Source organism: Cellulosilyticum sp., from assembly GCF_982396655.1.
Genome location: NZ_CEVXFV010000012.1, coordinates 1 through 57,671, shown reverse-complemented (window position 1 = coordinate 57,671; position 57,671 = coordinate 1). Strand labels below are relative to the sequence as shown.

Genomic DNA, 57,671 nt, shown 5'->3' with positions numbered 1-57,671 from the left:
AGATTAGGTGTAAGGACAGCAGCAGTGAGTGAAAGAGCATTATGGCTAGGTGCGACAAAGCGCCAAGATAGCTTAGAGCTAAGGGACTTTGATTGTTATGACTTAAAGTATCAAGCCTTAAAGCAAAACATTCAGGTAGGAAGTCAGTTAAGCTTTCCGGTGGAGCAGGTTATGAATGACCAGGTGATAAAGTGTATGCAGTTAAAGCAGGTAGTAGCGATTTATCCAAGTTATATTGTGCTGGATAATGGCAAGTACAAAGAGACAATGATGTACAAAGACTTAATTGATTTACTTAAAACATCATAAAACTAAATAAAAGATGATAAAAGAAAATAAAACATCATAAAAAATAATAAAACTACGTAAAAAGGTTGAGGCTTATGGATAAGTTGGACTTTATGATTTTAAATATTTTAGATGAAAACAAGGCAAATTCAATTATTAGTGGTATGTCACGTAAAACAATACTCGAACAGATGGAAATAGGTGCACAAAATCTTTTCTTAAGGCTCGGCAAACTGGTAAGGGCGGAGCTTGTAGCTAATGGCCTTAAAGAAGGACGTGAACATACATATTTTATTACAAAACAAGGGATAGAAAAATTTAGGGAGGTACTCAAATGAAAAATAGAATAGGTTTTATTGCAGTAGGACAAGCAGGTGGCAATATAGGCAGTATGCTCGAAAAGAATGGTTATAACGTATTATTTTTAAATACATCAATAGAAGATTTAGATACATTAACTAAAGTGAAGTTTAAGTATCACATTAAGGGCGGTGAAGGCTGTAATAAAGATAGAAATAAGGCAAAAGAGCTAGTGGTAGAAGACTTTGAACAAATTGCCAGTGCCATTCAGCAAAAGATTCCTGAAGATTTTATTTATGTGATATTCAGTAGTGGTGGCGGGACAGGATCAGGTGCATCACCTATGCTTATTGATTTATTAGGACAACATATGGAGAAAAAGGTTGGTGCCATTACAATTATACCAGGTGAAAATGAACCACTTAAAACCCATATTAACTCGTATGAGTGCTTTAGAGAATTAGCAGATATTGAAATGGCAAGTACTATTGTTTTAGATAATAATGCCTATAAAAATAAGCTGATAATCAATCAAGAATTTGTAAAGGCTTTTGATCAAATGATGGATATGCCAAATCATAAAGATGTAAGAGGGAATATCGATAAGGCAGAGATTAAGGAGTTAATTGAAACAAGGGGAATGTTAACCATTAACAAAGTGGAAAAAGCAGAAACAACAGCAGCTAAATTAGTAGAAAGCTTTAAAAACAATATCTATGCACCAATGGAAAGAGACTACGTCATTAAATACATAGGTTTATTAGCAGCAAGAAGTTTTGAAGTCAGTGAGCTAAAGAAAGAAATAGGAAACTACTTAGATGTTTTTCAAGGTTATCATAGCGACTATACAGTATGCGTTTTAGCAGGATTAAGCTTACCTTTCACAAGACTTTTAGAAATGAAAGAGAAGGTCAAGGCTAGTCAAGCAACCATTACAAATAATTTAAGTGCAACAAGTATCAATAAGCTCAATGAAGAGATAGACTTTTTAGGAGGCATCACGCCGCAAGTAAAAGCTGTTAAAGCAAGCAGTACCAATGATATTTTTGCAAAATACCGTAAGAAATAAAAGTGGAATAGATTTAAAAACACTTATGCCCAGGTTATGGCTGCATAAGTGTTTTTGCGTCTATTTGACGATAAGAGGAGGACATAGCATGATATTAGAAAAGGACATTATTAAAAAGATTGAATACTATTTTTACAACTACGAGCAAGAATATGAACAGTTAGAGATTTTAACAGAGGACATTATATATGGTGTACAAATGGGCTTTATGGAAGGTGGCAAGAGTAATGCCATACGTAGTAAGACCGAAAATAGCGCATTAGAGCTTATGGATCAAAAACATGAAGAAAAAGAAAAATGGCTGAAAGTTGTAGAAGAAACTAAGGCTAGATTTAAGGATACGGAGTATGAAGGCGTGTTTAATTTAACCTATAAAGAACAGTATAGGTTGCCAAAGATATTGAGGATATTGGCTATGGAAAAGTCGTGTTATTATGATAAGAGGAATGATATTATTATATATGCAGCATTAAAGGCAACTAGTAAAGGGTTAGTTATTTATAAATGAAAAATATGTGAGCATATGTAAAAATAGGAGAGGCAGTCAGTATAAGTAGGACTATTACTGGCAGAATATTGTTATCATTAAAGATAGTTATTTTAGTTTGAAGGTGAAATTGGTAAAATTATATATTTAAATATAGTTGTTTATTGTGTATAATACATATAGATTTTAACGAGGTAGGAGGGAGAATATGTTAAGTGATATAGATATAAGACAAGCACTTATTGAAGAAATTAAAAAAATAAATTCAAAGCATAAGAATCCTTCCTTTAGAATTATAGAAGAACTTACTATTTGTGATGGTGATGCAAGGGTTGATATTGCAGTTGCAAATGGCCGTTTATGTGGTTATGAAATAAAAAGTGATAGGGATACTTTAGAGAGGTTACCACATCAAATAGAGTGTTATAATACAACATTTGATAGAATGACTATAGTTGTTGGTGAAAAGTTTAATGAAAAAATATTAGCTGAAGTGCCTGAATGGTGGGGCATAAAGGTTGCATATATTAATAAGTTTGGAAATGTATCCTTTAAAAATATAAGAAATTGTAAGAATAACTCTAGTCAAGAAGTATATAGAATTAGTCAACTCTTATGGAAAGAGGAGCTTCTGGAGCTATTAAGACAATATAATATAAAAGGGTTAAGTAATAAAAGTAGATTAAAAATGAGAGATATAGCAGCAGATACTATATCTCTCAAAGAAATAAGAAAGTACACAATTAATAAATTAAAAACTAGAGAAGGTTGGCGAGTTGATTAACTACTAAGGTAATGTGGTGATTAGTGCCAACCTTTCTCCATGTACAAAGATTACCACCACCAACTTGTAAATTTGAGCAGTTGTTAATATATGTATCTCCCCATGAATAGGTAGTTCCCAAATATATATTTGGGGTTGAAATTATAATATTACATAGTTGTGCATGTTGACTACCACCAGCTTTTTTAAAAGAGGTACCTTTTGTAACAAAATAGGTTTCTTCAGTAGTATATCGTATATTACATGATGGATTTAGAAATCTAGGATCAATATCATCTGCTATTATGGGATTTGTTATTGTATAGTCTCCAAATAGGAAATCTCTATCCCAAGTATTAGTAGAAAGAAGCTGAGTATATATATGATAAAATGAGCGTACAATATGGGCAGTACCATTTGCAGAGACTGAGCTTAAATTTTCAGGGAAAGATGTACCAGCTAGTGTAATATATCGCCAATCCTTAATTTGAGGTATATCATTTAAAGTACTTTTTACAAGCTTTAACATTCTGCTTTCTAGAGAAGGATCTATATAACTAAAATCAAGTATTAAATCTACATTGGAAATATTGGCTGATGTAATCTTAAGATCTATAATTGTAGAATTTATAATATTACTCATATCTTCAATATCATCAAACTTTAATCTAATAGCAATTTGACGTTTGTTTGTAAGACATGTTGTAAAATATGAGATGTTTTTGTTGGGACAGGTTGGAGTATATACAGGAATAAAATTAATATTAGTCAATAGATCATCCAGATAATCATATACATATGTCCCATCAGTCATTATTTTATTTTGTAGATTACATATATCTAGATAAAATTCATTTATTGCAGCTGTAGTAATAGAGTTTGGAAGTTTTTCTATATGATTTTCAATAGATTTTTTATAAGTTTCTTCTTCAAAATCATAATCTTGTGCAGGTATCTCTAATAATGGTAGAAGAACATCTTTAATTGGCTGTGTTAATTCTTTGATTGCCCCTTGTTCGCCTTGTTTCCATTTTAAAATAGGTACGTATGTAAAATTAGACACTTATATCACTCCTTCTGATTTTCTATTAGATAATATGTAAGATATAACTGTTAGATAAGGTTATGTTGAGATTAGAATAACTAGTGAATTAAGAAGAAGAATTAATTCTCCTTCCAGTAAATAGGACCTTCCTTTCTTTAGGATTTCAAGAAAAATTCTTGATTAATAAAATTATACTGGAAATTGTATATATAAAATGTCGAAAGTGGTGATTGCTGAATAAAAAATTAATAAAAGTATAAAAAATAGATATTAACGTGAAAAAAAGTAAAGAAGTAAATTTAAGTAGTGGAAAAAAAGTTACAGAAAATAAATAGGGGAACTTTTAGCCTTTTTACATGATAAAATAGTATTGTCCAATAAAGGCAATAAGCCTCCCTTATATAGCACTTAGTTAGCAAAATGTTAGCTAGGTGCTTTTCTATTATTTAAATTTGACACAATATAGGACTAGAAGGAGCTGACAGCATATGAAGCCACCAATAGCAAGATTAGGCGGAAAGTCTAGACTGCGAAAAACAATTATTGAAAAAATGCCAGAGCATACATGTTATGTAGAACCATTCTTTGGTGCAGGTTGGGTATACTTTGGAAAGGAACCCTCTAAGGTAGAGGTGATTAATGATATTGATAAAGAGCTTATTAATATGTTTAAAATGATAAAGTATCATGCACCAGAAATAGAAAGGATGCTGGAATATGAATTTTCAGGAAGAGATATATTTGAGGAATACAAGCACTGTACCATTGAACAATTAACAGAACTTCAACGGGCAGTGCGTTTTTTATACTTAATTTCTCAGAGCTTTGCAAGTAGAGGAGAAACTTATGGTTATGGTACGAATAATATACCAGCCCCTCAAATCTTTTATAAAGGGGTATTAGCTGATATTAAGGAAAGACTAAGAAATACTTATGTCGAAAATAAAAGCTTTGAGGAGATTATTAAGCGTTATGATAGGCCACATAGCTTTTTCTTTTGTGATCCGCCTTATTTTGAGACAAGTGGATATGCCACTGCTTTTAGTGAAGTAGAGCATCTCTTACTCAGGGATACATTAGCCAATATACAAGGGAAGTTTTTACTGACCATTAATGATCATCCAGAAGTTAGAAAGTGGTATAAGGATTTTAAAATAGAACCAGTAAATGTCTCCTACTCAGTATGTCGAGAGCAGAAAGCAAGGAAAGAATATGGTGAGTTAATCATTACAAATTATTAGATTGGAGGTGGTGGCGTGGGAAAGACAACCCAACCTATTAAGGATATAGAGCAGGAGATTACTTTATATGATTATCTTTATGATACAGACCGTATGTTGTACATATTAGTTATCTTAATGCGTTATACAGGTTTTAGAATAGGTGATTTAAGATGTCTTAAGAAGCGAGATGTTTTAAATGAGTATTTGGAGATTACAGAGAACAAAACAAAGTATTTAAAAGATAAGTATGAAAAGCAGGCCATACAAAGTGAAAGTAAGCCAAAGAAGGCTAAGCCACCACGTAAAGTTTTGATTCACCCCAGTTTAAGAAAAGAACTCGATCTATATACGCAGCATATGAAGAATTGGCAAGTGCTTTTTCCAAGTTCAAGAGGTATGAATAAGCCGATCTCTTATCCGCAGCTTAATAGGCGTATGAATAAGGTAGGTGAAGTACTTGGTCTAAGAGACTTTGGTTTTCATGCCATACGTAAGACGTGCTTTTATAATTTCTATAAAAAGAGTGGCAAGATAGAAGAAGTACAGCATTTTGCAGGTCATAAGTCTCCTGTAACAACCAGTGTGTATATTGGTCTGACGCAAGAAGTGAATGACAATATGGTAAAAGAAATGAATGACCCATTAAAACAATTTAAACGGTAATCACAGGGCGTACAAAGTGACTTGATACGTTATGGAAGATATGTATCATTCCCTTGATAAAAAGTAAGTATAAAGCTATAAAGCGCAAAGGATAGCAAGGTATAGAGAGAATGAGAAAGATATAAAAGATAACTCTCATATTTTGAAGGGGAAAAATCAAGTGGGTGAGAGGTATCTAGCCTTTGATAGTCAAAGGTACTTTCAGACGAAAAAAAGGAATTGCGGGTACCTTGACCCCAAAAACTCCCTAGTTCTAGAAAAATAAAATTTTAAATTACCGTTTCCGTACCTAAATAAATATGATAATAAATTAACAAATTAATATAAAAGTAAGTGTATCAAAGGATTGAGGTGAGCGTGTGAAGGAAAAGGAGATTACGAAAACAGATACAATTGAAGGTCTAACCGTATCAGCTTCTGTATTAGGTGAATTATTAGGTGTCACAGATAGACGTGTGCGTCAACTTGCCAGTGAAGGTATCTTTAAGCGTGCTGCAAAAGGGCGATATGTATTACCTGAAAGTATTAAGACCTATATTAAAATGCTCAAGATGGAAAGTGACATTGCAAAGGGCAGTGAAGATCATGAAATCGACCTGGATAAAGAAAAGGCCATTCATGAACGCATTAAGCGACAACAGTCTGAAATTAAATTAGCTTTAATGAAAGGTGAAGTGCATAAATCAGAGGATGTAGCAGATGTGATGATGGATATGTTAGCTTCTTTTCGTTCCAAGATGATTGCCTTGCCTTCTAAGTTAGCACCGCTTTTAGTGGGTAAATCAGCTGCCAATGAAGTAAGAGAAGTATTAACGAAAGAAATTCTAGAGGTGCTTATGGAGTTAAAGGACTATGACCCTGCTGATTTCTATGGGGAAGAATATATTGAATATGATGAAGGTGAAGTAGAAAACTATGACAGTACAATCAAAGAAGAAAAGGACTAGGAATAACACTTTAGCATTATTTGCAAAAGTCGCTAAGACTTTAGAGCCACCACCTATTTTAAAACTGAGCGAATGGGCAGATGCCAATAGGCGTTTATCGGCTGAAGCTTCTTCAGAGCATGGCCGCTGGAATACAGATCGTGCACCTTATCAAAGGGAAATTATGAATGCCATTAGTGATGATGGGGTGCATCATGTGATTGTTAAAAGTTCCAGTCAGGTTGGAAAGACTGAAATTGTACTCAATACCATTGGTTATATTGTAGACCATGAACCTAGTCCCATGTTGGTAGTTCAGCCCACAGAAACCGCAGCAGAAGATTTTAGTAAAGATAGGCTTGCCAATATGATTCGGGATACACCTTGTATTCGCGATAAAATTAGACCTTCTAAAAGTAGAGATAGTGAAAATACAATCCTTAAAAAGAAATTCCCAGGTGGGATTTTAACTATTGTTGGTGCCAATTCTCCAGTAGGCTTATCCGCAAAACCGATTCGCGTGGTACTTTTTGATGAGGTAGATCGTTATCCTGCATCTGCAGGTGTAGATGGTGACCCTGTAGATTTAGGTGAAAAGCGTACCAATACGTTCTGGAATCGTAAGATTATTAAAGTATCTACGCCAACGATTAAAGGTATTTCAAGAATTGACCAAGAATATGAAGCCAGTTCTAAAGGGGAATGGAATTTGCCTTGTCCCTGTTGTGGTAGATATCAGCCTTTAGAATTTAAGCGTTTAAGATTTGAGGATGCTACTATGCAATGTATGCACTGCCTAGAGCATTTTACAGAAATGGAGTGGAAGGAGCAAAAAGGCAAGTGGATTCATGCCCATGATGAAAATAAAATAAGAGGCTTTCATTTAAATGAGCTAGCGTCACCCTGGAAACATTGGGACGAAATTATTGCAGCTTTCAAAAAGGCTATGAAAAGTAAAAAGGAAACTGGCAGTATTGAGCAGCTTAAAGCCTTTATTAATACGTCTTTAGGTGAAGTCTGGGAAGAGCGGGCCGATGGAGAACAGGTAGAAGATGAAGAGCTTTTAGCAAGACGTGAATATTACTTGTCTGATTTGCCAGAAGGCGTTGTTTTAGTCACAGCAGGTGTAGACGTGCAAGATGACCGCTTTGAAATAGAAGTTGTGGGCTGGGGCAAAGGTTATGAGAGCTGGGGTATTCAATATAAAGTCATTAAAGGGGATTTAACAAAAGAAGAAACCTGGGACAAGCTAGAAGATTTTTTAGATACCGAGCTTTATTTTGAAGATGGTAGAAGCTTATTAATTGCTGCCACTTGTCTAGATACAGGTGGACATTTTACAGACCAGGCCTATCGTTTTATTAAGCAAATGGAACGTAAACATAAACGTATCTATGGTATTAAAGGGCAAGGTGGTGTTGGTATTCCACTTGTTAACAAGCAGACTACTAATACCAAGACAGGTGTAAGAATCTTTATGCTAGGTGTAGATCAAGGCAAAGAACTCATTATGGCAAGGCTAAAAATTAAGGAAGTAGGCCCAGGCTATTGTCACTTTCCTAAAAATGCAGAGAGAGGTTATGAAAGTAGCTTTATGAAAGGGTTAAATAGTGAGCAGCGTCTTATTCGCTTTGTAAAAGGTAAGCCAAGACTAGAGTGGGTCAAAAAAGCAGGAACTAGAAATGAACCTTTAGATCTACGCAATTATGCCACCGCAGCGGTAGATATTTTAAATCCTAACTGGGATAGCTTAAGTGAAAAGGTAGCAAAGGGCATTAATTATATGAAAAGTAGCAAAAAGCCCCAAATGAAGCATTTAAAGAGAAAAAGTGGGGTGGCTAATAGAGGTGTAGAATTATGAAGCTGATATATATAAGGAAAAAATAGGTATTGTTAGACAAGATAATATACAAACCATCCTGAATTGTATTATACTAAGAATAAATAGAACTTTTATATGCTAGTAAATTAGAATTTAGGGAGATGAATTATGAAATTATATAGTGAAAGACATGGTGTAAGAGCACCACGAGAAAAAACATATTCTATTAGTAGTGATGTCTATTCATTACTTTTAGATTGTTGTAGAAAATATCAAAAGAACTTAACACATATTTTTACTTTAAATTGTCATTATGACTTTCTTAATCAAGATTATGTTACATTTGATGAAAGAGGATTTGTCACTAAGATTAAGGTGAAGATTCCGGCTCTTTTTAGAAATGAAAATGATAGAATTTGTGCACCAACATATGATGATCAATATGACCAGTATGCACTTTTAGATCTTATAGAGTATATCGCACAAAATATTAAAGATATTTCTGAAGAGTGGAATAATACAACTTATCGAAATTATAAAGAGATAGCGTGTTTAAATACTTCAAATGTATTTGAGGTTTTTCAAGAGGAAGTAAATGAGATATTTATTGAAGCAGGAGTACTTTATGAACTGACAGATGAGAAAATTATTGAAAGAATTATTGAGAATAGTCCGCTTACAGTAGAAATTGAAAATAATTGTGCAGCGATACAGGAGTTAGGTTTAAAAGAGTTGTTGGAGGATGCTATTGCATTATATAAGACACCTAATTCTGCAGCTCGACAAGATTCCGTAGAAAAGATTTGGGATGCGTTAGAACGTCTCAAAACTTACTATATAACACTAAATAAGAAGCAGTCAGTAGGAAACATAATAAATGATATAGCAGGTGGAAATAGTAACTTTATTAAGTTATTTGATGCTGAATTTGCTGAGTTGACAAAGATTGGAAATGAATATCGCATACGTCATCATGAAACGAATAAGATTGATATTATTGATGTTCGTCATTACGATTATCTTTTTAATCGTTGTTTATCACTAATTGCATTAGCTATACAATACTTAGGATAAAAAATACAGATTATCTTATATTTTTTTAAGAAATGTAACATAACTATAGAACATATTGTTAGGCTAAAATCAAATTACATACTTCTGAATTTAAAGTATGATGACGTTACAAGATATTAAAAAAGTATTAAGATAGATTTGCATCAAGCAAAAAAATAGTTATTTAAAATAGGACTTCCTACAAGGAGGTCCTATTCTTATATCTAAGTATCAATGGTAGCCAAATTTTTAGATGTTAATTTAAAGTTCAAACTGAAAGGGCGAAAACTGAATGAATACGAGTTTATTAACCGTGACTAAGCAGCGGCTGCAAATGTATTATGATGCAGAAGCTGCTATTTTAATGAGCCAATCTTATACCATAGGGAGTCGGTCTTTAACAAGAGCCAATTTAAGTGAAGTAAGAGCGGCGATTAAGCAGCTAGAAGCTAAGGTTTTACAATTAGAAAATAAAACGAAGAAAGTCAGGCGGATTATTCCAATGGATAGATAAGGAGGTGAAATAGTGAATGCTGTAGATAGGTTTTGGGAATTGGTAAGCCCGCAGGTGGCGCTAAAGCGTGAGGCGGCTCGAATAAAACTGAATATGGTGAGGAGCATTCAAAATAGTGGTTATGATGAAGGCGGTGCCAGTACAAAAAGAAATGCCATGAAAGGTTGGTATGCAGAGAGTTTAAGTCCCCAAGAGGATATTGACTTAAATCTAAATACTTTAAGGCAACGGTCTAGAAGTTTATTTATGACAGCACCTTTAGCCACCAGTGCCATTAAGACAAATCGTACCAATGTAGTAGGGGCAGGTCTTAAACTTAAAAGTCGTGTTGATTTTAAGGCTTTGGGTATAAGTCATGAAGCTGCTGATTAATTAGAAAAGCAAATTGAAAGAGAATTTAACCTGTGGGCAGAGTCTAAGCGTTGTGACAATTTAGGCCTGAATGATTTTTATGAATTACAGCAGGTGGCGTTAATGTCCTGGCTGATTAATGGCGATTGTTTTGCACTTATTAAGCATTTACCAACAACTGATTATATGCCCTATGGTCTTAAAGTACATTTAATTGAAGGTGACCGCATTGCCACACCACGAGCTACAGGAGATTATCTAAATTTAAGATATAAGGCACCTAATGGGAACCGCATTTACAATGGGGTGGAGATAGATAAGGAAGGTGCAGTGGTTGCGTATCATATTTGTAATGCCTATCCGGATTCTAGCCTAGATGTACAAAAAGAATGGCGAAGAGTAGAGGCGTTTGGTGCACAAACAGGTTTGCCTAATGTATTGCAGGTTATGGAAGCTGAAAGACCGGATCAATATCGCGGTGTGCCTTATTTAGCCACTGTAATTGAAAGTTTGAAGCAACTGACAAGGTATACGGAAGCAGAGCTGATGGCAGCAGTAATTAATGCATTTTTTACTGTATTTGTAAAATCTGAGTCACCAGCTGAAACCGCTAGAGATTTTGAAGGTGTGGTGGATGAAGAGGTACCCATTGAAACACCAGATTATAAGTTAGGACCAGGTGCCATTAACATTTTAAATGAGGGAGAAAGTATCGAGATTGCCGATGCAAAAAGGCCGAATGTAAATTTTGATGGTTTTGTGTCGGCAATGGCCAAATATATAGGGGCAGCCCTAGAAATACCTTATGAACTTTTAACGAAGTCTTTCACATCCAGTTATTCAGCCAGCAGAGCGGCTTTACTGGAAGCGTGGAAGGCTTTTAAAATGCGCCGAACTTGGTTTGCTAATGATTTTTGTCAGCCGATTTATGAAATATGGCTTTGTGAAGCAGTAGCAAGAGGGCGTATTCAGGCACCCGGTTTCTTTAATGATCCTGCCATTCGCAAGGCTTATTCAAGGGCAGATTGGAATGGTCCAGCACCGGGGCAATTAGACCCTGTTAAAGAAGTAACTGCAGCAGCTAAACGTGTGGAAAATGGCTTTTCAACCAGAGAACGCGAAACCATTGAAATGAATGGTGGCGACTTTGACCGCAATATTGAGCAGTTAGTTTTAGAAAATGAAAAAATGCAAGCCATATCAAAAGGAGAGGGGGCGTAAAATTGCCAAAGATTATTAATGTGAAAGGGTTTATTATCCCACAAGAATATGAATGGGCCTATGCCTGGCTAGGGTATCCATATACAACTGCAAATATGGTAACTAGGGCCTTAGAGGAGGCAAAGGGTGAAGATGTAGAGGTCCATATTAATTCTTATGGGGGTTCGACTTATGTGGGCAGTGAAATTTATACAGCTTTAAAAGACTATAAGGGCAAGGTTTTAAATAAAATTGTAGGTCTTGCCGCCAGTGCTGCCAGTATTGTAGCTATGGCAGCAGAATGTTGGATAAGTCCTACAGGGGAGGTGATGATTCACTGCGCTTCTACAGGCAATGAAGGGAATTATCGTTCCATGGAGGATACCAGTCAAATGTTACAGGTAGTAGACCGTACCCTTGTAAATGCTTATAGACTTAAAACCGGTATGAGTGAAGCAGAAGTAAAAGAGCTGATGAATAATGAAACCTGGCTCACACCGCAGCAGGCCTTAAATCTCAAATTAGTGGATAAAATCATGTTTGTAGAAGAAGGTCAGTTAGAAGATACCATGCCATTACAGCCTGTGGCAGCCTTACATGAAGGTTTTATTATGCCTAATACAGATATTGTGAATGAGCTCATTAAATGCGGGAATGTAGAGGCTTTTAAGGCTAAATATATGCAGACATCAATAGGACCAAACATTCCCACAAATACATTAAAACATCAATTAAATGCAAAAGCAGAGGAAGGAGAACAAACAATGACATTAGATGAATTAAAAGCACAATACCCTGATTTAGTGAATCAAATTCGTAATGAGGGTAAAGAGGAGGGCATTCAAGCTGAGAGACAACGTATTCAAGGCATTGAACAAATTTCAAATAGTATTCCAGCAGAAATGGTGGAGGCTGCCAAGTATACCAAGCCTATGAATGCCCAGGAGTTAGCTTTTAATGCCTTACAAGAGGCGTCTAAGAAAGGCCAACAGTTTTTAAATCACTTGGCACAAGATAGTGAGGCGTCAGGGGTCCAGCATATTGGGGCAGAACTTACACCAAGTCATGAAACACAAGAAGATGTTGAGGCAGCTGCACTTGCCGCCGCTATGAATAAAGATACAAGGAGGGCAAGATAATGGATTATGTGACACAGGGGATAACAGTGACAGCAGATCAGTTATTTGCAAGTACGAAGATTCCTGTTAAAACAGGTTTTGTGAAGCTTAATGGCGGACAAGGTATTTTAAAAAGAGGCAGCATCATTGCACTAGATGCCGAGAAAAAAGGGAGTTTAGCAAATCATACTAAAACTGAAGAGCAGGTTTATGGCATTTTAACAGATGAGCTTGTCACAAGTAGTGAAGCAGCAGATTATGCCATTGCCGAGGTGTATTTGACAGGTGATTTTAATGCAGCAGCTTTAAGCTTTGCAGAGGGAACAACTTTAGCACATTATGAAACACAATTAAGAGAACTAGGCATCTTTACAGATTGCGTGATGGAGGGATAAATTATGCCAATTACAACAAAAGCAATGTTACAAGCTTTAGAACTTAGAACACCTATGAGAAGCTTTTTTACAGGCTTCTTTCCACATTCACAGGTGCATGTGCAGGAATTGTTAGAAATTGAAACAAAAAAGGGAAAACGTCTGATGGCACCTTTTGTAGCCAAACGTAAAGGCGGTAAGCTGATTACAAGAGCAGGTTATTCAAGTAGGCTCATTAAGGCGCCTAAAATTGCACCAGAACGTATGACCACAGCAGATGATATTTCACAAAAGTCGTTAGGCGAAAGTATTTATAGCAATAAAACACCTGCCCAAAGAAGTAGGGAAATATTAGCCGCTGATTTAAGTGAACTAGAAGAATATATTTTAAGACGTAAAGAATGGATGTGCCGCGAAATCATTTTAAATGGTTGTATTGATATTCAAGATGAAGAAGAAGGTTTAGATATTCAAATTGATTATCAGTTTGATAACAAAGAAATTTTAACTGGTGAAGCAAAATGGGATACCACCACAGCTGGTATTTTAGAGGATTTAACAAGATGGCGTAAAGAAATTATTAAAAAGACTGGCAAGGCACCTAAGATTTGTTTAATGGCGTCTGATGTGTATCAGCTCTTTAAGCAAAATAAAGCCGTACAAGAAGAACTAAATTTATTAAATCTCAAAACAGCAGATATTACTCCAAGGGTGGTAGATCCGTCACTCACTTTCTTAGGTAGACTTATTGAACTAGATTTAGATATTTATTGTTATGATGAATGGTTTATTGATGATGAAGGTGAAGAGCAACCAATGTTACCTGGAGGACATGTGCTGCTATTACCTGAAACAGTAGGGTCTATTGAGTATAGTGCAGTGACACAGTTAGAGGGAGAAGATTTTGTGACCTATGACTTTGAAATGGTACCTAAGTTTTGGGTGGATCATGAAAATGAACGTAAGATGTTAAGAATGACTTCACGCCCAGTCCCTAGACCTTATGATGTAGATGGTTGGTATGTGGCAGTAGTTAAATAATGGAGGTGACTTATGGTTTTAAAAGTATTAGCAAAGATTGCAACAAGAGAAAATAGGCAACTTGTCCAATACCGAAAAGGTGACTGTATAGAAATCTCAGAGGCAGAAGGCCAGCGCTTAATTCACTTAGGTGTGGCAGAATGTGTACAACATCAAGCGCAAGTTATACAAGATGAAGCACAAGACTTTGATGACCAAGAGGATACAGTAGCTTATTTAGATACTGAGGCCTTAGAAAAGATGAAGAAGCAAGAGTTAGTAGAATATGCAGCATCTATTGGTCTAAATTTAGATTTAGGACTTAAGCATCCGGAACTTGTGGCACAGATTATAGATTACATAGAGGAAGTGGAAGATGGACAAATTTAAAGCCCAGTTAAGTCAAGATTTAGAGCATTTAATAAGTGTCATGGAATTTGCACAGTATCATGAGTTAGGGGACCAAACGGTCCCTTTAATCATTGGTGAGGATGAACTTCAAAAAAGGCAAATGAAAGCAGCTGAGGGAACTTATTTAGGTGATTTACTTTTACTTGTTGAAGCAAGGCATTTAAAGAGTAGGCCTGTAGAAGGCAAAACACTCAAACTCGATGGCAAGATTTATTTAGTTGTTTCTTGCAAAGAAAAAGAGGGACTTTATGAAATTGCCATAGGTGCGAATGAATCATGGTAGAAATAAATGTTGATCAAAAGGTTATTAAAAGTGTGGAAAAAGCCCTTAAAAATATTCCCAATGGTTCTAAAAGAGCCATAGCAAATGCCACAAATCGGGCTATTACAAAAGGGCGAATGACCATTAGTAAAGAAGTCACTAGTGAATTTACCATTAAAGCAAAAGATGTGAAAGCCACTTTAAGTTTACAAAAAGCTACTGTAAGTCGATTAGGTGGGGTGGTGAAATCTGCAGCACCTGTCACGACTTTAATTCGTTTTAAAACGACGCCAAAGACAGTGACCAAAAAGCGACCAGCAGCCCTTAAAGTAGCTGTTAAAAAGGGTGGGTATAAAACTTTACCTGGTGCATTTATTGCCCAAACAAAATCAGGGCATATTGGTGTATTTGAACGGTCTAAGGAAAGTAGATTACCAATTAAGCAAATCATGGGACCCTCTATTCCATATATGGCAAAAGGGCAAAATGTATCAAATACCGTACAAAAAGATATGACCAATATGTTTTATACGCGTTTGGAGCATGAAATGACGCGATTACTCAAGAAATATTAAAGGAGGTAAGCAGTGACAGTTTATCAGGTGATGCAGGACTTTAAAGCAGTACTTGAAGGAGCAGTAAAAGAAGCCCATTTAAAAACGAAGTCACATGTCGTTAAAGACCCACAAATTGTATTAGGTTATTTAGATCCACTGCAAGAAGCAGATAAGGAGCAAGAGGATTTTCCTTATATTATTGTGCGATATAGCAATGATATGATATTAGAAGAACAGTCTCACTTAAGTTTAAAGTTAATTTTGGGGGTGTATAGTGAGGAGATAGAAGGCTGGGTAGATGTGCTGCATTTAATGGAACTTGTTAAAAAGGCTGTGTTAACTCGGCCAGTGTTTAACTTTTATACCATAGAAAGGCCTATTAAAACCTCTATGCCAGAAGAGCAACCTTATCCGTATTTCTTTGGTTTTATGGAGCTTACTTTAAATATCCCACAATTACAAATGGAAGGAGTGTAAAAAAGATGGCAAGTCGTGTGAAAAAGGAAACAGAAAAGATACAAGAAGAAGAAAAGAAAATGGTGTATTGTGGCCCACATTTAGCAGGTATGCCACAGTTTACTGTTTTAATGGGCATTCCTCAATTTATGCAGATTCATATTGCAAGTTGCCCAGCAGTAGAACGGCTTATTGTGCCTTTAGAAAAACTAAATAGCACAAGGTTAAAGCTTTTAGTAAAGGGCAGTTATGAGCAGAAGATGTACTTACAAATACAAAATTATTTACAAGGAGGTCAAAATTAATGGCGTATCAACATGGCGTATATACCAGTGAAATTCCAACAAGTGTCGTGCCACCAGTAGAAGCTTTAGTCGGTTTACCAGTTGTAATTGGGACAGCACCGATTCATTTAGCAACTTCACCTAAAGTCAATGAGCCAGTATTATGTTATAGCTATGCTGAAGCAGTACAGTCCTTAGGGTATTTAAGTAACTTTGAAAGTTATACATTATGTGAGTTTATGAAATCACATTTTACACTTTTTAGTGTGGCACCTGTTGTTTTTATTAATGTATTAGATAAAGAAAAGCATAAAGTAACGGTTGAAGAGGAAACTTTATCAGTTACAGAAAATGAAGCACTTCTTGCAGTCGAGGGAGTACTTTTAGAAAGTGTTAAAGTAAAAGATGAAGCTGGTAAAACATTAGAGGCAGATACTTATGCATTAAGCTTTAATGATGCAGGAGGATGTGTGATTACCTTACTAGAAGGTAGCAGAAGTAGCATTAAAGTGAGTTATGCACATTTAGATGCCAGCTTAGTGACGGCAAATGATATTATAGGTGGGATTAGTCAAGAGGGACAAGCACTAGGCTTAGAACTTATTCATCAAGTTTTACCACGTTTTGGATTAGTCCCAGGACAATTAGTAGCACCTAAGTTTAGTCAAAATCCGAGTGTGGCAGCAGTGATGGCAAGTAAGGCGGGAACGATTAATGGTTTCTTTAAGTGTATGGCATTAGTGGATGTACCAGTAACAGAAGCTAGCCAATATACAGAAGTTGTGGCATGGAAAAACAAAAATAACTACATTTATGAAAATCAGATAGTTTGCTGGCCAAAGGTACGCTTAGGTGAGGATATTTATCACATGAGTACCCAGCTAGCAGGCTTAATTTGTCAAACGGATGCCAATAATGATGGCGTGCCGTATGTTTCACCGTCTAATCATAATTTGCAGATAAATGGGTTAGTCGGAAAGGATAATAAAGAGGTTATTCTGGGGATTGATCAAGCCAATTATTTAAATGGTCAAGGCATTGTCACAGCCATTAATTTTAGTGGGGGTTGGAAACTGTGGGGTAATCGTACCGCATGTTATCCAGGTGTGACAGATATTAAAGATGCCTTTATTCCAGTGAAGCGTATGTTTTATTATGTAGCACAAACGATTATTCAGAGTTTTTGGCAAAAGGTAGATGGTCCAATTACACCAAGGTTAGTGGATACCATAGTAGATAGCTTAAATATTTGGCTTAATGGGATGACAGCAGCAGAATACATATTAGGTGGCCGCGTAGAGTTTTTAGAAGCAGAAAACACTACAACAGATATTATGGATGGCAAAATAAAATTCCATGTGTACATTACTCCACCAAGCCCAGCAAGAGAAATTCAGTTTGCCTTAGAGTATGATACAGCATACTTGGCCGCATTATTTGAATAAAAGGAGGACAACAAAATGAGTACAATTCCAGACAAGTTAATTGCCTATAGAGCTTACAAGGATGGCAAAGACCTATTAGGCATTGCAGATGTGCAACTGCCAGATATTGAATCTCTTACAGAATCTATCAAAGGTGCAGGCATAGCAGGTGAGGTAGAAATGCCAGTTCTTGGACACATAGGTGCCATGAGTATGACCGTTAACTGGCGAACGATTACAGGAGATTTAGTTGCCTTATCTGCACCTATTGCCCACGCCCTAGATTTTAGAGCATCCCAACAAAAATACGATAGTGCCACAGGTACTTTAAAAACATCTGCAGTAAAGCATGTTGTAAGAGCCATTCCTAAAAAGATTACCCCAGGTAAAATGGAAACAGGCGCAAGCACAGAAAGTGGGAATGAATTTAGCGTGTTGTATTATAAGATGCTTGTAGATGGGAATGTGGCGATTGAGGTAGATCCTTTGAATTATATTTATATTGTTAATGGGGGCGATTATTTGGCAGAGGTGAGGAAAGATTTAGGACTATAAAATAAAGAGATAATTAGACAAATGTTTAAAAGTAAAATATAATAAAATTATAAAATTTAGAATATTTTACGAGGTGTGATAGAATATGGCAGGATTAAGGGTTTTTGTATCGTCTACTTGTTATGATTTAAATATTTTAAGGTCACAGTTAAGAGTATTCTTAAATTCTTTAGGATATGAACCTATGATGAGTGACTTTAATGATATTTTATATGATCCAAGAACACATACACATACTAGTTGTGTTGATGAAGTGATAAATTGTGATATGTTAGTTCTAATAATAGGTTCACGTTTTGGAGGACAAGCAGTGCCAGAAGCTTTAGATAAGATAGACTTTGAAGGGATAGAAAAAGAAGGTATTAGTGTTGAGAATTTTAAAACCAAAGAAAAAGTTTCTATTACTCAACTGGAAGTGCTAAAAGCAATAGAGGAATCAATTCCTATATATACATTTATAGAACAGAAAGTATGGCATGATCATCAGTTATATCAAAAAAATAAAGGTAAGAATATAATTAATGAAATTGAATTCCCTTCAATTGAAAAGCAGGAAACAGCAAAATATATATTTGAGTTTATAAATTTTGTTAGATTAAGAGCTACTGGAAATAATATATTTACTTTTAATAAAATTGAGGATATAGAGAACACATTAAAAAGACAATGGTCTAGTTATTTTCAACGTTTATTAAATGAGCAAAGATATAATGAAGCTCAAACTAAAAAGATAGAAAATCTGACAAATCAATTTGAAGATTTAAAAACTGCTATATTGACATCAATTGGTTCAAGTGAGCCAAAGGAAGTAGCTATGGGTGTAGTAAAGTATAGACGAATGATTGGATTTATTCAAAGGATAAAAACTATAGGTTTAAAGGAGATTAGTACAAGTAAGTTAAGCTGGGATGAGTTACTTAAAGAACAAGGGATTGTTAAGATAATAGATATTAGTGAAACGGAACAACTACGAGCAAAAGGGCGCATAAGTCATATAAATAGAGGATGTGCTTTGATAAAAGATGATAATACATTCTATATATGCAGATATCCAATTGATGTTGTAAGTGAATTATCGTTAGAATGGGATACATTTATTACAATGAATCAGGAGACTAGAAGAATAATTGCAGAAGCATTAGTAGATATGCCTGTAGGTATGGAAGTGTCATATTTTAAACAAGATATAGATGATTATCTAAAAGAAAAATTTGAGCAATGTCAAATACCTGAATTTCTAAGAAAGGATTTGAGGTCAATTGCGGAGTAAATAAGTATATCTATAAGACCTTCAGTTGTTAAGGTCTTTTTGTATATTATATAAAAGGAGAACATAATGCAAATCACATTAAAAAAGCCCATCCAATACGATGGTACAGAAATCAAAAATCTTACATTAAATCTAGAGTCGCTAACAGGTCAAGACTTTCTAGATGCAGAAAAGGAAACAGGTGTTGAGCTAACTGCCTCAACCCCAGTTAAAGAATTTAGTAAGGCGTACTTAGCCGTTCTTGCAGCGAAAGCGTGTAATGTGCCGAGTGATATGATACCGCTATTGGGCATTCAAGACTTTAGTAAAATTACAGTTATGGTGCAGAATTTTTTACTCGGAGAGGAATAGATCCTAAGGTTAACTTTAGAAAGATTTTATTAACTATGGCCAGTGAGACATTTACCCCTGTGACATATTGGTCATCTATTCCCCTTAGTGAATTAGAAAATTGGATTATAACTATGGCAGAAAGGGGTGAGCACTAATGGCAAGTAATACATATCAGGTAGCTTTTGCACTAAATAGCCGATTAAATAGTGGTTTCGCTAAAAACTTTAATCTCGCTACACAACATATTAATAATATGGTGAAGGTAGCAAAGACAGCCGCAGCATCTTTGACTGCGGCTTTTAGTATTAAAAATACTTTAGGGACAGGCTTAAGCGAAGCAATGAACTTAGAAGGGTATCGTATGCAGCTTGAAACGGCTACAAAAAGTGCTGAAAAAGCTGCAGATATTATGAACTGGTCAGTTAACTTGGCAAATCGTACGCCTTTTGAAACAGGCAGTGTGGTTGAGGCAAGTGCAAGGCTTGAAGCTATGGGTCTGGCGGCTAAAACCTATTTACCGATGATTGGTGATATGGCAGGTGCCACCAATAAAGATTTAATTCAGGCAACAGAAGCGATTATTGATGCCCAAACAGGTGAGCTTGAAAGACTTAAAGAATTTGGGATTAAAAAGGCGGATATCGTTGAGTATGCTTATAACAAAATGGGGCAGATTCAAGTGGTGAATAATAGTGGCCAGATTACAAATCAGGAAAAGTTTAATGAAGCGATGTTAGCTTTAATGGATGAGAAGTTTAAAGGGGGTATGGAAAAGCAAGCCACAACCTTAAAAGGTGTCTGGTCGACTGTAACAGGTGTAACAAAGACGGCACTTGCCAATATTGTAGGGATTACGAATGAAGGAACCATTAGGCAGGGCAGTTTATTAGAAGTGATTAAGAATAATATTAATGACTTAGGGAATCTTTTAATGAACTTACAAAATAGTGGATTATTTATCAAAATTGGTGAGTGCCTTGGCAGCCTTGTAAGTAAGGCAGCACAAGGCATTAATTTTGTTAAAAATCAGGTGACAGGCATTAGGCCAACGCTAATGAATGGTTTTAAGAACTTAAAAACTTGGGGTGTCACTGCCTTTGAGAATATTAAACAAAGAGTAAGTGAAAATGCCCCGATAATTACAAAGTTTAAAGGGATCATTGACCAGCTTAAAACACAATTTGCGAATTTAAAGGCTACTGGCGGTCACGTATTTGAGGGTTTAAAGCCAGTTTTAGCTTGGTTACAAAGTGAAGGTTTACCAGCAGTTGTAGAAGGCTTTATGGTCATAGGTGAAGCAACTTTAGACGTGTATCATTTAATCCGCAATAACTGGCAAACCATAGGCCCGATTATTGCAGGTGTAGTTGCGGGTTTAGTGGCTTATAAAACCGTAACATTAGCCGCCAAGGCAGCGACAGCAACTTATATGGCTGTTACAAAAGGCATGGTACTTGCGCAGCAGGCGTTAAATGTAGTTTTAAATATGAGTCCTTTAGGGTGGATGTGTCTTTTAATAGGTACCGTTGTGGCAGCAGGTATTTATCTTTATAAAAACTGGGACACCCTCAAAGTAAAAGCCAGTGAATTATGGAGCAACCTGCGTAGTACTTTTGCAAATATCGGTAGTTTTATTCAATCCATAGGGCAAGGCATAGTTAGCTTTTTAAACAAGTTACCGATAGGTGCAGGCTTACTACAAAATATCCAAAATATGATGACTGCCATTAAGACTATTTTTAGTGGCCTTATTACTTTTATTACAGGCAGCTTTACAGGTAATTGGCAAAAGGCATGGGAAGGGGTTAAAACAATTTTTCAAGGTATTTTTAGCGGACTTGTGGCGATTGTCGCAGCACCGATCAATACGATTGTCAGTCTGATTAATAGTATGATTGATAAGGTCAATGGCATAAATATTACAATTCCAGACTGGGTACCTGGACTTGGCGGGAAGTCTTATAGTATGCACATTCCTAAAATCCCGATGTTTGCAAAAGGTTCCACAGGTTTTAATACACCAGATACGTTTATTGCAGGTGAAAAAGGTGCTGAGTTAGTCACGAATGCCAGAGGTTACAAGGTATTTAATCATGGGCAGACCAAGGACTTATTACAACCTAAAGGCAGCCCATTTGGGAGTAACCTGCAAGCAGACAATCATCAAAAGGTTGAAATTGCTTTTAATCCGCAGATTACAGTAAATAGTGGCAATGAAAACATGGTACAAGAAATATTAGCAGAGCTAGTGAAATATGAGCCAGTACTTATTAAGAAACTTTTACAAGCACTGGGTAAAAACATACAAAATGAAAGGAGACTAAATTATCATGCTTAGTACCTATACAACTAAACAAGGAGATACCTGGGATATGGTTTGTTATAAAGTTTATGGGAATGCCTATGTGATGCATCAACTCATGGCAGCAAATCCTCTATATCGAAAATGCCTTGTGTTTTCAGCCAATGTGATACTCAATATACCAGAGATAGCAACACCGCCTGTAAAGACGTTGCCACCTTGGAAGAGGAGCAGTAGCCTATGAAAGATTATGAAAGCTTTATGGCAAGAAGTGTCCATCTCATCATAAAGTATCAAAAAACAGATATCTCTCAAGATATTCGTAAATATATAGTAGGTTTAAGCTATACAGATAATGCAACAGGTGCTGCAGATGATTTACAGCTTACCCTGGAAGATAGGGAAGGGCTTTGGCATAGTCATTGGATGCCCACAAAAGGGGATACGATTGAAGCCTCTTTTTATGTAGAAAATTGGAACCTTAAGAAGGAAAAACAGCTTTTACCTTGTGGTACATTTGAAATTGATGAAATCGCATTAAGTGGGCCGCCTGATACAGTAGAAATAAAAGGACAAAGTGTCCCCATAAGCGGTGGCATCAAACAAACAGCCAGAACGCAGTCCTGGAAAAAGATTAAGCTCTCTAAGATTGCAAGTGAAATTGCAAGGCGTGGAGGGCTTAAATGCTTTTTTGATGTACAAGAAGATGTGACGTATGAAAACTTAGATCAGGTGAAACAGCCAGATTTAATCTTTTTACAAGAGCTGTGCAATGAAGCGGGTGTATCGCTAAAGGTAACAGCTGGGCAACTTGTTATATTTGATGCATATGCCTATGAATGTAAGGCACCTATCTTAACGCTGGTAAAAGGAAAATCCCATATTATAAGTTATACTTTTACACATCAAACCAATGATACAGGTTATAAAGCCTGTCATGTTCGTTATACAGATGCTCAAACAAACACCACTATAGAAGCGACTTTTAAAGATCCAAGTAAGGCGCAAGGGCCTGTACTAGAAGTGAATGAACAGGTGAAAAGCTATAAAGAAGCTTTAAAACTAGCTAAAAGCAAACTCCGAGAAAAAAATAAGCAAGAGTGTACAGGCAGTTTTACTGTTTTAGGTAATGTGCAGTTAGTAGCTGGTGTCACACTTTTAATTAAAGGGTTTCATGCCTTTGATGGTAAATACATTGTGAATAAAGCAACGCATCATATTGTGGGTGGTTATACCACAGATATTGAAATCTCAAAATGTTTGGAGGGATATTAGATGAAAGAAACAACGATTGTGCGTATAGGAAAAGTCTCAAGTGTGAATGCCCAAAAAGGGACTGTACAAGTTGTCTTTGCAGATATGGACAATATGGTCTCCACCGATTTACCTGTTTTATTTCCACAAGGCCTTAAAAATAAGGCTTATGCTATGCCGGATGTAGGTGAAAATGTGGTGTGTCTATTTATGGCACAAGGCGTAGGGGACGGCTTTTGCTTAGGGTGTTTTTATACGCCTTCAGCACCGCCGCCCATTCAGGAAACAGAGGTCGTCTATTATGCTTTTGCAGATGGTTCATCTATTGCCTATGATCGAAAAGCACATAAACTGACCGCAGATATAAAAGATGGGGAAGTGGATGTGACTGCCAATAAGGTCAATGTAAATTGTGACCTATTAAGCGGATCATGTAAGCAATCCACCATTGAAGGGGAAGCTTTTGGCATAGGAAGTAAAACATTAAATATCGCATGTGAATCAGGGGATATATCCGGTAATTTGACCTTAAGTGGGGAGGTTGCACTTACAGGAAAAATAGTCCTAAGTGGGGATATTGTCTTAACGGGTAATATTACGTGCCCAGGATACTGTAAATGTTAGGAGGTAGATAGATGATTGGTGCATTAGGGGATATTTTATTTAAAGTTTCTTATAAAAATATCAATACCTTTCAAGATTTAGTTAGAAGTAGCTCCGGACGCTGGGCATATCATGAAGTTCATATGCAAAAGCCTAGGTCAGAGTTTTTAGGGCCTAATTTAGATACCATTACTTTTTTAATGCAATTTGAAAGCAGTTTAGGACGCAATCCCCGTTATGATATGGAAAAGTTAATGAAACTGACGCGTACAGGTGAAGCCTTGCCACTTGTTATTGGTGGGGATGCTTTAGGGTATTATCGCTGGACAGTAGAGGCAACGGAGCAGACGTATAAGCAAGTTGATAAAAATGGCAAGGTTATATCAGGCGCCATTACAGTGACGTTAAAGGAATATGTGAAATAGATGGTGAGAAGATGTATACAGTAACAAATACAAGCACAATTAATTTTTATCCCACAGGCATAGCCGAAATTTTGCAGAATGTGGCAACCATCATGAGTACACCAAAAGGAAGTGTGCCTTTAGACCGTCAATTTGGCATTGATATGAGTATGTTAGATTTACCTTTAGAAATAGCAGAAAATCTACTCACTGTACAAATTATGGAAGCCATAGAAACCTATGAGACACGTGTGGAGGTAATCAAAGTAACCTATGAAAAAGACCATTTAATAGGCAAATTACAACCGAAAGTGCAGGTGAATATTATTGGGACTGAATAATCTAAGTGAGATTACATTTTGTAATACCAATACAACAGATATAGAAAATGATGTGATCACAGCCTATGAAGGTATTGCAGGAAGGAAGCTTTATCCTGGAGACCCGATTAGGCTGTTTTTAGAAGCCCTTGCTTATATTATAACGCAGCAGCGTTTTTTAATAGATTTTACAGGTAAGCAAAACTTATTAGCTTATGCGACAGGAGATTACCTAGATCAAGTGGTGGCATTAGTAGGGGTTACACGTTTAGCCGCAACACCTGCCAGATGTACCGTAAAGTTTAGCTTGTCTGATGCACAGCAAAGTGTCATCACAATTCCAAAAGGCACCCGGTTAAAAAGTGGGGAACTTTATTTCAAAACGTTAAGTGATGAAGAAGTGTCGCCGGGCCAATTACAGTTAGAAACGATTGTGGCGTGTGAAACACCAGGAGAATGTGGCAATGGGCTTTTACCAGGTCAAATAGAGACTTTAGTAGATGTTTTTCCTTACTTTGGTAGTGTGACCAATACAACGACTACAACAGGTGGTAGCGATAAGGAAACAGATGATGCTTTAAGAAAAAGAGCTTTTGAGGCACCCAGTTCATATAGCTGTGCAGGAAGTGATGGGGCTTATGCCTTTTGGGCAAAAAGTGTTTCTTCAGAGATAGGAGATGTAGCAGTCATTTCACCTGAACCAGGAGTAGTAAATATTATACCCATTAGTAAGGCAGGACAGCTTTTATCAGAAGAAGTGCTAGCAGAAATCTTACAAGTGTGTAGCGATAAACATGTAAAGCCTTTAACGGATAAGGTGGTTGTTTTACAGCCAGAGCAGATGAGCTACAATATTTCACTTGAATATTATATCGACTCAGGCCAGGTGGCGCAAATAGCAATGATTCAAAAAAATATAGAAGCTGCCATTACAGACTACATCGTATGGCAACAAAGTCAGCTAGGAAGGGCAATTAATCCTTCAGAACTGATTCATCAAGTCATGGCTGCAGGTGCTAAGCGTGTAGTCGTACAGGAACCGCTTTATACGCCTATTGAAAAATCACAAATTGCGCAAATCAATAGGCAAGAGATTATTTATGGAGGCTATGAAAATGGTTAATGCAAATCTTTCGTTTCAAGACTTACTCCCACTCAGTATTAGCCATGATGCCAATATACAAGCCGCATGTCAAAGTCTAGATCAGGAGCTTAGTAAATTAAGAAGCTGCATCGAAACTTTAAGTATTTTACCCAATATTGCAAATGCCAGTGAGGAGATTGTTGATTTATTAGCCTTGCAGTTTGATGTGCCTCATTATGAAGCAGCGCTACCTCTAGCCAAAAAGCGGGAACTTGTAAAGAAGGCAATCGCTTGGCATAAGAAAAAAGGTACTGTTGGGGCAGTTGAAGAAGTGGTGAGTTTAATCTTTGGCGAAAGTACCATTGAGGAGTGGTATGAATATGGCGGTGAGCCTCATCATTTTCGTATTACAACCACTAATATTAGCGTTGATGATAGCTTTGTAGAAAGATTTAAAATCGCCACAGAAAAGGTTAAAAGAAAAAGTGCCTGGTTAGATGAAGTCATTGTGACACTAGCTAGTGCACTCAATCTTTATATAGGTTTTGTGGTGCATATGGCAGAAACAATAACGATTAAACAGGAGGGATAAAATGAGCATTGCCAATGTATTTTTTACAAAACAAGGAAAAGTGCTACAAGCCAAGTGCATGGCAGGCAAAACACTCCATTTTACAAAATTAGAATTAGGAGATGGTGAATTAGGCAGTAGAGTCCCACAAGAACTTAAAAGTTTAATTTCACCTCAGTTAGAAGTGCCACTTAGCAAACTTATCGCATTAGAAGAAGGGCAGGTAAAAATAGGTGGCAAGTTTAACAATAGTAATTTGGCAGCAGGCTTTTACTTAAGAGAACTGGGTGTCTATGCACAAGATCCAGACACCTTAGAGGAGATGCTATATTGTTATGGTAATGCAGGCAATTTAGCAGAGTATATTTCAAGTCAAGGTAGTGAGATTATTGAAAAGCAAATTGATATTATTGCCCTTGTAGGGAATGAGGCTAATGTGACAGCCACTATTAATAGTAGTTTGTTAGTGGTCACCCCTGAAGAATTAGCGGTTCATAATCAAGATGAAAATGCCCATGCCCCCATTCGGGAATGGGTCTTAAAGCTTTTTAGTGGCTTAAAGCTTACCTGGGACAATATCACCGGTAAGCCAGAGACTTTCCCAGCTGCAGCTCATACTCATAGTAGTAGTGAGATTACAGGTTTACCTACAGCTTTACCAGCAAATGGTGGGAATGCAGATACAGTAGATGGTTATCATGCTAGCAGTTTTGCTAAGAGTAGTCATAACCATAACGGGACATATTTACCGAATCCTAGTGCAGGAAGTGTCTCAGAAATGGGCCAATATATTGACCTTCATAAAAGTGGGAGTAGTGCGGACTATGATGGGCGTATCTTTGTGAATGCTAATAATCAAATTGTTCATGCAGATCAAAATGGAAGCCTGGCGGTGAATTATGAAATTAATAATTTAAAATCTACTGTCGTTAGTGGAAAAACAAGTGTTGCCAACGCCATTAATGACAAATTAGGTACCACGTTGAGCAACCAGACAAGCTTTGATGATATGGCCTATTATATTGGGCGTATTGTTTCTATCAATAATGTAGCAGTAGATTTAACCACATATACGCGTTGGTGGATAGATAGTTATTATGGCACACAAGAATATACAATCTCAGGAGACAAATTCTTAACGGCATTATATACAGATGTTGCCTCTAATATAGATGATTGGAAGATTTCAATCGCGGCATTAGATGCCCCCATTTATTATCGTATGGAACACGCAACCTCTATGACCACAGTTGCTCAAGGTGTAACCACCTCTGAGTTTACCCCATCTAGAAGTCGTTTTTATCTTTATAATCCCAATGGCTCAAGAATTAAACTGACGTTACGTGTGACCACATCATCCATGCATTATATGTATTTATCTCACATTTTAAAACGAATATAGGCAGGTGAAAGTGTGAAAAGACTTTTGATTTTAAAAGACCAAGAACAAAATACCTTGTTAGAAGCAAGACTATTAGAAGAGACAGCCAATATTAGCTATACCATTATAGATGAGCCACCAGAGATTGAAGCAAAGGAAGGCTATACGGGAAGATATGCATTAGATGAAGCTGGCAATCTTACTGTAACGTATGAAGCGATTCCAAAGTCTGAAACAGAACTATTAAAAGAAAGAATTGAACGCTTAGAACAAGAAAACATATCCATTACACAACTTGTAACAACAAATACACTTTTATAGGAGACATGCTATGACAAACACTGTATTTTATGAAACACTAAAAATAGAAGTCCAAAAAGGCCAATATATTTTATCAGAAATGATGAACAAAATTGAAATAGCCCTTGCCAAAAGTTACTTAACCTTTGAGAACGCAGAAGAACTTAAAAGCCTAGCTGCAACTTGCCAAGATGCAAGTTATTCCCCAGCTATAACACTTGAAAAGCGATTATCTTCTGCAGAGGTAGAAATCTTAAATAATAAGTTATGTATTGCAGAACTATCTGAAATGGTATTTCAGCTAGAGGATCAATTAAGTCACTTAGAAAATAATACAGTCGCAAACTAAAAAGGACTAGAGGAGGACTAGAAATGACACCATTAGTAATTAACTGGAGTTCACTAATTATAAGTGGACACAAAACATTTGAACAAGTACCACGTCAACTTAAACAAAAGGTAGCCGCACGATTAATAGCACAAGGATATACCCATTTGGTAACAGATGCGGCATATTGCCAATAAATACAGGCAATTAACAAGAGGAGGGATACAATGCAAATTCAAGAAATAGGCGTAGTGGGTGCAATCGGATTAATAGGAAGTCATATTACCAAATTATTTGGTGGGTGGTCTGTAGATTTACAGACCCTTTTATTTTTTATGGCCATAGATTTTATTATGGGCCTAGTTGTAGCCGCATTTTTTCAAAATAGCACAAAAAGTGAAACAGGTGCCTTAAGCAGCACAGCAGGCTGGAAAGGGCTATGCAAAAAGGGCATTACCTTTTTACTGGTGCTCGTAGCCCATCGTTTAGATATGACATTAGGTCTCGACTATATCCAAACAGCAACAGTCATTGCCTTTATAGTAGTTGAACTGATTAGTATCATCGAAAATGCAGGACTTATGGGCGTACCTATTCCAAAAGTCATTACAAGTGTCATTGACGTATTAAAAAAGAAAGCTGGTGAACAAGAATGAGTTATACAAGAGCACAATTCATACAAAAAATAGCCCCAATGGCCCAAGCAGATGCTAAGACTTCCAAGGTCTTAGCATCTTTAACAATCGCCCAAGCCATTTTAGAAAGCAACAATGGTAACAGTCTATTAACCCAGCAAGGCAATGCTCTATTCGGCATCAAAGCAACCAGGAGCTGGCGAGGAAAAGTATGGACAGGAAAAACCATAGAATACTACGATGGCAAAACAGCCACCACAATAGTCGATGGCTTTAGAGCATACACAAGCTGGGAAGAAAGTATAAAAGATCATAGTAAGTTACTGACTCAAGCAAGTCGTTATAAAGCCGTAGTAGGGGAGACAGATTATAAAAAGGCTTGTCAGGAGATTCATAAAGCAGGCTATGCCACAGATCCTAGTTATGCAGAAAAATTAATTGCCTTAATAGAGAAATATAATCTAGTACAATATGATATAGCCCATAAAGTTATCAAAGAAGATCCAGAGCTTGCAACTGCAGTAAGTAAGCTAATTAAGAGTGGTATTCAGTTACAATATAATGATTGGAAGCGTGTAGACTTAATCAAGCTGAGTAATGTGCCAGCTTTATTGTATAAATTAGGCGGACTTCAAAAGATAGAGAGTAAGTTAAAAGAAAGAGGAATGGGATTAGATTTAGAGATATGGCAAGGAAAGAGATACACAGTGGATAATGTACGCAGTCTACTTATTAAGTGCGCAATCGTAATACTTTAAATAAAATATATAAATAGGGAAGAATTATTAGGCGAAGTAAAGATAGTATATAGAATGTAAAAATATTTGAATAAATATTACTTGTATGTAAACATGATGCTAAATTGCATAAAGAATTAAAAATGAAAAAGCAAGGGACTATAACTAAGGTTATAGTCCCTTGCTTTTTTGTATATTGGAGCATGAGTTCTTATTAGAAATGTTGTTGTTAAAGATAAGTAGGATGATTAGAAGAAAATTCGATTATATGTTCTATGCCAGGCATTGATAAATGCATTGTTAAGTAATGATTCTAAGTATGAAGATTGTGTAACAGCGTTCATCAGATTTAAACGTAAGTCATCAACAATTTTCCATTTATTGTATTTGGGTTGCTTGCTTAAAGACGCGATACTCATTTTGCATCTTGAATCTATAGTGGGATTATTTGCATCTTGAAGGACAAAGTTGCGAACTGCGTAATACAGTTCAGACTCTAAGTTTGAAATGAATTCCTTTTTAATCATATCAAAATCTTTCTGTGAAGTAAGTTTTAAATTTGGAGTGAAACGAAGGTTAGAAAGATTGTCAAGGCAAATTTGAGTCATATTAGTGAAGGTACAGATTTGTACATTTTCCCACACGAGAGCATTAGAATGATGTTGGTAACCATATAATAAATTCCATAATATGGCATCTAATGTCCAATGATGAATTCTACTAGATGAGTTGCGAAGCACTGTGTATTCAGTGTCAATTGCAGTGCCGAGTTGATTAATAATTTGCCCCACTAGTAACGCAATAGGTGTAGCGGTGGCTAAACAAGGTGTTGTATTAGTAACACCGTTTATATGAATTTTACTACGAATAGTATCAAAAGCATGTGCTAATGCCATGCGGAGTGTATCATATTGTGAGTCATTGTAGATTGCACAGGCATCTAACCCGTGCTTCTTTTTGCTTGTCTTATTAGAAATGCAGATAATGTCATCAAGAGTAGGCGGAAGAACATGAATATCATTAGTGATAATTGATTGAACCATGTTAAGGAGATCTTTTTTCCTACGAACATGAGCTGCTAGAATATCAGCTTCTGTTGGATAATCATCATCTGATTGAAAAATATCATCTAAATCCATGAAGGTTGATGCTATGATGAGTTTTGCAGGTCTAATAGTATTTAAGATGCTATTGATATAGCTTTCATGAGTTTTATTTACCGCACGTGTACTAGCAAAATAGATGATACCATCATAAGAATATGGAGTTAATGTTACTTGTTTAATACGTTTATTGATATTACTAAGACCATCATTGTTAAAGCCTACAACATCAATAATGCAGTAAGGGGAATTCGGAGTATTTTTTAGAGGTAATCCTTTTCCTGGTACAGTAATTGTCATTTGTTTTAAACCACATGCAGCACTTTGAATTGTATCGAATTCTTTTGAGGATGAGTTAGTAATAGCTCTACAACAGGTGTCAAAATCTTGAGCAGAAAGATTGTTTGCTTTATAGTTGTTAAAACCGACATTATTTAAACAGGTATCGATTTGACATTGGATTGATTTTGCTAATTCATTAACTAGCTCAGCACAAGTTTCTAATGTTTGTGAAACAAGCATATCGACTATATAGAACGCATCTTGTTTAGATTCTTTAGCTGTTTCACTGTAATTGGCACGAGATGCTTCTGTGATAGTATTTAATAAACAATTAATGAGATTATTGAGAAAATCTGAGTATTCTGATGATAATTGTTGAGAGTTGAATAGTTTATGAATTTTAAAGGTTTCATCATCTAGTTTGTAGCGAGTTTCTACAGCTTTTTGAATAAAAAGTTGTTTAGCTTGTGGATTGTCGGTAGGAAGACTTGCTAAGGCGTTTTTACATTCCTTAGTGAGCAGGGGTCTAAGATTCCTTATTAAATCAGTTACAATTTCATCATAAGTTTTTACTAAGAGTTCAATCTGGGCAAACTCTTCATAAGGTGTGAAAATAGTAATGGAAGGGCAAGGTGTTGTCATACCAGGACCAGCAAGTGTTCCCATACCTTTTTGAAAGGGGATGGATGGAAGTTTACTAAGGGTAGAGCTTTTAGCACTACCACTTTCTCCAGCCGCAATAAATGTTGGTAAGTCAAATTTCTTAAAAAAATTCATAAAAAAACCTCCTATTAAGTTTATAAAGTAAATCGAATATACAGAATGCGCATAGTCATTTTTACTACATAAATAAAAAGGTGGTTTTATAGCACTATTTTATGTTAGTAAATAACTAAAGTATCTTTGATACTGGTATAAATATACCTTTATCGAATTCACTTAATAATACAATGCAGATACCCTTTATAATATCAACATGGCAAAATGGCTAAACTCAACAAACTGTTATAAGATTTAAAATAATAATAAAATAAAGACAATTAAAAGTCAATAAAAATATTTTTATCAAAAATTTAAAATTAAGGTGTAAGAAGTATTTTAATTTATTGGGGTTTATGAATGAGAATCTAAATCAGGGAAGAATAGAAAATAGAATGTAAAAATATAAGAAGAAATATGGATATTTGGTATTATGAGTAGTCCTAGTCTTAATATTATATTAATGCTGATAGGAGGTATTTGCATAAAGGATGTATCTAATGCTTATTTGGGAAATTTAGAGGTTTTCAATACTTTTATAATGCGGTTATGTGAAAAATTTATTTCAATACTGTATAGCATAAAGACCTAATATATAATTTGGAAGTGTTTGAAATGCAATACAAAAGTATATAAATATTTAAAAAATAACCACAAAGTATTATAATGATTCCATAGAGTATTAAAAATAAGGAGAAGAGCATGAAGATATTAGAGCAAATAAAAGAAGTAAAGACATTAGAAGAGTTAGAAGAATTAATAAGGTCATTATTTAAAGAGGAAGATGAAGAATATATACCAGCAGTTATAAATGAAGGTAGGTTTACAGTGGAAGAAGGAGAAGACTTTTACCTGAAATTAGTTATAGCACATGATAAAGTTAATTTATCAAAAACGTGGTTAAAGACTAATATGACTCTAGGAATATTAGATCCAGATTGGGATAATAAAGAGGATATATATCAAAAATTAGTAGAAAATATTGTTACAAGGCGTAATGTTAAGGGACATTCATTATATCAACTAAACCCATTATTGGTAGGTGAAGAAATAGAAGAAATGGAATATGATAATTCAATAGTTGTTAATGCCGTGTATAAGGGGGGATATGGAAGTGGAAAAGGGCAATTAATCTTAAAAAATGATGAGGCTAAGGGGTTATTAGTGTTAAAGAAAGTAATAGAGCCATTTTTAAATGAGGCTCATACTAATTATTATCCTAAATATAAATTAGTAGCAGAGTATGAATATCGCACTCACAATAAAAATATTGAAAATATTGAAACTAATGTATATCATACAAAGGAAGGAATACATGATATAGTTGTAGATGATAAAGGAATGAGGATAATAGGTAGTATTATTATTGGTGGCTTACAAAGTAAAGAGATAGAGGCAAGAAATATTAAGGTAGTGGATATGGGGTCAGCAGCAATAAGGAGTCATAATCCTAGAAATTATGATGATGATACACAAGCTGGATTTGTAATATTTAAAAAAGAAGTAGTAAATATATTAAAAGATGAATATTATATATATGATTTAGTAATGTTAGAAAAAGATAACATACAAAATTCAGTTATTATAGATATACTATCAGATAAAATTGTGTTTTGGGAAGGAGAATATAATAAACTTCCTAATGAGGTAAAGGATAAAATAGATACTTTTAATTATATTCCAGAACCAATTGAAAATATTATTTCACCAGCTATGATGGCGTGGCAATTAGCAGTAGATTGGAATTACGATAAAAAATTACTACCTAATCAAAAATTAGCTCGTGCAATTAAAGATAAGTACTTTAATAATGCGGTTGATGTAGGAATTTCATTTTACGAACCTAATAGTGTAGAGGAGTTTAGGGAATTTATTTTAAAAGTTGAGAAGGTTACTAGTATACGTTTACAAAGATTTAATCCTGAATATAGTGATGTTAAAAATTTATATAAAATATATAGCAAAGAAGATATAGAGCTTTCAAAACTAGAGATAATAACATTATATCAAAAATACTGTTATCAAATATACAAGGGGATAGAAAATGAGTAGCTATTCAGAAGTTATTGAAGATGATTCATCGATATTAGTTTTTGTAGGAAAAAATGGGGCAGGAAAGAGTTTTACATTAAGTAAAATATTAGAGCATTATCCTCATAATTCATTATATATTTCAGAAGAAGGAATTCCTAGAGTCTTGCATCCTAAAAATAAAATTGAAATTTACAACAGCAAATATTTATATAGTGACGAAAGAAACAGGGGGGAACAGAGAATAACGGAAGAATATGAGATATCAGCTAAAAGTCTAGAGATAATACGATATTGTGAATCAGTACTTAGAGAAATTAATAAAATAAAAAATAAATCTCAAGGACAGAAGAAGATGGCTAGTATTTTGGATATTTTTTTGAATTATAATTTCAATAACATAAATTATATTCTATTTGACGAACCGGAAAATTTTCTAGATGAATCATATTTAAGAGTTATAGTAAGATTAGTAAAAAAGTTACAAGAGGGAAAATTTAAGGTTAGAATAGCTACACATAATAGTACACTGATGGTCTTATTAAATATCAATATAATAGATATACGCTTTTTTAAAGATAGAAAAATTATTAAAATAACTAATGAGAAGTTAAAGGAGTTATTAAAAAAATCTCACGAGATGATAGAAAATCAAAGAATGAAGAGAAAGCTGGATGAAGATGGTTCGATAGCATATAAGTTACAAATTTATAAAAATGATGATCTGTTCAATAACTATGTAGATAGCCATATTAAAGATATAGAATTTTATAAAACTATATTTTATCCTAATATAATAATTGTGGAGGGGATATCAGATCAACAGGCTTTAAAAAGTATATATCATATATTTAATGAAACTACTGTACTTTTTATAGCTAATGGAAAAGCATGGATTCCATTTTTTGTTTTATTATTTAAGGAGCTTAATAAGGAAATCAGAGTCATAATAGATAAAGATAATGCAAAGCATATGCTTGCAATTACATATGTATTACAAGATATAGAGGATATTAGGGTCATTATACATGACCCTGATATGGAAGGAGAATATGGACTAAATTTAGAGGAAGTCGGACGTAAATATGGGATGAGTAATAATGTGAGAAAGAATAATACTGGGTGGCTTAAACAAATAGCAGCATATGATTATTTTAAAATAGGAGAAAATCAAGAAAGACTTTTAAAGAAAGTATTTGTTATTGATGAGCATGAATATGAATTTAGTTAGTTATTATATTGAAAAAAGTATCCCTATTAAAAATCAACGTACCTAAAGTTTTGAAGCACTTAATGGAATTTATGACCACTAAATTACCATAGCAGAGGTTATGAATTAGTTAACTACATAAGAAGTCTAAAATATTGGATACTAGGAAACGTTTTATTTTGTTCCCAATATGCAATGGTCTTAGTAGTAACATTTAGTAACTTACTAAGTTGATACTGTGTTAAGTTATGCTTTTTACGATATTCTTTAATATAACTACTATAATCGTTAGCTATAAATTGCAAATACTCATCATAGATCATTTCAGGCATAATACCCAAAGCTTCAGCAAGAACCTTACAGGTTGCAAGCTCAGGCCTTGTTTTATTATTTTCTAATCTTTTAATAGTAGACACATCAAGTCCAGCAGCGAGTGCTAGATCTTGTTGTGTCATTTTTTTATTTTTGCGGTAGTAGCGAATCTTGCCGCCAATGGTGGTGAGGTCTGAATTTATCTTTAGCCAGTCCACTTTTTCTTCATGTTTAAATGTTTCCGTAGTGTGAATATAGCATTATCAATGCACCTAGCAGCGTATGTGGCAAGACGGGTACATTTAGACGCATCAAAAGAAGTGATTCCTTTAATAAGGCCAATGGTACCAATAGAAATCAAATCATCCATTTCGGTGTTTACGTTATTATACTTTTTAACGATGTGTGCCACAAGCCTCAAATTGCGTTCAATTAGAATATTTTTAGCGTTTTCATTGCCCTGCTGATAAAGCTCTAAGTAATATTTTTCCTCTTCAGCACTGAGCGGTTGAGGAAAGGAAGTAATGCTACTAAAATAAGAAAAGCAGAATAAAGGTAGCATAGACATACCTCCATAAGAAAGGGCTCATTATTAGTGTATGTAATGAGACAAAAATTGGTGTTTGTACTTTTTTAAAATTTATAAAGAAATAAAGAGGAAAGGCGTAGGCTTATGTTAAAAATGAGAAGAAATAGGAATACCAAAAAAAGGTCTAAGGGATTATAAATAATTTAGTCACTTATTTTTAATAATATATAAGAGATTATTTATAGTAAAGGAGCTAGAAAATGGCAAAAGATAAAGGTTTTGCAAGTTTTACACCTGCACAAGATAAGGCGTTTATTAAATCTGAAAAGAAAAAACAACCTCAAGCTACAGGAGAAAGATATGCAATTAAGCAAAAACAACATCAATAAGGAGGTGCATCACAATGGATGAAGCAACTAAAAAACTCATCCCTCAGCAAGGTTCACAAAAGAGCAGAACTAAAGGGGGATTATGTAAAGACCCTGGGACAAAAACTACTGATTTTAAAAAGCATTGGAATCATAATGATAATAAGAAGTAGCGGACTGGATATTTTTCAAGAAAGTGAAGCATGTAGTATTCCAGTCATGGAGAGCTAGCGATATTAAATAAAATAAAGCTCCTCCTTTGCAAGTTGACTTTACGAAGGAAGAGCTTTATTTTTGTGTGTCAAAAGATATGATAAAGTTACACCTATATTACAAATTATTAATATCTCCATATAAAATTTTAAAATAAAGTAAAGCTATGTTATAATAAAGCACAGTAAGCGATAAATATAAAAGTTTTATAAGAGGAGAACATATGAAACATAAATGGATGAGTACGCTGATTATGGCGAGTCTTGTGCTTAACAGCAGTTTATATGCACAAGAAGCGTTAGAATCAGTACAAACAGAAATAGCTACAGTAGCTCAGGATGGGCTAGTAGCAACCCAAAGCAGTACAGAAGCAGTAGCAAATACGCAAGAGGAAGTAGCAGAGGATAACGGTGATAAAAGTAATGAGGCTGATCATAATGCAACCACCGATAATAACCCACTGGATAATACAATGACAGATGATAATGCTGAAGAGTCAGATATACATATACCTGTAGAGGATCAAACGGACAACAGTGTACTCAATAAGGGGAATGAAGTAGTATTAACATTGAATACAACAAAAGCTCTTGTAAATGGGGAAGAGATGAGCTTATTAAGTCCACCAACAGTTATTCAAAATACCACACTTTTACCACTACGCTTTGTAGCAAATCAGGTCGTTGGGGCGCAGGTAGATTGGAACAGTGAGACACAAACAGTGACCATCACTAAAAATGGGACAGTCGTAACGGTGACAGTGGGCAGCAAAATGGCAACGATTGATGGTTTAGAAGTAGAGTTAGAAGTTGCACCGATTATTCAAGATGGTGTGACACTTTTACCTGTACGTTTTATTAGTGAAGCTTTTGATATTAAAGTGGACTTTGATAATATTACAAAGGTGATTACATTAACTGAAAAGGTACCGGTTATTATACCTGACGAAGAAGAAAAGCCAAATGAAAAGCCAGTAGCAAGTTTTAGCTTTCCGCAGACTTATACGGCAGGACAAGTGGTTGCAGTAACAAATACAAGTATAGATCCAGATGGTGATACAATTGTAGATCAGCTCTGGAGTGTAGTAGGTGAAAAAACAGTTACGAATAAAAATTTAAGTAACATTTTTAAAACACCACGTGCAGGGACTTATGTGATAGGTCTTCAAGTACAAGATAGTAGAGGGTTATGGAGTGATTGGACTTATGAAACCATTACAATTGAAGAAAATAAAGCCCCAGTTATTACAGGTCTTACAGCAAAAAAATCTAACTATGCACAAGGGGAAAAATTAGAATTTACTTATACATATGATAATGAAACATGGGAAACAGTAAAAGAAGGAAAATGGACATACCGTAGTAGTAGCGAAGCGCCTAATCGTGCTACTTTAGGAAAGCCAGATGTTCTCTTTAATGAAGGAGATTATATTATTACGCTTTATTTAGATGATGCTTATGGCAATCGCAGTGAAGGTGTAGAAACGCGTGTACATATTACAAGCGAAGTTAAAATGAGTGAGCTTGCTTATCGCTTTACAGAAGGAAAAATAGGTGGATGGATTGATAACTTCCAAAATACAAATTACCTAAATTATAAAGATGTCACAGTATTAGATAAAACTGCTGTATCAGGGACACTGATTATGAGTGATTCACCAGAAATGGTAAAAGGTGAAGGGATTTTATATCAAGATAAAATGCAAGGAAATGGGCGACTTCTTATCCACCATGTAAGTGAAATTCCAGATGCAGGTAAAACGCAGCGTCTTGCAGTCATTATGCGTAATGATACAACACAACCAATAACTGTTACTTTAACTGATAAAGTATTTAAAGGGCCAGTAGCTGATACACTTCGAGCAGGTCAAGTGGCATTAGAAGCCTATTATAAGGGGGTACCACCAGAAACAATTACACTTGCCCCAGGAGAAAGTAAATATATGTATGAAAAGAACTGGTTATATGGTCAGTGCATTACAGGACATGTAGATGTACAAGCGACAGGAGAAGTAACTTTTGTTGTAGCAGCCCTTAATAGTGATCAAGATTTAAATAGCCTTAATCAACTGATTTATTATCCGGCAGATGGTTCACACTTTAGTGGAACATATGATAAAGTTGCATTTAATTACAATATTGTATTAAATGGTAATGAACCAGAAAAGCTTAATTTAGGTATTGCTAATTCAGGAGAATGGGTAACAGGTTATGACCAACGTGACATGAGTTATGTTGAAAATGCAGGAAACTTTGGTGTTTCCTATTATTTAACAGTGACCGCAACAGAAGATACGGGTGTTATCTTAAACAATCGTGGTGGGACTTTCAAAGGTGCCATCAAATGGAACAATGATGTATATAATATGCCTTTAGAAGGAACCTTCTCAGGTACAACAACAAAAGCTGTAACAGTTGGTATAATTAAAAAGGGTGAAACAGTAACCTTAGAATATATGTTGCCAAATGGTTCAGCAGCACCAACGTTAATTGGCTTTATTCCAAAAAGCTGTTGGTAAGTAGAAATATGATAAGAGTTATTTTTGTACTATTTTTTAATCTGTAGTGCAAGAATAACTCTTATTTTTTTGTATAGGTTTATATAATTTTTGTATTTTGAATTATATAAATCTAATAAAAATAATAAAAAATAAAATAAATTGTAAATATTACAAATTAAAATGTGCAAATATATGGTAACAAATATATGGTAAGATATAAAAAACAAAAAATAAAAATAAAAGGTGAGCGATATATGGGGAAAAAAAGTAGATTGGGTATTTTTGTGATTTGTTTCATTATGCTTTCTATAAACTGTTGGGCGGAACAATTAGCAACCTTTACGTATAGCCAAAATGACTTAAACATTATGTTTGTAGTGGACTATAGTAATTCCATGAATAGCAATGACAAAGAAAAGATGGGATTAAGTATGATAGAAGCTTTTGTAGATGAAGCTTTTTCAAAGAAGAGCAATGTAGGGTTTGTAGCTTATAATCATACAATCCTTGCTTATAGTGAGCCTATAAGTTTAGCAGAAAAAAGTAATCGTAAGATTATTAAAAACAAATTAAGCAATATTGGGCGTTCAGGAAGTACGGATATTGGTTTAGCACTAAAAAAGGCTGAGAGCTTATTAAGTAAAAGTAATAATAAGCAGTCAGTAATCATTTTGATTTCAGATGGAGAACCTGATTTAAGTTACGTGCATACAGGCAGAACCATAGAGGATTGCTATGAGGATATGAATCAATCCGCTCAAAAGTGTCAGGCGCAAAATATCCCCATTTATACAATTGCCTTTGGTGAAAACTTTGATGGTGAAACATCATGTTTAGAAACCCTTTCAAATAGTACGGGGGGAAATGCTTACTTAGCAAATGAAGCAGGAGATTTAGTAGAGATATTTAATACAATTTTGCAAAAGTATACGATGTCGACAGTTGTACCGGTTGCGGCAAGTTTAGCTTCTGGCGGGCTTCAAACGATAGAGATTCCTTTTGAAAGTGAATATACCAGCGAGGTCAATGTCTTACTTGTTTCTTCTGCGCCTTTGAAGGAAGCAAATATCTTTTATTCTGGACAAGAGGTCGATTTTAGCCAGGCAAAGTATTACTTTACGTGTAAAATCAACGCACCCCAGGAAAATAATGTGAAGCTGCAATATCGCACGCAGTCAGGTGAGGCCATTAAAGTTTACCTCTTACTTTATCAGGATGTGGATTTTAAAGTAGAAGTACCCAGTGAAGCAGGTAAAAATGTGACGTCGCCATTTACAGCATATTTTGTTGAAAATAGTACAGGTGAGAGCATTGCAGATGAAAATTTTTATAAACGCTTTAATTCGTTGGCCACAGTTTACGATGACCAAGGGGAAGTGCAAAGCAATCCGCAGATGAAATATGCACAAGGTAAGCTGATAGGTGAATTAGCACTAAATAAAGTAGGCAACTATGGTATGGATTATGAACTTAAAGAAAACCATTATGCGTTCAAAGTAGAAGACATTGCTTTTAAATGTGTCAATGCAAAGCCCATAGGTAACCTTAATATTCAAGAGAAATATTGCATAATGGGCGAAAAAGATACTTTTAATTTAGATGAGTATTTTAGTGATCCTAATGGGGATCCACTTACATATAGCTTGATGGCAGTTGAAGGAGATAGCTTGCATTATGAACTAAATCATAATGAACTTACTTTAACACCTAAACATATTGGGGAAATAAGTTTTAAAGTTGTTGCAACAGATGAAGAGGGAGAAACGGCAATTAGTCAGCTTTCAGAAATTGCTGTACTACCTGTTTGGCGTTATTATTTGCCCATTACTTTAATAATAAGCGCTTGTATATTACTGGCAATCATAGGTGTCATCGCTTATATTTTGCGTAAGAAAATGAATGCACCTAAGCCTGTTTATTCAGGAAAAATCAATGTATATTTTACAAAAACGCCAGAGGATATAGAAATTGAACCACTTACTTTTTCATTCTTCCAGATGGCACCTCACAAAATTACGCTAAATGATTTGTTAGAAGGTGCCGGGTATAAGATTGAAGAAATAGAAGCCAAACATATTTACTTTGAGCCAGGTTTTGACAGACAAATTGTTTTTAGCCATGAAAGTCAAAATGCGGTGATGATTGGATCTTCTATTGCATGTCGCAAACTTAAATACTCTATAGCTTATGGAAGCAAGCTATATATTACAGCAGCAGATGAAAGCTACGATTTGGAAATCCATTTTGTATCTGCAAGAAGCTAGTTGGTTATAGAGTTTTGAGTATAAATTATTACATTCATGAGAAAAGAGGGATTAAATGGAGATTATTGAACAAACTAACCGCACCATTTTATTTGAAGAAATTAATCCAGAAAAATTAGACCTTATTACCTTAATAGGGGATACAAAGGGCATTGATAGTTTAAATGATGACAAAATCAAAGAAATTAATGAAATGCTGTTGGTAAGAAGCTTTGATGAGTTCTTAGATAAGTTTGCACCTGTGGTGTATTCATTTTATAATGCCAACAATCAAAAAGTAGTTTATACCTTAAAAAAACCAGAGAACCTGCCAGAAAACTATGTGACAGAAATTCCAATTACAATGGAAAATGATTTTCTAAAAATGCTCTTTACACTCATTGAAACAAAAAGAGCACAAGGTATTGCTAACGTAGATTTTAAATTTGAAAACATCTTAGATATGATCTCACCTAAAAAGGTAATGGAAGATATTCGTCAATCACGTAAAGAAATTCAATATGTACATAGTCAATATGAAGCATTAGATGAAGAAGATCCTAAAAAATTAGATTTAGGGGACAAGCTTAACTATATGTTTGAACAAGCAAGCAATAACTATAACAATATTATGGCCATGTTACCTCTTGCTATTGAAGATATTAAAACAAGACTTTTATTAGGGGATGACAATACAGGTAATAATGGCGAACAGCTTAAAATTGGTGTGCTCAGTATGGGGGAAAATGGGGAACTTAAAATTTTAGAAGCACCAAAAGAAGAAAACAATGCCTTAATGGTTGTAGATGATGGGGCAAATACAGCACTTATTGAAGCTTTTAGAGAAGATTATGATGCGCTTAATGAAGAAGAAGCTTCTGATTAAGTAAGAGAATTAGTGGTAAGAACATTCTGTCCACTGACTTCTACCATGGAAAGTAAAATTGATATGGCAGTGGAAGTAAGCAACTACAATAACTATCTTGAGTTTTACAAAAATGCAAAAGATGACTTTGTAAAAGCAGTAAAACCACTTATTGAAAAAATGCTTGGGGTAAAAATGTTCTTTGAACAATATCAAGTTAAAGCCAAAGGCATGTTACCATCACTGCTTATTACAAATATCAAACCTGATATGATGGTAAAAGCTAACAACCTACCAAGACTTGTAACTTATTTAAATACAGTCAATGATAAAAATGATTTTACTAATACCATTTGGTTTAGCATCTTCCCATCTGTGGAAATCTCTGGTGCAAGTGGAGCTAAACTTAAACGTTCACGTTTCAAAGGCAATGAAAAGGTAGAAAAAACAGATGTAAATAGCATGGAAACATTGGCAACTTTATTGACTGTGATGAAAAGCTATCGTGTACAAACCTTCTTTAACTTCCAAACAGGGGAAGAGACAACCTTTAATTATGTAGCTACAGAAGGTGTGGACAGATTTATTGATAAATGTATGCCACTTACACGTAAAGAATATAGTGAGTTTGCTGTACCATGTTTACCAAACTTCACAGTTATTCCAAAAGACAAATCTGGTCTTGTGTTAGATAAACGTATGTATATGACAGAAGAAGGTGTTGCAGAGCTTTCTAAAGAAAAAGAAGATATCTTAAAACTTTGGATTGAAGGAGTTTACATTGGCGCTGCTTATATTGCAGCTGGTCTTGTAGCTGCTTACCAATGCCCAGAGTATTTAAAAGATCGTTATCGCAATACAACTTATGACTATCCAGGTGTACGTTATGATATTGAGTCAGCTGATCATGCCCTTCGTACCACAACAACACTTGCAAAAGAAATTTCAGGATTCACAAATAATATTAAAAATGCCATCAACCGTAAAAACTTTGGCTTTATTTTCTCTTCTGAGAATGCCCAAGTGGACGGAAAAGATATAAGACAAATTACTGTCTATAAAGCAAGAAGTATGCAAATGGCAGGTAATGACTTCGAGTCTATTTATAAGACACTTGTAACGACCTACATTGAAAGAATTTTACGTTTCCACAGTAATGACTTTAAACAAGATAACATTGTGAAATTCTTTAGCAATAATCCAAGCAGCCAAAAGAGTAAGTGGGCAGGTAACAAAGCCTTCATTAACTCTATTATGCAAGAAGGCGATGATATCAACTTTGCTATTGATGATCAAAATGGAGTTTGTAACATTGATATTACCTTTAATGGTAATGTGAAAAATCTTGAAGTGGAAATTACACGTAAGATTGGATAGGGATTATACCCTTTACCAATAAATAAAAAAATAAAGGAGGAAGGAATATGGGTTTCAGAGTAAAAGTAGAAGGAAATGACACCATTGAATTAGGCGTAGAAAACATTGAAACAGTAGAGTTTAAAACAGATACACCAGATGACTCTAATGCACGTTCAACAGACTTAGGGGTTACTTTAAAGGTAACAGGAAAAATTTTAGCAGCAGTAGATGGTGAGGAAGCTGACCAAACTATTAAACTTGCACAATGGTCACTTGTACGTGCAGAGGATGCAGACTGCTACCGTAACATTGTGATTGATGTAATTGCAGCATCTCAAGTTGTAAGACAAATTACATTTCCAAATGCCTTTGTAGTAGACTATACAGAAGACTTCGGAGATGAAGAAGGTGTAGGAACATTCTATCTTTATGTAAAACAAAAGAAAGACAAAACAGCTCAAGTAGCCTTTGAAGGCGGATTTGGTGAATAAGGTTAAAAAATAAATATAGAGAAAGGAAGTTGCATTATGGGATTTAGATTAAAAGTAGAAGGTCCTGATACTATTGAATTAGGACTTGAAAGTATTCAAACACTTCAGTTCAAAACAGATACACCAATCGATTCTAATGCACGTTCAAAAGACTTAGGGTCAACAATCGTTGTAACAGGTAAGATTTTAACAGCAGTAGATGGAGATCCATTTGACAATACAAGAAAGCTTGGTCTTTGGTCACTTGTACCAGCCGAAAAAGCTGATTGCTATAGAAAGTTTACAATCGAAGTTATTGCAGCTGATCAAGTAGTAAGAAAGTTCTATTATCCAAATGCTTTCGTAGTAGATTACATAGAAACATATGGAGACACTGAAGGTGTAGGTACCTTTGAACTTATTATTAAGCAAAAGAAAGACAAAATTGCTGGAGCTACTGTAGAAGGTGGCTACGGGGTATAAAAGAAAGTGGCTAACGCTGCGTTCTTAATTAAAACGGGCTGTTGCACGCAAGTGCTGCAGCCGTTTTATAAAGCTGAGAGAGGAGGATGAAATGAAGAATTTATATAAGGTGCTGGGGGTTGATGAAAGTGCTTCTGGGGCTGAAATCAAGAAGGCTTATCGTAAATTGGCGAAGAAGTATCATCCGGATGTGAATCCTGATAATCAAGAAGCAGAGAAAATCTTTAAAGAGATTACGGAGGCTTATGAGATTATTGGCGATGAAACGAAACGTGAGAAGTACGATAGAGAACGCAAATTAAATGGTCAACAAAGGCAGCAGACACAAGGCGAACCTAAGACTCAGGGACCTTTTAAAGGGCATGGACAAGCAGAAACAAAAAGAACAGCGCCTAATATGGGAAATATGAATTTTGAGGGACAGTTTGCAAATTTCTTTGGTTTTGACCCGCATACGAAGGAAATGAAAGGAAAAGGGCCAAGCTCAAATCCTCTTAACACAGATGCATTATTTAGTAGTTTTTTTAATCCTAAGAAAAAGCGATAGGGGGATTTTATTTGAAACAGGTTGTCATATTAGATTGTTTTATCGGCAGTATTGTACTGCTGGCCATACGTATGATTCCAAAGCTTATAAAGGATGAAGGGATTCAGGAACTTTATTTCTTATTTTTTGGGATTGTATTTGTTTTTTTAATAATTGATTTAATAAGTGTCATAGGGGGCGCCTATTTGAAAAAACGTGGTGACCGTAAGGCACGTGAGCAGCTGAATTTAGGACAGGCGAGCTATGTGCCCTTAGTAGATGGACAAGAAGATATTACAGAGATTGCCTTATTAAATGAAGAAGATCAGGTGATTAAAACTTGGGAGCTGTTAGGGCGTACAGCACTTGTAATTGGCCGTGATAAGGGTAGCAGAGAAGTTGATATTGATTTGGAGGAAAGTGCTTATAGTGCTTTAATCGAACAACAGCATGCAGTTCTTAATTATGCAGCTCAAGCATGGTTTATTGAGGATTTACATTCTAATAATGGGGTGAGAATTCAAAAGAGGCGAGATGGTCAGTGCTATAAGCTGGCGAAGGATAGACCTTGTAAGTTAATAAAAGGTGATATTGTACTAATTGCAAACACAAAATTACTAGTGAGATGAAAGGCGTGGGAAAATGGGTTTAATAAGATGTCCAAATGGTCATATGTTTAGTTCAAGAAAGTATGGGACAATCTGTCCTTATTGTAATATGGAAACAGCTAAAAAAGAAAAGGTAGAGGAGCCACCTAAAGATTTTGATCCAGAGATGGAGCTCTTAGAAGAAGATATTGAACCTGTATGTGGTTGGCTTGTTTGTGTGGATGGGGCTAGAGTTGGGAAGGATTATAAGATTCGCACAGGAAAGAATTTCATTGGACGTGCAGATGAGATGGATATTCAAATATTGGGGGATAACAAAATTTCCCGTAGAAATCATGCCATTGTTGTGTACGATCCTAAAAAGCGACAAACAGTATTGCTGCCAGGAGATGCAGCTGGGATTGCTTATTTAAATGATGAAGCTGTTTATGTGCCTACTCCGCTATCACCTTATGATGTGGTGGAGCTTGGAAGAAGTAAATTTTTGTTTGTACCTTTCTGCGGCGAACATTTTGAATGGGATGATACAGGTAAATGATGATAGGAATAATTGTTTTATTAATGGTACTGATAGGCCTAAGAGTGAGTTGGCAAAAAAAATTGCAAAAAGAGATTAAGCCCCCTATGGAGATTGGCAGTGCTACTTTTATAGGAGACTTAGAGGTACAGGCAGATGCTTTTGAAATTATAGAAGGAGAAGCAGGACTATTAGCCCTCTTAGGAGATGGCTTTGGAAAAGGTAATTTAGGTAAGGTGGCAAGTAGGGCAGCACTAAATGCTTGTCGCTCACTTTATCTGCAATATAAAAAGTTAACCAACCCTCAATATTTCTTTAAACGTGCCTTTAACTTAGCCAACTTTGAGGTGCTTAAGCTTTTAGAGGACCGTACAGGAGGATGTAGTTTGCTTGCTGCTTTTATACATGCAGATGAACTGGTTTATGCACTGGCTGGGGATATTAAAATTTGTGTTTTTCGTGGTGGGGATTTGATTCCTTTAAGCGAAGGCCATACTTTAAGCAAGCTGGCACAAAGTGCTTATAAAACAGGAAAGCTTACAAAACAAAAAGCACTTTGGACCCTAAAAGAAGAACGTCTATGGAATTATATTGGTCAAGATGGCTTCAAGGACATTGAACTTTATGATGTACCCGTGCAATTAAAAAAAGGGGATATTGTACTCATGATGACCAAAGGGGTTTATCAAAATATAACGATGTGTGAAGTAGAAAGTATTTTAAAAGATAGCACCCTTAGTGCGAAAGTACAGGCACAGTATATTATAAATGCTGTGAAGGATTCATCCAATGAGAACAAAGAAAATGCAACCGTTATTGTGACTAAGATTAATCAAACTAGGAAGGATGCAGTATGAGAAAAATCAATTCAAGCTTTCAAACAAAATTTATATCTGAAGCAGGCAGTAAGCTGATAAACAAAGATTACTTTGCTTTTGTAGAGTTAGACAAGCTAGCCTGTTATGTACTAGTTGACGGGATTGATGAAGACCTAGAGAAAAAAACAGGCCATCTGGTGGCAGAAAGTATTATTCGGAGTTTCACAGAAAAGCCTACTTTTCGTAAAAGAGCATTAAGAGAATACATTAGGCGTGCCCATCGCTTGCTGCAAGCTGAAAGCAGAGAAATGCATTTAAAAGCCGCTGTAACTGTGATTGTAACAGATTATATTAAAATGCGATATGTGGAAGTAGGAAATACAAGATTTTATCTTGTGCGTAATGGACGTATTTTATATAAGACAGAGGATCAATCCCTTAGTCAGCTTTTGGTAGAAGATAATAAGTTACCCCAAGATAAGGTGGCAGTACACGAAGAACGTCATAACTTATATACCTATTTAGGACAAGAAGGCTTTATGCAGCCGTTTATTTCAAAAAAGCTTAAGTTAGAAGATGGTGACTTATGGGCGCTCGTAACAAGAGGTATTTGGGAAAACTGCGGCGAAGGTGAATTATTGGATGCCACGAGTGAAGCTAAAGAACCTCAAGAAGTCGTTGATGGTGTAGAAGAATTAATGCTAGCCAAACAGCCAGAGGAAATTGATAATTACACCATTGCAGTAACTTTTGTTAATAAGGTTTATCAAAATCCTAAGAAAAAGATTACTTTCAAACAAGTTGTAATGATTGCATTACCTATTATATTAATAGGGGGCACCTTAGGGATTACACTTTATATTAAGCATCGTATCAAACAGAATAATATTGCTCAAATGCAAGATTACATAGCTAGTGCAGAAAAATATGTGCAAAGTGAAAATTACTTAAAAGCCAATGAGGACTATACAGAGGCGCTGACTTTAGCTAAAAAGGTAAAAGATGAAAAAGAAAAAACAACCCTTGACAGTTATCAAAAGCTACTTGAGCAAATTATTGTAGCAGATGAAAAACTGCAAAGTGGAGAATATAGTGAAGCACAAACGGCTTATCTAACTGCACAAAGGCTTTCTTATGAAGCAGATTTAATGGGTAAAACTTATATAGAAGGTAAGTTAGACAAGGTTCAAAAATTTATTGATGTATTAGACTTATTACAAGACGGTGATAAGCAAATGGATTATGGTGAAATAGATTTAGCTAGAGCAGCTTATCAAGAGGCTAAGACACTGGCAAATGAGAACTTTTTCCAAGAAGGCAAACAAGAAGCTATCGAAAAAATAGATAAAATAGATGCCCAAAAGGCAGCTGATAAAAAAGAAGCCCAAGCAGCAGCTGAAAAAAAGGCACAGGAAGATGAAGCAGCACAAAAAGAAAAAGAGGCTAAAAAGGCAGAAGAAGAAAAAGTAAAGGCAGAACAAGAGGCAGCGGCGGCATCTGCTGCTGAAGAAGAACAAAAAGCAGCAGATGAAGCTGCGGCTAAACTATTAGAAACCAAGCTTGGCGCATTAGAAATTGAGAAACAAGGAAATGCCAGTTATAAAGAAGGCAACTTAGAAGATGCTGCCATGTATTATTTAATGGCACAAGATATGTATAGGGATGCTGGTGTTACTAATAAAGTAGATGATTTATATGAACGTGTCAAAATTATCGATAAAATGTTAGCTACGGATACAAATAACCTTAGCAAAGCCAAGCTTTATCTAGAAGAAGCAGATCAAAAGGCAGCAAATAAATTTTATCAAGAAGCAAGAATGCTTTATATCTTATCCAAAGGCATCTACTTAGAAGCAGGCGATGAAGGAGCAGCTAAGGCAATCGATGAAAAGATTATACAAATCGATACTATTTTGATGGCAGACTAAAGTATGTGAGGGGTAGGCAGTTGAAAGAAGAGATATATGAACAATTAGAACATGTAAGTGATTTAAATCAAAGAATATTATTAAAGAATATTTTAGAAGGTGTATTTAGTGGATTATACGATCATTCAGAAGAAATGTATTCTATTTTAGAACAAAGAGTATTTGATGAAATTGAATATGTAGAAGGAAAATATACCATTTATACGAGTACGGTATTTAAAGAAGATATAGACCCTATACATGACTTTTTATATCCTATGACACCAAATGACTTAAAAGATATAAGCTATGATATGAATGATATATTAGAAAATCTGTTAAATCAAAAAAAGACCTTTATATTTAAGGTGTTTTTTCAATGTGATTATTTAATATTTAATGAAATATTAAAGCAAAGAAAACTCTTTAAAGGAAGCATTCGAACAGATAAAAAAATATATACAGCCTATTTCGAACTTGAAAGAGATGAGACATATAATACAAAAATCAAAGATATGTATAAGATTTTTATAGAAAACCAAATTCCATGGCATACGATTAATGCACCTTATATCAATAAAATGGTGAATGTTTATCTTATAAGTGTTGAAGAAGAATTAAATAATCAAGAGCAGATAGAAGAAATAGTAGTTGATTTTGGAGAATACGGACACTATGTAAAATACAATATGGTACCTGTATGGAACATTGAAAAATTAAGTGTGATGGGAATGGGATTTGCTATGCCCTGTGAAGAAGAATTTCTTTATGAGCATAAAATATCCTTAAGAGAGCTTGGTATGCAACATGGTTATTTGGTCGACTCAGAAAAGTGTAAAAGCATACGTCATGCAAAAGAATATCTTTATGTTACAGCAGATACGGAAGAAAGTATGATATGGGATGTTTATAAAATTACAGTGCCTACTTTAAATGATATAAGAGGAAAGTATTATGAGATTATGACAAATGCTAGGAAAGTGAATTTTTTAGATAAAATTGCACAGCAAGTCATTTATCCTATAAAAACGAAAGCAGAAATTATACGTTTACTAAATATTTTAGAAGCTGCTGAGCAAATTGAACTGGGAGATATTAAGATTATAGATGCAAGTACATATACAGAGTCTGAAACTTATAATTTAAATCCCTTTATTATTGATGAAATTAGAGATAGTAGCTATAGGAAGGTTTTATTACTTAGCTTTTATGAAAAAGGACAAACTTCTTATGTAACAAGAGATATTTTAAGTTTTATTATTTCAGAAATTCAACATTATTATCCTGAATATCGTTGTGAAGGAAGGCTATTATGAATTATATATGGGATGTTTTATTAAGAGCTAAACAGCAAGGAATTTCACCTGAAAAAATAAGGTTTATACTTGCAAAACATTATAGTCCTTATATGGAAATAAGTTTTGAAGATCTTAATACTAAAAAACTAGAAGAGTTAGAGGTAGAAATTAACCCATATTACCGATTTTATAGTATATTTAAGGATTTATTTCATATTGACTTTAAAGAAGAATTAGAACTAAGGGAAGTGCTACTAGATGTATTGATGCACTATTTAGCAAGTATTGATTTAAAACAAGGGCTATGTAAAAGCGAATATTATAGAAAGTTTATTGCAAATGATTTACAAAGTGGCATTTATGGGCAAAGGATTGCCCATGTTTTTAAAGCAATGCCGTATGCAGAAAAAAATGCTTTGTTAGATGGTATTTTAATGCTTTATAAAACAGGCGTATCCCAGCTGATTTTTCGCAAGATAATGGGAGCAATTTTTAAAAGAAGTTATATATACCAGAATCAAGATGCAAAAGATGAATTACTTATTTATATAGGTGAGCGCAAGAGCGAGATTAATAAAAACAAATTGCAAATGATATGTGAGATATTCTTACCTTTACATACAAGGTTATCAATATATTGGGAGTATCATTTTTGTATTATGGAAGTTCCAGAAACTAGTATTTTAGATGAAATTGCATTGTATTAAAAGGTGAGGTGAGCGGCATGGCAAGGTACTCATATAAACTTTACAAGAATGAAGAGACCAATCAACATACACAAAGATATACATATACTGAACTTTGTAGAAAAACGACCTATCAACTTAAAGAAATATGTATTAAGGAGAAGCTTGTTAAAAATCAAATAATTGAACTTAATCGAGAAGCACTTATTCACCTTATTATGGTTTATCGTGGGGTACAGGAAACAAAATTTATCAAAGAATTTGAGGAAGAAGGCATTGCCCGATTAGAAAGTCTATTAAAAAAGGTAGAGCATGTCCTTCAAAATGATAGTCATTTAATCGTACCTAGTAAGATTAAGGTTTATGAAGGTTTAGATGTAGGGATATATGATCACTATACGATAACTGCACAGCAGATATTAACAGAAGGCAATATGTTATTAGTAGATGAACAATTTCATATTGCCACTATTTTTAACTTACATAAGGTGGGTAATGAATACTATTTAATGAAAACAAAAGAAATACCCGCACAAGAAATTACAAATGGCCATTACTTTTTATTGTATTTTGAACAGAAAGAATCAGATCTGTTATATGCCCATTATTATAATGAAAATGAAATATTACCGCATCATATAACATATGCCAGAGTGCCTATTTTAGAATTTAAGCTGCAAATACCTAAACAATCAGAACAGCCATTGGTAATTGATTTTGGAACGTGTAATACAACACTAGGTATATTTGATGAAGAAAAGGGAATCCAAGTGGCGCAGGTTTTAGATAGTACATGTGCTGAAAAAAAAGTCACACCCTTTATTCCCAGTGTCATAGCTGTAAAAGCTATTTCTGAAGAAAAGATAGATTATTTAATAGGTTATGATGCCTTAAGATTATCAGCTTCTAATTATATTAAAGCAGGTATTCATGTTTTCTTTGATATTAAGCGATGGATTAGTGATTATGAACGCATGGAAAAGATTACTTCTGAAGATGGACAGTATATGTGGATCAAACGAAAGGATATATTAAAGGTTTATTTCGAGTATATTCTTGCATGTGGGGAAAATTATTTTAAAAAGACTTTCAATGAAATTAGATTTTTAACGCCTATTAGACAGAATAAAAAATTTGAAAAGTTATTTGAAGAAATACTTGAGGAATATGAAGTTAAAACCACATTAGATGAAGGCGTGGCTGTTGTCTTTAATGTTATTAATGGGCTTATTGAAAAAGATAATTATGTGTCCAATCAGACTTATAAGGCCTTGATTATTGATTGTGGTGGTGGGACAACAGATTTAACTGCTTGTGAGTTTACTATAAACAATAAACGTGTAGCTTATCATATTAATATGGCAACTTCATATGAAAATGGTGATACAAATTTTGGTGGTAATAACCTAACCTATCGTGTAATGCAATTATTAAAGTTACAGTTAGTGGGTCAGTTACAACATACCACTACGTTATTTGGAGTATTTGAAGAAGAAGAAGTTAATTACGAAAGGTTAGAACAACTTTATAATCAAGCAGAAGAAGTTTTACCTACGCAATTTAAAAATTATGAGCGTGTGAATGTAGCGGAATATTTTAAAGTAAAGCAAAATTATTATTATCTATTTGAATTAGCTGAAGAGGTAAAACAAGCCTTTTTTGGAGGTAGACCACTTTACGAAATGAAATTAAGCTTAGAAGATGAGCCCATAGATGATGTGAGAAAACAACATATTCATATAGATAAATGGAAGTTATCGGTAAATAAGCATGGACAATTAGAGCATCTTAATGAATTAGAACCCATAATAGTATATCGTTATGAAATTTATAGCTTATTAAGAGGAGATGTTTATGGAATTGTACAAAAGTTATTAATGCCTTTTTATGAAAATGAGCAGCTTATGGAATATCAGCTTATTAAATTAACGGGTCAATCCTGTCAGGCTTCTTTATTTAAAGAGGCTTTAAAAGAATTTGTTCCAGGAAAGTATTTAAATTATAAAAAAGACGATAAAAAGACTTTAAAGTTAGATTGTTTATATGGTGCGATAAAGTACTATCATCATTTAAAGCTAGGTTATATGTCACTTCAAAAAGAACATATTAGTTCAGTCTTCCCATATGAATTAACTGCATATACACATGAAAATATAGAAAAGACATTGATGTATAGCCTTCGCAAAAATAAAGAAACAGGTACAATTTCAAGATTTAAAGATGGTATGACATTAAAGCTTTACCTAAAAGACAGAGAAGGCAAAGTGCTTAGAGTTTATGATTATAGCTATCAAGCAGTAGATTTTAAATTGACAACCTATTATGAAATTGAAAGTGAATACCCTGAAAAAATTGTACAAGATGAAACAGATACGATTGAGAATAATGAAATTAAGTTTTTTATATGGGTAGATGAGATTGAATGGGGATTTTATATTTTACCTATTTTAAGAAAAGAAGAAGAATTGTATAGTGGTACACTCGTATTCTTTGATTTCGAAAATGATACATGGGAAAAGAACTTCTTTGATGGCACAAAATAAAAGGAGGAAAAAAGGTGTTTAGTGCAACCTATCCATTATTTGAAAAAGGACGTCTACTGAAGATAGAGATGCTGGAATGCTTAAGAGACTTTCCAAGGGAACTTTTACAAGTTTATCTAAAAGATTATGTAGAAGGTGTATTAAGCGGTTGTGAAATAACAGTTAATGAGCACTGTTTAATCATTCAACCAGGAATTATCTTTTTACAAGGCATATTATATGTTTTAAAAGCTGCATATGAAGTACCTTACCTTAGTAATGATCGTTTAACACTTTTAAAAGTGAACTGTTTAGATAAAGATAAAGAAAAAGACTTTATACGTTATGTTTCACAAATTTACTTAGACTACAATACAAGTTGTAAAGAAACAGAAATAGAGTTATGCCGCTTTAAATTAAAAAAAGGTGCAAGGCTACGTATGAACTATCAAGACTTTTATGACTTTAATACAGAATATGATACTGTAAACCGTATATATGTTCCTTATTCAGGAAAGGGTAAAGTTACTTTGGTGCCTGAAATAGTTATGGAATTTGCCAAAGAAGCATTAAAATATCACCCTTTAGAAGCGATAGACCTACAGTTTTGTTTTTTAACTTTACAAAATAATGGTTTTTTAGAACGCAACGTTTTAGAAGCGTACTTAAATGCAAAAGATGAACCAATAAATAATGAAGCATCTCAGATGACACTTTATGAAGGGCTTTCTAATATATTAAGAAGGATTCAAAGAGGTGAACAAAAGAAAAATTATCGTAAGGGATTTGGAAAGGGCATTTTAGTAGATTAATAGAAAGGAGTGAGTAAATGACATTTTTAGATGAAAAAATAGCACAGTTAGAAAGAGCAAGTAGACAGCAAAAAAGAGAAGAAGCTGCACAAAAGTTAGAAGCAGCTAAGGAAAGTCAAACCGTAAAAAAGTTGACATTGGATGAAGTAAGAAGTCAAATTAAGCAAGACACACTAGAATTAGATGGCATTAAATTAGAATTTGAACGCAAGAAGTACTTCGAGGAGAAACTACCTTTGAGACTTGCAAAAAATTTCTTTGATGAAGTGACAACAGATGAAAAGGCTATAGTATTTACAAGTAATCGCCATTGTATTTGTGAAATGTTTACTTATGTTGATGAAAATTTACCTATAAAAACTATAGAAGAATATAAGGTTGAAATGGAAGAAAACTTTAAAAAGATACCAGCTTATATAGGAATCCAAAAGGCCATAGCATTAGAGAAATTAGATTATTTAAGTTATCGTACACCCTCTAAAAAAGGCTGGATTTATAATATTATTCTCTTTGTACATAAAAATGAAAGACGCATAATGGGTAATTTGAATTGCTTGGAAACAAATGAGGTAGGGTGCTTATTACTTGAAGCACTTGTATTAGAAATGAATGAAAATATGTAATGATAGGGGGAGTAAGTATGAAGCAGTCAATCATTACTTATAAGGAACTCAAGATTACACTTTGTCAAGTCCTCTATATTAAAAAAATACATATAGAAGAAACGATTAACAATCATAGCACATTAATTTTACAAGCTATTTTAACAGATGAAATGCGAGCAGAAATGATTCATGAACTAGACCAAGTTATTAATCTCTATTATGCAGGTGAAGAGGCAACTTCACTTTTTCAAGGACATATTAGGAAAATCAGTATTAATACAGAAGGAGATTTATATAGTCTGTACCTAGAGGCAAGTAGTTATACCTATGGTATGGATATCACAAGACGCTCAAGGTCTTTTCAAGATATTAATATGACTTCCCATGAAGTGATTAAGAGCATTATGAAAGATTATCCTCAAAGTGATTGTTTACTTGAAATTCCTAATGAGCCCATTGGGGAACTGGTGGTGCAATATGAAGAAACAGATTGGGCTTTTATTAAGCGTTTTATCTCAAGATATCAAGCTGGTTTGTATCCTGAAAATGGTTTTACAAATATAAGATATCATGCAGGCGTGCCAAGGCAATATGCAAAGGTAAATTGGGAAGATTTGCCTTATGAAATTAGCAAAGACTTACAGGATTACAATGAAATACAAAGCAATAGCTTACCAGATATGGCACCTATTCATTATGTGACCTACAAGGTAGGTGCATATGATTATTTGTCATTAGGAACAGAAGTAAATTATAAAGAAATGACATTTTATATTCATCATATTGAGAGAAAACTAGAAGGTGGTGAATTAATTAGCTATTACTTCTTACGTCAAAAAAAGGGGTTACGTCAAAAGAAGCTCTATAACGAAAGAATCACAGGTGTTTCGATTGATGGGGTTATATTACAAGTACAACGTAATAGAGTACGTGTACAACTTGAAATAGATAATGCACAAGATGTGGCAAAAGCTTACTGGTTTCCTTATTCCACCGTATCAGCATCTTCAGGTGGAAGTGGCTGGTATTGCATGCCTGAGATAGGGGAAAGCGTTAGGGCTTATTTTCCTATACATGATGAAAAAGAAGGATATGTTATTACAAATATTAAATCCCATACACCAGATACACCTCAAGAAGGGGATATGATGGGGGATCCTACCAATAAGAATATAAGTACAGCACAAGATAAGCAGGTTATTTTTACACCGGAAGGCGTGTTTATTGTAGCTGATAGTGGCAATGGACAAATTAACTTAAAACTAGATGGTAGCGTGGAAGTAAGTGGCATTGATAATATATCCATTACAGCTATAGAGGATGTTTCATTAAGAGCTGAAAAGGAAGCAATGATAAGTGCAGACAAGAAGATAGATTTATTATGTGAAGCTGAAGGGCATATTGAAATGTTACCAGGTGGAATCACTAAACTAAATGCAAAAGAAATATATGAGAATTCATAGATAGAGAGGAGGATAAAGATGGCATATGGATTTCAAAATTTGAGATTATCAGGTTATGAAGTGGAGGGAATAGCAAATTGCAAAATACAAGGTAATATGGGGGAACATACTACAGCATATGTTAAGGCCTTATTAAAGGAAGAAGGAAAAGAAGAGCTTATTCATGCCACGGGTTCTAATTATCCTATTGAGCTTTATGTAGAAGATAAAGATAAGAAAATAAGCTTATTTTATGGGATTGCTACGAAAGTGAGTGTGCGTTTTGAAGCAGAAGTTTATTGGCTTTATTTAGAAGCTAAAAGCTATACTTATTTAATGGATATCACAAGGCACTCTAGGTCTTTTCAAGATATTAATATGACTTATCATGAGGTCATAAAAAGCATTGTAAAGAACTATAGTCATGCAGAATGTATTTTAAATATCCCTAATGTACCTATAGGACAGCTTTTAGTACAGTATGAGGAAACAGATTGGCAATTTGTTAAGCGTATTACTTCTACATTTAATGAAGGTTTATTCCCAGCTGTAGAAGTACAAGGCATTCGCTTTTATGCTGCAGTAGCCAGTGTAAAAGCGCCAGAAATGGTGATTAAAAAAATTAATGTCAAAAAGGATTTAGATAACTACTATAAAGTAAAAGCTAATACAGCAACGCCAACTTATGAAGTAAGTTATACCATTTATGAAGTAGAAGCAGATGAAATTTTATATCTTATGCATCATATTGTGTTAAATGGCCACACCTTCTATATTAAAAAGTTTACCTATGAGTTAATTGAAGGATTATTTGTTAATCACTATGAATTACAAATTAAATCGGGACTAAAAGAAATTGAGATTTTTCCTATGCATTTAGTAGGGGTCTCATTAGGGGGAAAAATTTTAGTGCCTAATGAGGACAAAGTAAAGGTACATCTAGATATAGATGAGAGTCAGGATGAAGCAAAAGCCTATTGGTTTCCATATTCTACAATGTCTGCTTCTAATGATGGAAGTGGTTGGTATTGTATGCCAGAGATTGGTGATACAGTGCGTGTTTATTTTCCAACTAAGTATACTAAAGATTCAGTTGCATTAAGTGCCGTAAGCATTTATGACACACCTACAGGTGGCACAGATCGTATGAGTAATCCAGATGTCAAGTATTTAGGAACAGTTCATGACAAAGAAGTGAAATTAGCACCAGAAGGTATACGCATTGCATGTAATGGCAGCGTAGCAGTTCTTACAGTTGGTCAAAATGGTGCTATTAGTTTATATGGACAAAAAAGTGTGCATGTCACTGCAGAAGAGACTATTCAAATTGAGGTAAAAGAAGATTTAACAATGACGGCTTTAGAAACAGTAGAGATAGCTTGTGATAAGGGTGGCAGGGTACTTTTAGATGAAGCGGGCAATATAAGATTAGAAGGGACTCAAGTAAAAGTAGATTAGGAGGGATAGTGTGAAAAAAAGAAACCTAGAAGTAGACATAGCAAACAAGCCCTTGGAT

General features: G+C 34.7%; 61 protein-coding genes and 2 pseudogenes (1 of these 63 running past the window's edge). 59 read left to right on the top strand and 4 right to left on the bottom strand.

The window, feature by feature from the left end:
• The 5 genes from AC1VAQ_RS07300 to AC1VAQ_RS07280 form a co-directional block, all read left to right on the top strand.
• A protein-coding gene (locus AC1VAQ_RS07300) for a hypothetical protein (protein WP_479903736.1) crosses the window boundary here: on the top strand, positions 1 to 309 show its 3' portion. The gene continues 84 nt to the left of window position 1, outside the view; the window shows 309 of its 393 coding nt (coding positions 85-393); the start codon falls outside the window, past its left edge; it ends in the stop codon at positions 307 to 309.
• Between the two features lie 74 nt (positions 310 to 383).
• Positions 384 to 626 carry a hypothetical protein gene (locus tag AC1VAQ_RS07295; protein WP_479903735.1) on the top strand — a complete coding sequence of 81 codons (243 nt, stop codon included), beginning with the start codon at positions 384 to 386 and terminating at the stop codon, positions 624 to 626.
• Positions 623 to 1,657: an FtsZ/tubulin family protein gene (locus tag AC1VAQ_RS07290; RefSeq protein ID WP_479903734.1), complete on the top strand. Its 1,035-nt coding sequence runs from the start codon at positions 623 to 625 to the stop codon at positions 1,655 to 1,657. The genes AC1VAQ_RS07295 and AC1VAQ_RS07290 overlap by 4 nt, the downstream gene beginning before the upstream one ends.
• An 88-nt stretch (positions 1,658 to 1,745) precedes the next feature.
• Complete coding sequence (locus AC1VAQ_RS07285) at positions 1,746 to 2,165, top strand: hypothetical protein (RefSeq protein ID WP_479903733.1); 420 nt, start codon at positions 1,746 to 1,748, stop codon at positions 2,163 to 2,165.
• 187 nt (positions 2,166 to 2,352) lie between these two features.
• Positions 2,353 to 2,928, top strand: coding sequence for a sce7726 family protein (locus AC1VAQ_RS07280; RefSeq protein ID WP_479903732.1), 576 nt, complete (start codon positions 2,353 to 2,355; stop codon positions 2,926 to 2,928).
• Here AC1VAQ_RS07280 and AC1VAQ_RS07275 read toward each other — a convergent pair.
• Positions 2,903 to 3,970: a beta family protein gene (locus AC1VAQ_RS07275; RefSeq protein ID WP_479903731.1), complete on the bottom strand. Its 1,068-nt coding sequence runs from the start codon at positions 3,968 to 3,970 to the stop codon at positions 2,903 to 2,905. The genes AC1VAQ_RS07280 and AC1VAQ_RS07275 overlap by 26 nt on opposite strands.
• Before the next feature lie 470 nt (positions 3,971 to 4,440).
• On the opposite strand from AC1VAQ_RS07275, the gene AC1VAQ_RS07270 reads away from it, so the two are divergent.
• From AC1VAQ_RS07270 to AC1VAQ_RS07110, 33 genes and pseudogenes are all read left to right on the top strand, one after another.
• Positions 4,441 to 5,193, top strand: coding sequence for a DNA adenine methylase (locus tag AC1VAQ_RS07270; protein WP_479903730.1), 753 nt, complete (start codon positions 4,441 to 4,443; stop codon positions 5,191 to 5,193).
• A gap of 15 nt (positions 5,194 to 5,208) precedes the next feature.
• Positions 5,209 to 5,838, top strand: coding sequence for a tyrosine-type recombinase/integrase (locus AC1VAQ_RS07265; protein ID WP_479903729.1), 630 nt, complete (start codon positions 5,209 to 5,211; stop codon positions 5,836 to 5,838).
• 359 nt (positions 5,839 to 6,197) lie between these two features.
• Positions 6,198 to 6,785: a hypothetical protein gene (locus AC1VAQ_RS07260; protein WP_479903728.1), complete on the top strand. Its 588-nt coding sequence runs from the start codon at positions 6,198 to 6,200 to the stop codon at positions 6,783 to 6,785.
• Positions 6,754 to 8,625 (top strand): phage terminase large subunit family protein, encoded by a 1,872-nt coding sequence (locus tag AC1VAQ_RS07255; RefSeq protein ID WP_479903727.1) that lies wholly within the window; start codon positions 6,754 to 6,756, stop codon positions 8,623 to 8,625. The genes AC1VAQ_RS07260 and AC1VAQ_RS07255 overlap by 32 nt, the downstream gene beginning before the upstream one ends.
• A 129-nt stretch (positions 8,626 to 8,754) precedes the next feature.
• Complete coding sequence (locus AC1VAQ_RS07250) at positions 8,755 to 9,660, top strand: AbiJ-NTD4 domain-containing protein (protein ID WP_479903726.1); 906 nt, start codon at positions 8,755 to 8,757, stop codon at positions 9,658 to 9,660.
• A gap of 271 nt (positions 9,661 to 9,931) precedes the next feature.
• Positions 9,932 to 10,153 carry a DUF6148 family protein gene (locus AC1VAQ_RS07245; RefSeq protein WP_479903725.1) on the top strand — a complete coding sequence of 74 codons (222 nt, stop codon included), beginning with the start codon at positions 9,932 to 9,934 and terminating at the stop codon, positions 10,151 to 10,153.
• 93 nt (positions 10,154 to 10,246) lie between these two features.
• Positions 10,247 to 11,725: pseudogene (locus AC1VAQ_RS07240) on the top strand (phage portal protein).
• Positions 11,726 to 11,727: 2 nt separating this feature from the next.
• Positions 11,728 to 12,843 carry a head maturation protease, ClpP-related gene (locus AC1VAQ_RS07235; RefSeq protein WP_479903724.1) on the top strand — a complete coding sequence of 372 codons (1,116 nt, stop codon included), beginning with the start codon at positions 11,728 to 11,730 and terminating at the stop codon, positions 12,841 to 12,843.
• Positions 12,843 to 13,217 carry a hypothetical protein gene (locus AC1VAQ_RS07230; protein ID WP_479903723.1) on the top strand — a complete coding sequence of 125 codons (375 nt, stop codon included), beginning with the start codon at positions 12,843 to 12,845 and terminating at the stop codon, positions 13,215 to 13,217. Before AC1VAQ_RS07235 ends, AC1VAQ_RS07230 begins: the two co-directional genes overlap by 1 nt.
• 3 nt (positions 13,218 to 13,220) lie before the next feature.
• Entirely contained in the window at positions 13,221 to 14,237 is a 1,017-nt protein-coding gene (locus tag AC1VAQ_RS07225; protein ID WP_479903722.1) for a major capsid protein, read from the top strand.
• Positions 14,238 to 14,249: 12 nt separating this feature from the next.
• Positions 14,250 to 14,606, top strand: coding sequence for a hypothetical protein (locus tag AC1VAQ_RS07220; RefSeq protein WP_479903721.1), 357 nt, complete (start codon positions 14,250 to 14,252; stop codon positions 14,604 to 14,606).
• Positions 14,593 to 14,910: a hypothetical protein gene (locus tag AC1VAQ_RS07215; protein WP_479903720.1), complete on the top strand. Its 318-nt coding sequence runs from the start codon at positions 14,593 to 14,595 to the stop codon at positions 14,908 to 14,910. The genes AC1VAQ_RS07220 and AC1VAQ_RS07215 overlap by 14 nt, the downstream gene beginning before the upstream one ends.
• Complete coding sequence (locus tag AC1VAQ_RS07210) at positions 14,904 to 15,464, top strand: phage tail protein (protein WP_479903719.1); 561 nt, start codon at positions 14,904 to 14,906, stop codon at positions 15,462 to 15,464. Before AC1VAQ_RS07215 ends, AC1VAQ_RS07210 begins: the two co-directional genes overlap by 7 nt.
• Before the next feature lie 12 nt (positions 15,465 to 15,476).
• Positions 15,477 to 15,923: a hypothetical protein gene (locus AC1VAQ_RS07205; RefSeq protein WP_479903718.1), complete on the top strand. Its 447-nt coding sequence runs from the start codon at positions 15,477 to 15,479 to the stop codon at positions 15,921 to 15,923.
• 5 nt (positions 15,924 to 15,928) lie between these two features.
• On the top strand, positions 15,929 to 16,207 hold the full coding sequence (locus tag AC1VAQ_RS07200; RefSeq protein ID WP_479903717.1) for a hypothetical protein: 279 nt from the start codon (positions 15,929 to 15,931) through the stop codon (positions 16,205 to 16,207).
• The gene (locus AC1VAQ_RS07195) at positions 16,207 to 17,631 is read left to right on the top strand and encodes a phage tail sheath family protein (protein ID WP_479903716.1); all 1,425 of its coding nucleotides are present in this window, start codon (positions 16,207 to 16,209) and stop codon (positions 17,629 to 17,631) included. Before AC1VAQ_RS07200 ends, AC1VAQ_RS07195 begins: the two co-directional genes overlap by 1 nt.
• A 15-nt stretch (positions 17,632 to 17,646) precedes the next feature.
• Complete coding sequence (locus AC1VAQ_RS07190; protein WP_479903715.1) at positions 17,647 to 18,165, top strand: phage major tail tube protein; 519 nt, start codon at positions 17,647 to 17,649, stop codon at positions 18,163 to 18,165.
• 85 nt (positions 18,166 to 18,250) lie between these two features.
• Positions 18,251 to 19,435 (top strand): DUF4062 domain-containing protein, encoded by a 1,185-nt coding sequence (locus tag AC1VAQ_RS07185; protein WP_479903714.1) that lies wholly within the window; start codon positions 18,251 to 18,253, stop codon positions 19,433 to 19,435.
• Between the two features lie 66 nt (positions 19,436 to 19,501).
• Positions 19,502 to 19,786: a phage tail assembly protein gene (locus AC1VAQ_RS07180; RefSeq protein ID WP_479903713.1), complete on the top strand. Its 285-nt coding sequence runs from the start codon at positions 19,502 to 19,504 to the stop codon at positions 19,784 to 19,786.
• 136 nt (positions 19,787 to 19,922) lie between these two features.
• The gene (locus AC1VAQ_RS07175; RefSeq protein ID WP_479903712.1) at positions 19,923 to 22,106 is read left to right on the top strand and encodes a phage tail tape measure protein; all 2,184 of its coding nucleotides are present in this window, start codon (positions 19,923 to 19,925) and stop codon (positions 22,104 to 22,106) included.
• Entirely contained in the window at positions 22,099 to 22,314 is a 216-nt protein-coding gene (locus AC1VAQ_RS07170) for a tail protein X (RefSeq protein WP_479903711.1), read from the top strand. Before AC1VAQ_RS07175 ends, AC1VAQ_RS07170 begins: the two co-directional genes overlap by 8 nt.
• Positions 22,311 to 23,345, top strand: coding sequence for a phage late control D family protein (locus AC1VAQ_RS07165; protein ID WP_479903710.1), 1,035 nt, complete (start codon positions 22,311 to 22,313; stop codon positions 23,343 to 23,345). The genes AC1VAQ_RS07170 and AC1VAQ_RS07165 overlap by 4 nt, the downstream gene beginning before the upstream one ends.
• Positions 23,346 to 23,948 (top strand): phage baseplate assembly protein V, encoded by a 603-nt coding sequence (locus tag AC1VAQ_RS07160; protein ID WP_479903709.1) that lies wholly within the window; start codon positions 23,346 to 23,348, stop codon positions 23,946 to 23,948.
• Between the two features lie 11 nt (positions 23,949 to 23,959).
• Entirely contained in the window at positions 23,960 to 24,352 is a 393-nt protein-coding gene (locus tag AC1VAQ_RS07155) for a phage tail protein (RefSeq protein ID WP_479903708.1), read from the top strand.
• Positions 24,353 to 24,363: 11 nt separating this feature from the next.
• A complete protein-coding gene (locus AC1VAQ_RS07150; RefSeq protein WP_479903707.1) occupies positions 24,364 to 24,672 on the top strand; it encodes a GPW/gp25 family protein in 309 nt (102 codons plus the stop codon).
• Entirely contained in the window at positions 24,659 to 25,774 is a 1,116-nt protein-coding gene (locus AC1VAQ_RS07145; protein WP_479903706.1) for a baseplate assembly protein, read from the top strand. The genes AC1VAQ_RS07150 and AC1VAQ_RS07145 overlap by 14 nt, the downstream gene beginning before the upstream one ends.
• Positions 25,767 to 26,327 carry a phage tail protein I gene (locus tag AC1VAQ_RS07140; protein ID WP_479903705.1) on the top strand — a complete coding sequence of 187 codons (561 nt, stop codon included), beginning with the start codon at positions 25,767 to 25,769 and terminating at the stop codon, positions 26,325 to 26,327. Before AC1VAQ_RS07145 ends, AC1VAQ_RS07140 begins: the two co-directional genes overlap by 8 nt.
• 1 nt (position 26,328) lies before the next feature.
• Positions 26,329 to 27,708 (top strand): hypothetical protein, encoded by a 1,380-nt coding sequence (locus tag AC1VAQ_RS07135; RefSeq protein ID WP_479903704.1) that lies wholly within the window; start codon positions 26,329 to 26,331, stop codon positions 27,706 to 27,708.
• Positions 27,709 to 27,720: 12 nt separating this feature from the next.
• Positions 27,721 to 28,008 (top strand): hypothetical protein, encoded by a 288-nt coding sequence (locus AC1VAQ_RS07130; RefSeq protein WP_479903703.1) that lies wholly within the window; start codon positions 27,721 to 27,723, stop codon positions 28,006 to 28,008.
• Between the two features lie 10 nt (positions 28,009 to 28,018).
• Complete coding sequence (locus tag AC1VAQ_RS07125; protein WP_479903702.1) at positions 28,019 to 28,336, top strand: hypothetical protein; 318 nt, start codon at positions 28,019 to 28,021, stop codon at positions 28,334 to 28,336.
• A gap of 23 nt (positions 28,337 to 28,359) precedes the next feature.
• Positions 28,360 to 28,512, top strand: a complete 153-nt coding sequence (locus tag AC1VAQ_RS07120; RefSeq protein ID WP_479903701.1) for a CD1375 family protein — start codon at positions 28,360 to 28,362, stop codon at positions 28,510 to 28,512.
• 30 nt (positions 28,513 to 28,542) lie between these two features.
• Entirely contained in the window at positions 28,543 to 28,971 is a 429-nt protein-coding gene (locus AC1VAQ_RS07115; protein ID WP_479903700.1) for a phage holin family protein, read from the top strand.
• A complete protein-coding gene (locus AC1VAQ_RS07110) occupies positions 28,968 to 29,708 on the top strand; it encodes a glycoside hydrolase family 73 protein (protein WP_479903699.1) in 741 nt (246 codons plus the stop codon). Before AC1VAQ_RS07115 ends, AC1VAQ_RS07110 begins: the two co-directional genes overlap by 4 nt.
• Positions 29,709 to 29,935: 227 nt before the next feature.
• On the opposite strand, the gene AC1VAQ_RS07105 is transcribed toward AC1VAQ_RS07110, so the two are convergent.
• A complete protein-coding gene (locus AC1VAQ_RS07105) occupies positions 29,936 to 31,849 on the bottom strand; it encodes a hypothetical protein (RefSeq protein ID WP_479903698.1) in 1,914 nt (637 codons plus the stop codon).
• Positions 31,850 to 32,533: 684 nt separating this feature from the next.
• Between AC1VAQ_RS07105 and AC1VAQ_RS07100 the strand changes: the two genes are divergently transcribed.
• Together AC1VAQ_RS07100 and AC1VAQ_RS07095 are read left to right on the top strand one after the other, a co-directional pair.
• Positions 32,534 to 33,883, top strand: coding sequence for a hypothetical protein (locus AC1VAQ_RS07100; RefSeq protein ID WP_479903697.1), 1,350 nt, complete (start codon positions 32,534 to 32,536; stop codon positions 33,881 to 33,883).
• Positions 33,876 to 35,093, top strand: coding sequence for an ATP-binding cassette domain-containing protein (locus AC1VAQ_RS07095; RefSeq protein WP_479903696.1), 1,218 nt, complete (start codon positions 33,876 to 33,878; stop codon positions 35,091 to 35,093). The genes AC1VAQ_RS07100 and AC1VAQ_RS07095 overlap by 8 nt, the downstream gene beginning before the upstream one ends.
• Positions 35,094 to 35,206: 113 nt before the next feature.
• Here the strand turns inward: AC1VAQ_RS07095 and AC1VAQ_RS07090 are convergent, their stop codons facing one another.
• Positions 35,207 to 35,602, bottom strand: coding sequence for a helix-turn-helix domain-containing protein (locus tag AC1VAQ_RS07090; protein ID WP_479903695.1), 396 nt, complete (start codon positions 35,600 to 35,602; stop codon positions 35,207 to 35,209).
• Positions 35,590 to 35,946, bottom strand: coding sequence for a sigma-70 family RNA polymerase sigma factor (locus tag AC1VAQ_RS07085; RefSeq protein WP_479903694.1), 357 nt, complete (start codon positions 35,944 to 35,946; stop codon positions 35,590 to 35,592). The genes AC1VAQ_RS07090 and AC1VAQ_RS07085 overlap by 13 nt, the downstream gene beginning before the upstream one ends.
• A 227-nt stretch (positions 35,947 to 36,173) precedes the next feature.
• On the opposite strand from AC1VAQ_RS07085, the gene AC1VAQ_RS07080 reads away from it, so the two are divergent.
• From AC1VAQ_RS07080 to AC1VAQ_RS06990, 19 genes and pseudogenes are all read left to right on the top strand, one after another.
• Positions 36,174 to 36,302 (top strand): hypothetical protein, encoded by a 129-nt coding sequence (locus AC1VAQ_RS07080; protein ID WP_479903693.1) that lies wholly within the window; start codon positions 36,174 to 36,176, stop codon positions 36,300 to 36,302.
• Positions 36,303 to 36,316: 14 nt separating this feature from the next.
• Complete coding sequence (locus AC1VAQ_RS07075; RefSeq protein WP_479903692.1) at positions 36,317 to 36,454, top strand: hypothetical protein; 138 nt, start codon at positions 36,317 to 36,319, stop codon at positions 36,452 to 36,454.
• A gap of 263 nt (positions 36,455 to 36,717) precedes the next feature.
• Complete coding sequence (locus AC1VAQ_RS07070; RefSeq protein ID WP_479903691.1) at positions 36,718 to 39,012, top strand: copper amine oxidase N-terminal domain-containing protein; 2,295 nt, start codon at positions 36,718 to 36,720, stop codon at positions 39,010 to 39,012.
• 236 nt (positions 39,013 to 39,248) lie between these two features.
• Positions 39,249 to 41,258 (top strand): VWA domain-containing protein, encoded by a 2,010-nt coding sequence (locus tag AC1VAQ_RS07065; RefSeq protein WP_302599355.1) that lies wholly within the window; start codon positions 39,249 to 39,251, stop codon positions 41,256 to 41,258.
• Positions 41,259 to 41,313: 55 nt separating this feature from the next.
• A pseudogene (locus tag AC1VAQ_RS07060) lies at positions 41,314 to 43,479 on the top strand (transcriptional regulator).
• A gap of 47 nt (positions 43,480 to 43,526) precedes the next feature.
• Positions 43,527 to 43,952 carry a membrane-associated protease 1 gene (locus AC1VAQ_RS07055; RefSeq protein ID WP_302599353.1) on the top strand — a complete coding sequence of 142 codons (426 nt, stop codon included), beginning with the start codon at positions 43,527 to 43,529 and terminating at the stop codon, positions 43,950 to 43,952.
• 36 nt (positions 43,953 to 43,988) lie between these two features.
• Positions 43,989 to 44,414 (top strand): membrane-associated protease 1, encoded by a 426-nt coding sequence (locus AC1VAQ_RS07050; protein WP_302599352.1) that lies wholly within the window; start codon positions 43,989 to 43,991, stop codon positions 44,412 to 44,414.
• 91 nt (positions 44,415 to 44,505) lie between these two features.
• Positions 44,506 to 44,961: a J domain-containing protein gene (locus AC1VAQ_RS07045; protein WP_302599351.1), complete on the top strand. Its 456-nt coding sequence runs from the start codon at positions 44,506 to 44,508 to the stop codon at positions 44,959 to 44,961.
• An 11-nt stretch (positions 44,962 to 44,972) separates the two neighbouring features.
• Positions 44,973 to 45,569, top strand: a complete 597-nt coding sequence (locus AC1VAQ_RS07040; RefSeq protein ID WP_302599350.1) for an FHA domain-containing protein — start codon at positions 44,973 to 44,975, stop codon at positions 45,567 to 45,569.
• Between the two features lie 13 nt (positions 45,570 to 45,582).
• Positions 45,583 to 46,086, top strand: a complete 504-nt coding sequence (locus AC1VAQ_RS07035) for an FHA domain-containing protein (protein WP_302599349.1) — start codon at positions 45,583 to 45,585, stop codon at positions 46,084 to 46,086.
• Positions 46,083 to 46,922 (top strand): PP2C family protein-serine/threonine phosphatase, encoded by an 840-nt coding sequence (locus tag AC1VAQ_RS07030; protein WP_302599348.1) that lies wholly within the window; start codon positions 46,083 to 46,085, stop codon positions 46,920 to 46,922. The genes AC1VAQ_RS07035 and AC1VAQ_RS07030 overlap by 4 nt, the downstream gene beginning before the upstream one ends.
• Positions 46,919 to 48,811 carry a PP2C family protein-serine/threonine phosphatase gene (locus tag AC1VAQ_RS07025; RefSeq protein ID WP_302599347.1) on the top strand — a complete coding sequence of 631 codons (1,893 nt, stop codon included), beginning with the start codon at positions 46,919 to 46,921 and terminating at the stop codon, positions 48,809 to 48,811. Before AC1VAQ_RS07030 ends, AC1VAQ_RS07025 begins: the two co-directional genes overlap by 4 nt.
• A 20-nt stretch (positions 48,812 to 48,831) precedes the next feature.
• Positions 48,832 to 50,106, top strand: a complete 1,275-nt coding sequence (locus AC1VAQ_RS07020) for a normocyte-binding protein (protein ID WP_302599345.1) — start codon at positions 48,832 to 48,834, stop codon at positions 50,104 to 50,106.
• The gene (locus tag AC1VAQ_RS07015; protein WP_302599344.1) at positions 50,103 to 50,795 is read left to right on the top strand and encodes a hypothetical protein; all 693 of its coding nucleotides are present in this window, start codon (positions 50,103 to 50,105) and stop codon (positions 50,793 to 50,795) included. Before AC1VAQ_RS07020 ends, AC1VAQ_RS07015 begins: the two co-directional genes overlap by 4 nt.
• A 17-nt stretch (positions 50,796 to 50,812) precedes the next feature.
• Complete coding sequence (locus AC1VAQ_RS07010; RefSeq protein WP_302599343.1) at positions 50,813 to 53,317, top strand: Hsp70 family protein; 2,505 nt, start codon at positions 50,813 to 50,815, stop codon at positions 53,315 to 53,317.
• 14 nt (positions 53,318 to 53,331) lie between these two features.
• A complete protein-coding gene (locus tag AC1VAQ_RS07005) occupies positions 53,332 to 54,108 on the top strand; it encodes a hypothetical protein (RefSeq protein WP_302599342.1) in 777 nt (258 codons plus the stop codon).
• A gap of 17 nt (positions 54,109 to 54,125) precedes the next feature.
• On the top strand, positions 54,126 to 54,731 hold the full coding sequence (locus tag AC1VAQ_RS07000; protein ID WP_302599340.1) for a hypothetical protein: 606 nt from the start codon (positions 54,126 to 54,128) through the stop codon (positions 54,729 to 54,731).
• Between the two features lie 17 nt (positions 54,732 to 54,748).
• Positions 54,749 to 56,176 carry a contractile injection system protein, VgrG/Pvc8 family gene (locus AC1VAQ_RS06995; RefSeq protein WP_479903690.1) on the top strand — a complete coding sequence of 476 codons (1,428 nt, stop codon included), beginning with the start codon at positions 54,749 to 54,751 and terminating at the stop codon, positions 56,174 to 56,176.
• A gap of 18 nt (positions 56,177 to 56,194) precedes the next feature.
• Positions 56,195 to 57,613 (top strand): phage baseplate assembly protein V, encoded by a 1,419-nt coding sequence (locus AC1VAQ_RS06990; protein ID WP_302599337.1) that lies wholly within the window; start codon positions 56,195 to 56,197, stop codon positions 57,611 to 57,613.
• Positions 57,614 to 57,671 lie beyond the last annotated feature (58 nt).

What these genes read in the sequence shown, in the direction of transcription:
- AC1VAQ_RS07295 (WP_479903735.1), top strand. Translation starts at nt 384, where the DNA reads ATGGATAAGTTGGACTTTATGATTTTAAATATTTTAGATGAAAACAAG.
- AC1VAQ_RS07290 (WP_479903734.1), top strand. Translation starts at nt 623, where the DNA reads ATGAAAAATAGAATAGGTTTTATTGCAGTAGGACAAGCAGGTGGCAAT.
- AC1VAQ_RS07285 (WP_479903733.1), top strand. Translation starts at nt 1,746, where the DNA reads ATGATATTAGAAAAGGACATTATTAAAAAGATTGAATACTATTTTTAC.
- AC1VAQ_RS07280 (WP_479903732.1), top strand. Translation starts at nt 2,353, where the DNA reads ATGTTAAGTGATATAGATATAAGACAAGCACTTATTGAAGAAATTAAA.
- AC1VAQ_RS07270 (WP_479903730.1), top strand. Translation starts at nt 4,441, where the DNA reads ATGAAGCCACCAATAGCAAGATTAGGCGGAAAGTCTAGACTGCGAAAA.
- AC1VAQ_RS07255 (WP_479903727.1), top strand. Translation starts at nt 6,754, where the DNA reads ATGACAGTACAATCAAAGAAGAAAAGGACTAGGAATAACACTTTAGCA.
- AC1VAQ_RS07250 (WP_479903726.1), top strand. Translation starts at nt 8,755, where the DNA reads ATGAAATTATATAGTGAAAGACATGGTGTAAGAGCACCACGAGAAAAA.
- AC1VAQ_RS07245 (WP_479903725.1), top strand. Translation starts at nt 9,932, where the DNA reads ATGAATACGAGTTTATTAACCGTGACTAAGCAGCGGCTGCAAATGTAT.
- AC1VAQ_RS07230 (WP_479903723.1), top strand. Translation starts at nt 12,843, where the DNA reads ATGGATTATGTGACACAGGGGATAACAGTGACAGCAGATCAGTTATTT.
- AC1VAQ_RS07225 (WP_479903722.1), top strand. Translation starts at nt 13,221, where the DNA reads ATGCCAATTACAACAAAAGCAATGTTACAAGCTTTAGAACTTAGAACA.
- AC1VAQ_RS07220 (WP_479903721.1), top strand. Translation starts at nt 14,250, where the DNA reads ATGGTTTTAAAAGTATTAGCAAAGATTGCAACAAGAGAAAATAGGCAA.
- AC1VAQ_RS07215 (WP_479903720.1), top strand. Translation starts at nt 14,593, where the DNA reads ATGGACAAATTTAAAGCCCAGTTAAGTCAAGATTTAGAGCATTTAATA.
- AC1VAQ_RS07210 (WP_479903719.1), top strand. Translation starts at nt 14,904, where the DNA reads ATGGTAGAAATAAATGTTGATCAAAAGGTTATTAAAAGTGTGGAAAAA.
- AC1VAQ_RS07200 (WP_479903717.1), top strand. Translation starts at nt 15,929, where the DNA reads ATGGCAAGTCGTGTGAAAAAGGAAACAGAAAAGATACAAGAAGAAGAA.
- AC1VAQ_RS07195 (WP_479903716.1), top strand. Translation starts at nt 16,207, where the DNA reads ATGGCGTATCAACATGGCGTATATACCAGTGAAATTCCAACAAGTGTC.
- AC1VAQ_RS07190 (WP_479903715.1), top strand. Translation starts at nt 17,647, where the DNA reads ATGAGTACAATTCCAGACAAGTTAATTGCCTATAGAGCTTACAAGGAT.
- AC1VAQ_RS07185 (WP_479903714.1), top strand. Translation starts at nt 18,251, where the DNA reads ATGGCAGGATTAAGGGTTTTTGTATCGTCTACTTGTTATGATTTAAAT.
- AC1VAQ_RS07180 (WP_479903713.1), top strand. Translation starts at nt 19,502, where the DNA reads ATGCAAATCACATTAAAAAAGCCCATCCAATACGATGGTACAGAAATC.
- AC1VAQ_RS07175 (WP_479903712.1), top strand. Translation starts at nt 19,923, where the DNA reads ATGGCAAGTAATACATATCAGGTAGCTTTTGCACTAAATAGCCGATTA.
- AC1VAQ_RS07170 (WP_479903711.1), top strand. Translation starts at nt 22,099, where the DNA reads ATGCTTAGTACCTATACAACTAAACAAGGAGATACCTGGGATATGGTT.
- AC1VAQ_RS07165 (WP_479903710.1), top strand. Translation starts at nt 22,311, where the DNA reads ATGAAAGATTATGAAAGCTTTATGGCAAGAAGTGTCCATCTCATCATA.
- AC1VAQ_RS07160 (WP_479903709.1), top strand. Translation starts at nt 23,346, where the DNA reads ATGAAAGAAACAACGATTGTGCGTATAGGAAAAGTCTCAAGTGTGAAT.
- AC1VAQ_RS07155 (WP_479903708.1), top strand. Translation starts at nt 23,960, where the DNA reads ATGATTGGTGCATTAGGGGATATTTTATTTAAAGTTTCTTATAAAAAT.
- AC1VAQ_RS07150 (WP_479903707.1), top strand. Translation starts at nt 24,364, where the DNA reads ATGTATACAGTAACAAATACAAGCACAATTAATTTTTATCCCACAGGC.
- AC1VAQ_RS07140 (WP_479903705.1), top strand. Translation starts at nt 25,767, where the DNA reads ATGGTTAATGCAAATCTTTCGTTTCAAGACTTACTCCCACTCAGTATT.
- AC1VAQ_RS07135 (WP_479903704.1), top strand. Translation starts at nt 26,329, where the DNA reads ATGAGCATTGCCAATGTATTTTTTACAAAACAAGGAAAAGTGCTACAA.
- AC1VAQ_RS07125 (WP_479903702.1), top strand. Translation starts at nt 28,019, where the DNA reads ATGACAAACACTGTATTTTATGAAACACTAAAAATAGAAGTCCAAAAA.
- AC1VAQ_RS07120 (WP_479903701.1), top strand. Translation starts at nt 28,360, where the DNA reads ATGACACCATTAGTAATTAACTGGAGTTCACTAATTATAAGTGGACAC.
- AC1VAQ_RS07115 (WP_479903700.1), top strand. Translation starts at nt 28,543, where the DNA reads ATGCAAATTCAAGAAATAGGCGTAGTGGGTGCAATCGGATTAATAGGA.
- AC1VAQ_RS07110 (WP_479903699.1), top strand. Translation starts at nt 28,968, where the DNA reads ATGAGTTATACAAGAGCACAATTCATACAAAAAATAGCCCCAATGGCC.
- AC1VAQ_RS07105 (WP_479903698.1), bottom strand. Translation starts at nt 31,849, where the DNA reads ATGAATTTTTTTAAGAAATTTGACTTACCAACATTTATTGCGGCTGGA.
- AC1VAQ_RS07100 (WP_479903697.1), top strand. Translation starts at nt 32,534, where the DNA reads ATGAAGATATTAGAGCAAATAAAAGAAGTAAAGACATTAGAAGAGTTA.
- AC1VAQ_RS07095 (WP_479903696.1), top strand. Translation starts at nt 33,876, where the DNA reads ATGAGTAGCTATTCAGAAGTTATTGAAGATGATTCATCGATATTAGTT.
- AC1VAQ_RS07085 (WP_479903694.1), bottom strand. Translation starts at nt 35,946, where the DNA reads ATGCTACCTTTATTCTGCTTTTCTTATTTTAGTAGCATTACTTCCTTT.
- AC1VAQ_RS07080 (WP_479903693.1), top strand. Translation starts at nt 36,174, where the DNA reads ATGGCAAAAGATAAAGGTTTTGCAAGTTTTACACCTGCACAAGATAAG.
- AC1VAQ_RS07075 (WP_479903692.1), top strand. Translation starts at nt 36,317, where the DNA reads ATGGATGAAGCAACTAAAAAACTCATCCCTCAGCAAGGTTCACAAAAG.
- AC1VAQ_RS07070 (WP_479903691.1), top strand. Translation starts at nt 36,718, where the DNA reads ATGAAACATAAATGGATGAGTACGCTGATTATGGCGAGTCTTGTGCTT.
- AC1VAQ_RS07065 (WP_302599355.1), top strand. Translation starts at nt 39,249, where the DNA reads ATGGGGAAAAAAAGTAGATTGGGTATTTTTGTGATTTGTTTCATTATG.
- AC1VAQ_RS07055 (WP_302599353.1), top strand. Translation starts at nt 43,527, where the DNA reads ATGGGTTTCAGAGTAAAAGTAGAAGGAAATGACACCATTGAATTAGGC.
- AC1VAQ_RS07050 (WP_302599352.1), top strand. Translation starts at nt 43,989, where the DNA reads ATGGGATTTAGATTAAAAGTAGAAGGTCCTGATACTATTGAATTAGGA.
- AC1VAQ_RS07045 (WP_302599351.1), top strand. Translation starts at nt 44,506, where the DNA reads ATGAAGAATTTATATAAGGTGCTGGGGGTTGATGAAAGTGCTTCTGGG.
- AC1VAQ_RS07035 (WP_302599349.1), top strand. Translation starts at nt 45,583, where the DNA reads ATGGGTTTAATAAGATGTCCAAATGGTCATATGTTTAGTTCAAGAAAG.
- AC1VAQ_RS07030 (WP_302599348.1), top strand. Translation starts at nt 46,083, where the DNA reads ATGATGATAGGAATAATTGTTTTATTAATGGTACTGATAGGCCTAAGA.
- AC1VAQ_RS07025 (WP_302599347.1), top strand. Translation starts at nt 46,919, where the DNA reads ATGAGAAAAATCAATTCAAGCTTTCAAACAAAATTTATATCTGAAGCA.
- AC1VAQ_RS07015 (WP_302599344.1), top strand. Translation starts at nt 50,103, where the DNA reads ATGAATTATATATGGGATGTTTTATTAAGAGCTAAACAGCAAGGAATT.
- AC1VAQ_RS07010 (WP_302599343.1), top strand. Translation starts at nt 50,813, where the DNA reads ATGGCAAGGTACTCATATAAACTTTACAAGAATGAAGAGACCAATCAA.
- AC1VAQ_RS07000 (WP_302599340.1), top strand. Translation starts at nt 54,126, where the DNA reads ATGACATTTTTAGATGAAAAAATAGCACAGTTAGAAAGAGCAAGTAGA.
- AC1VAQ_RS06995 (WP_479903690.1), top strand. Translation starts at nt 54,749, where the DNA reads ATGAAGCAGTCAATCATTACTTATAAGGAACTCAAGATTACACTTTGT.
- AC1VAQ_RS06990 (WP_302599337.1), top strand. Translation starts at nt 56,195, where the DNA reads ATGGCATATGGATTTCAAAATTTGAGATTATCAGGTTATGAAGTGGAG.